Source organism: Roseibium sp. QJM3NY_11 (assembly GCF_056173175.1).
This window is the reverse complement of sequence record NZ_CM149660.1, coordinates 1,126,938-1,184,077: the sequence shown is the minus strand read 5'-3', so window position 1 is coordinate 1,184,077 and position 57,140 is coordinate 1,126,938. Positions and strand designations below refer to the sequence as shown.

The following is a 57,140-nucleotide window of genomic DNA, read 5'->3' as shown; positions in this document are numbered from 1 at the left end:
CAGGTCAACCGTGTGCTGGAACTTCTGCCGCCGGATCTTCCGGCCACATTCCTGCCGGTTCAGGCAGTCGGCAAGTCGGACGAGCACCTGTCTTTTCCCGGTACCCTGACGTTGTCCTGGGACACGGTGACACGATGCTGGCTTGAGATCGGTGAATGTGTCGCCCGTGCGGGTCTGCGCAAGCTCGTGCTGATCAACTCCCACGGCGGCAACGTCCCGGTCCTGGATATTGTCGCCCGCGAACTCAGGACAAGGCACGGCATGTTCGTGACCGCAACCAACTGGCTGCGCTTCGGCCAGCCGGAAGGTCTGTATCCGGAAGATGAATTTGTCTACGGCATCCATGGCGGGGACATCGAAACCTCGCTGATGCTGCACTTGCGCCCCGATCTCGTGCGTATGGATGCGGCAACGGACTTTCTGTCCGAACAGCAGCGTTACTTGACTGATTTCAAACACCTGCGCGGGCACGGCAAGGCGCAATACGGCTGGATGGCCGAGGATCTCAACCCTGCGGGCGCGCTCGGGAACGCGGCCCGCGCGACGCCGGACAAGGGACGCCGCTCGCTCGATCATGCGGCGCGTGGCTTCATCGAACTGCTGCAGGATGTCAATGCCTTCGACATCGGCCTGCTCAGGACCCCGGACGCGTAGAGCGCCGGAAATCGCCGTCCGGAAACGGGGACACCTTACGAATTCCGGAAGGTAATTATTTTTGAACCATAACTAATATTTCGGATTGTTATTTTTCATTAAATAAAACTTACCAACAACACTTAAGTCGTTTCTGGAGAAAGTATTGGACGTAGTGTTGACCTTTACCTGAATAGGCGACACATTAACTGATTGTAATTCTGGAAGGCGGTTCTCGCGGAACCATGAATCTGTCAATTCGGCAATTGTCGACCTTTCGTGAGGTCATGCGCAGCGGCTCCATCTCGGAAGCCGCCCGAACGCTCGGCCGAACCCAGCCTGCCGTCAGCTCGACCATCGCCGGACTGGAAACGGAACTCGAACTGAAACTGTTCGTGCGCGAACAGGGCCGGCTGGTACCGACCCCCGAAGCAGAGTTTTTCCTGGAGGAAGCCGAGGCAATCCTGAAGCGTCTCGAGGTCTCGAAGAGGACCCTGCGCGGCCTCGCCAACCGGGAACACGGCCAGTTGCGGGTGGCCGGCATCCCGGAAGCAACCGCCGACTTTCTGCCGAATTGCCTGTCACGCTTCATTGCCGACAAGCCGAGCGTGAAGGTGGCCATCGCCAGCCGGAGCTCGGCAGAGATCGAGGACCTGATCGCAGCGCAACAGTTCGACATCGGCTTCGCTGAAACACCGCGCGCACGCAATTCCTTCGACCAGATCGATTTCGACCTTGAATGCATGTGCGCCATTCCGGCGACCGATCCGCTGGCCTCGAAGGAGGTGATCACGCCCACGGAACTGGACGGCTACCCGCTGGCCCTGCTGCAATCCGAGCACCGCAGCCACAAGCAGACGCTGGCGCGTTTCCGCGATGCCGGCGTCCGCTTCAATCAGCGTTTCGAGCTGCAGACGGCCTGGCCGGGCCTGCAATTCGTGGAAGCCGGCCTGTGTGCCCTGATCTGCGACATGGTCACCGCCTACAACGCCCAGCAGCAGAGCCGGCGCGGCATGGGACCGCCCCAGATCGTGTTTCGGCCGTTCCGGCCGCGCATCCACAACAACCTGTCCATCCTCACGCCGACACACAGGCCGATCTCGATCGTCGCGAAGGATTTCTGCGATTTTCTGTCCGAAGAGGTCGCGCTGGTCCGGGCCGCGATGATCAGGCGAAGCGCCTGAAGGCCCATCCGGTCACCTCGACAAACGAGACCTCGATTGACCCCACGGGCCGGCGCTCGTGAGGTTTGGACCGGTTGGCAAACGCCGCCTTTATCAAGCACCTCTGCCGGGTGCCTTGTCTTGTTCTGGGCGGTGTAGCCGATAGGACAGCCGATGGGGCGGTGCACAGCTCAGGCTGCAGGGGAGAAGCCGGTCAGCCCGCCGCGTTCTGGAAAATGGCGGTGTTGGCGGCGACGATAGCCACCGCATTGGTGCGGTTTTTCGCCCCCAGACGGGTGATAGCATTGCGGATATGCGCCTTGACCGTCGCAATGGAAACACCGAGATCGTAGGCAATCTGCTTGTTCACCTTGCCCTCGCACAGCTTCAGCAGAATTTCGAGTTGCCGGGGGGTCACAAGTTCGCTCAGGTTGAGCGGCCATCTGATGCCGGCAGCGAAACCGCTGGTAGCGCCGTCCCGGGCGGCACAGGGCGTCAGGGCGAAATGGGCTGTCATCACTCTGCTCCTTGGGGTTCGGACACTGTCCGTATCGCGGGTCGGTGGACGGCCGATCGGACCTGATCGGCATTCCCCGGCTGACCGCGTTGAAAGCATTCGGGCATCTTGCCGGTGTTTTTTTGAATGTTTGATGCTGCGGCACTGTTCATGATTACCCGGCTATTGTAAAATGTTAAAGTGCATATTGGATATTGCAAATAATTTGCAATATGACTTTGGAGAACACCGGCGTGAGCAAAAAGCTTTTTTCAGGCCACACGCTGCGTCAGATCCGATCCGATTTCAGCCTGTCCCAGGTTGAATTCGCCAGAAAGATCGGCCTGTCCACCGCCTATGTGAACCAGATCGAGAACAACAACAGGCCGGTGACCGCGTCGGTTCTGCTCACGATCAACCGTATCTTCGGCGTCGACCTGTCGGCCTTCGAGAAGAACGATCTCGACCGGGTCGCCCAGGATCTGCAGGAGATCTTTGCAGACACCCAGTATCACAGCGCCTCGGTCGGACGGCAGGAGATCCACGAACTGGTGACCCGGGCGCCCGGCGTAACCAAGGCGATCATGGATCTCTACGGCGCGCTGCGGACCTATCACGACCGGGAAGCCATCGCCGACGATCTTGTCCAGCAGGGCGGCTCCGACGTGGAGGGGCCGGGCCTGAAGCAATCCGCGTATGACGAAGTCCGCGACTATTTCCACTACATGGACAACTATGTCGATTCGATCGACCGGGCGGCGGAAAAGCTCGCCGGCGAGATCGGCCTTGCCCGCGCCCCATCCAAATTCGCGGCCCTGACAGGCTGGCTGAAGGACCGGTTCGCCATCTCGGTCACCCAGTTCCCCGACTACGACGGCACCCTGATCCGGCAGGAAGAGCATGCCCGCACCATCGCCCTTTACCGCGCGGTCCCCCAGTCGACCAGAAACTTTCTTCTCGGCTCCGCGATCGCCGAACTCTGCGTCCGTGACCTGATTTCGGAGGAAGTTGAACGGGCAAGGTTCAAGACGAAATCGGCCGAGAGCATCGCGAGGCTGGCCCTTAGAAACTATTTTTCAGGCGCGCTGCTGCTGCCTTATGACGACTTCCTGAAAGCGGCCTCGGAAAGCCGGCACGACATCCAGCTTCTGTCCAACCGCCTTGACGCCAGCATCGAGACCGTCTGCCACCGGCTTTCGACCCTGCAGCGCCCCGGCGCAAAGGGCCTGCCGTTCTATTTCGTCAAGATCGACCGGGCCGGCAATGTGGTCAAGCGGCACAGCGCGACCCGCTTCCAGTTCGCCAGGTTCGGCGGATCCTGCCCGCGCTGGAACGTGCATCAGGCCTTTGAACAGAACTCCAACAAGTTCACCGCGCAGATTGCCCAGATGCCAGACGGCGTGCGCTATCTGTGCGTGGCTACAAGCGTCACCAAACATCAGCCGGACCATCGCAGCGGCGAGCGCCGCTATGCGCTCGGCATCGGCTGCGAGGTCAGATATGCCGACACCGTGGTCTATGCCGACGGTCTCGCTGTGGAGGACATCGCCTCGCCCGAACCGATCGGTGTCAATTGCCGGATCTGCCCGCGCGACACCTGCGACCAGCGCGCCTTCCCCGCTCTGGACAAGGAACCCTTTATCGAATCCGGCCGCCGCGGCATCGTGCCCTATCAGGTCGACGCCATCGATTAGGCGCAGATACCGATTGCAGCCCCTCGCCCGGACGGTCCGGAAAGGCTGGCCGATCTGGTTCGGCCGTAAGCCGACATGATCGGCAGGCGTCATTCCGGCATTTTCGATGGTGCCATGCTCTACCATGTTATTTCAGAGCTGCGCCCGGACGTGCGGATCGTCGCCAATCGTTTCTTTGAAGGCCTGAAACGGACAGATGGTTTCCGTCAAGATCCGGTGCGGATCAGGGCGGGCAACGCGACCGGCCCTGATCCATTCTTGTGCGGGATCAGCCCAGCGCGCGCAGGCGCTTGAGCAGGGAAGAGGTGTCCCAGCGGCCGCCACCAAGTTTCTGAACATCCTTGTAGAACTGATCGACAAGAGCGGTTACCGGCAGGCTGGCCCCGTTCTCGTTGGCCGTTGCCAGACAGATACCGAGGTCCTTGCGCATCCAGTCGACAGCGAAACCATGCTCGAAATGATCATCGAGCATCGTCTCGTAGCGATTGACCATTTGCCAGCTTCCGGCAGCGCCACCGCCAATCACATCGATCACCGCCCGCCCGTCGAGGCCGGCCTTCTCGGCAAAATGCAGGCCCTCCGAAAGGCCCTGGACCAGCCCGGCTATGCAGATCTGGTTGACCATTTTTGTCAGCTGGCCTGCGCCGCTTTCACCCAGGCGAACGCATTTCTTGGCATACGCATCGATCAGCGGCTCGGCCCTGTCGTATGCGGCCTGATCCCCACCGCACATGACAACGAGCTGGCCGTTCTCGGCGCCGGCCTGACCTCCCGAAACCGGTGCATCGACAAAGCCGATTCCACTTTCCTTGGCCAGCTCGAAAAGGTCGCGCGTGACTTTTGCGGACACCGTGGTGTGATCGACAAAAAGCGTTCCCGCCGCCATGCCGCTGAAAGCGCCCTGATCTCCCGTGCAAACGCTTCGCAGATCATCGTCGTTGCCCACACAGCTGAACACGATATCCGCAGCGGCGGCAGCTTCGCGCGGTGTTGCGGCAAAACGGCCGCCGTACTCGCCGGCCCATTTTTCAGCCTTCGCAGCGGTACGGTTGTAAACCGTCACTTCATGCCCTGCTTTCTGCAGGTACCCTGCCATCGGGTAGCCCATCACCCCAAGGCCGAGAAACGCAACTTTTGCCATACCAGATTCCTCTTTTTCTAAAATGCGTCGCGTGGTGTCTCACCCGCGAAGAATGCGTCCAGATTGTCCAGCGCGCGAAAACCCATCGCATCGCGCGTCTTGGCAGTAGCACTGCCGATATGTGGCAACATGAATATGTTGTTGAACTCTGCGAATGCCGGATTGCCACCCGGCTCGGTCTTGAAGCAATCAAGACCCGCTCCCGCAAGCTTTCCGGACCCGATCGCTTCCAGCAACGCGGTTTCATCGACCAGGGCCCCGCGGGCAGAATTGACGAAAACGGCACCGTCGGGCAACAACCCGAACCGCCGGGAATTCATCAGATCGACCGTTTCAGGAGTGGCCGGGCAATGAAGCGACAGGAAGTCTGAAACCGGCAGGAGGCTCTCGATCGTCTCGTGGAAGACCGCCCCCTTTTCCAGCCCTTCCGGCAACCGGGACCGGTTGTAGTAGTGTATCTCCATATCGAAGCCGCGTGCCTTTGCCGCAAACGCCCGGCCGACGCGCCCCATTCCGACGATCCCCAGACGTGAACCCGACACTTGCTTGCCGACCATGAAGGCCGGACTCCAGCTGTCCCAGGAACCGGTGCGCACCAGCCTCTCACCGTCGACAACCCGCCGCGCAGCCCCAAGCATGAGCAGCATGGCAAGCTCGGCCGTCGCGTCCGACAGCACATCCGGCGTGTTCGTAACCACGATATTGCGCGCCTTGAGCGCAGGAATATCGCAATGATCCACGCCGACAGAATGATTGGCGATGATCTTCAACCGGGGATCAAGACGCGCAACAACATCAGCGCTGAAATGCTCGGAGTGGCAGGGCATCATCGCGTCGGCCATAGCACTCATGGCAACGATCTCGTCGGCGGTGCCGGGCATGTCGGTTTCCGTCACGATGACATCGTAATTCTGGTGGGCGCGCGCAATTGTCGAATCGGAAACACGGCGGGGCAACCACAGAACGGGTTTTCCACTCATGGGATCAGTCCTTTTTCCGGAATGCATCTTCCCAAAGATTGAACAGAGCCAGCCCAAGGACAAAGAGGACGATGATCGTAAAGGGCAGCCCCCCCAGGATGCCGGCAAATCCCGTCGAGATGCTATGCGACAGGCCGAGAACGAACACCGCCATCAGGGCGGTGCCAAACGCACCCAGGATAATGTTTGTAAGGCGCGACATGCTGTTACTCTCCATTTTCACTTTGGTGGCCGGCGAGGCTGCGTTGTATCCAGGCAGCCGTCCGCAGCAATCGGTCATCCTCTTCCGCGGCACCGATCAGCTGCACCCCGACAGGCAAATCGTTTTCGCCGACGAGCAGTGGAAGGCTCAGGCTGGGCAAGCCTGCAAGTGTCCAGGCGGTGCAGTAGACGGCATCGCCCGTATGCCCTTCGGAGATCAATGGGGCCTCCCCGGATGCGGCAGGTGACAGGATGGCGTCAAAATCATTGAAGAACCTGGCAAAGAACTGTTCGGCCGAGGCCTTCACCGCCAGGGCATCCTGATATTGATCGAGGCTGATCGACTGCCCGCGCCCAATCGCATCCTGGAGCTCCTGGCTGACTGCGCCCGTGTTGGCCGCGACAGTATCAGCGAAGATTTCCGTGATCTCGTAGTCGTAGATCGTCTTGTGGACGTTCACCAGATCGGCGAGCTCCGGTCTCGGCGAGAACCGTTCGACGCGTGCCCCGAGAGTTGAAATCACGGTTTCCAATCCGGCCTGTGCATCCGGGGCCAGACGGTCATGATAGGGCATGTCGAACCATGCGATCGTCGGCTCCACGGGAACATCTGCTTCTGCCCCTTTCAGCAGTCCGGCCCGGGGACGGGCAAAGCTGGCGGGATCCGTCTGGTCGTAGCCGCCGATCACATCGACCAGCAGGGCCGCATCGGACAGCGAATTTGCAAAGACCCCCACCTGGTCCAGCGTCGCGGACGTGCGCAGGAGGCCGCTTCTGGAAATCGTGCCCCGTGTCGGCTTGAATCCGAACACCCCGCAGAACGACGCGGGCCTGATCACGGAGCCGCCGGTCTGACTGCCGACGGCAAGGGGAACGTGACGCGCTGCAACCGCCGCGGCGGAGCCGCTGGAAGAGCCGCCGGGCGTGTGCAGGGTATTTGCCGGGTTGCGCGTGGATGACGGCCGGAGATAGGCAAACTCGGTGGTGACGGTCTTGCCCATGATCACCGCACCGGCCTCGCGCAAGCGCTCTACCAGCCTCGCATCAGCATCCGGTCTCCGTCCCGCGTTGATTTGAGATCCCTGTTCGGTGGGCATGTCTTTCGTGTCGACAATGTCCTTGAGACCAACCGGCACGCCATGCAGAGCTCCGGTCGCCCGGCCGATCTTGCGAATAAGATCCGCGGCGCGCGCCTGCTCGAGCGCTTCTTCCGGGACAAGATGCGCCCACGCTCCAATGTCCGGTTCGCTGTGCCGGATCCTGTCAAGACAGGTTTTGACAAGTGCTTCGGACGAGATCCGGCCGTTGCGAATAGCCTCCGCAGCCTGAGCCGCGGAGAGCAAGGAGAGTTCGTGCTTCATCAAGGTATCCACTTGCCGAACAGGTAATCCGGAAGCCAGAGAGCGATGCCCGGGAACTGGTACATCAGCACCATGCACAGCATCACGATCGCCAGATACGGCATGAGACCCTTGAATATCTCGACCAGTTCGATCTGCGCCTTCAACACGCCCTTCAGATAGTACGCGGACATGGCCATGGGGGGCGTCAGGAACGAGGTCTGCAGGTTCAGGGCAACCAGCATGGCAAAGAAATACGGGTTCACGCCGAACGTATCGAGCATGGGCAGGAAGATCGGCACGAAGATGATCAGAATTTCCGACCATTCGAGCGGCCATCCCAGGAGGAATATGATCAGCTGCACCATGATCAGGAACTGCCACGGCTCCAGGTCCATGCTGAGGACCCAATGCTCGATCACATCATGTCCGCCGAGATAGGAGAAGATCGAAGCGAACGTCCACGAACCGACAAACAGCCAGCACACCATCGCGGTTGCCTTGGCGGTCAGAAAGACGCTTTCCTTGACTTTCTGCCAGGTCAGCGACCGATAGGCCACCGCCAGGACCAGCCCGCCCAGCGCACCCATGGCGGCGGCTTCCGCAGGCGTTGCCAGACCGCCCAGAATGGATCCCAACACCAATAGAATGAGTACCGTGAGCGGAACGAACGAGACCAGCAGATTGAAATAGATTTCGCGTTTGGGCGGGATGTCCTTCTTGTCGGGCATCGGCGCAAGCGCGGGGTTGATCTTGACCCGGATGATTACGTAGACGATGTACAGCCCGGCAAGCAGCAGTCCCGGAAACACCGCGGCCGCATAAAGCCGCAGCGGAGACAATTCGGCGATCGCCGCATAGACGATCAGCATGATCGAAGGCGGGATCAGGATGCCGAGCGTGCCGCCGGCGCAAATGATGCCCGAGGCAAAGCTCTTGTCATACCCCGCCTTGTTCATGGCCGGGTAGGCCAGAAGCCCCATCAGGGTGACGACGGCACCCACGATACCGGAGGCCGTCGAAAAGACCGCGCAGGTCATCAGCGCTGCGATCCCCAGTGATCCGGGAAGATTGTGCGCAGCCTGATAGAGGGAAAAGAACAGTCTGTTGACGATGTTCGCGCGCTCGACCACATACCCCATGAACAGGAACAACGGTATGGCGACAAGCGTGTCGTTTTCCATCACCGAATAGGTGTTCTGGTTCAGCAGGTAAAAAATGTTGTTGTTGAAGAAGTCCGCGATGCTGTCAGGCGCGCCCTGATAATAGGCATAAAACCCGAAGCCGACGCCCATGGCGATCAGAGTGAATGCGATCGGGAATCCGAGCAGCACCAGCACAATGAACAGGCAAAGCATCAAGATGGCGACTTGTGGATCGGTCATTTGTTGTTTTCCTTGTTGCTTTCCACATGCGTCACCGAACTGAGATCTCCTTCAGTCATGTGCATTAACATGTCTTCCGTTTCACGGACGTCATCGATCCGCGCAGGCCATTTCCCCTCCCGCATGGCGATCCAGCAGCGCATCATTTCAGCCGCGCCCTGAACCATCAGCAAAAGACCGGCAACCGGTATCAACGTCTTGAAGAAATAGATCTGAATCCGGGCCGGACTGTTCCAGCTGACTTCCTTGTAGCGCCAACTGTCGGCCGCGATTTCCCAGCCGTACCAGAACAGCGCGATCATGCCGGGAAAGAAGAAGAGTATGTAGAGGATGAAATCCACGCGCGCCTGCCAGCGCACGGAAAACAGTCTGTAAAGCACGTCCCCGCGAACATGCGCGTCCTGCGCCAGCGCGTAGGCGCCTGCCATCAGGAACAGGGCACCATACATCTGCACCATCACGTCAAAGGCCCAGACGGTCGGGGCGTTCAGCACGTATCGTACGAACACCTCATAGGATACCGACAGTGTCAGGATGAGAATGCACCATCCGAAGGCCTTGCCGATCCACTGGCTCAGCCCTTCGATGGCGTGAATTGTCTTGATCAAGGTCTGCCCTCACCAACTCAGCCGCAGCTATTGGAGGTCGCGAAACCGCAACCTCCCCTTCAAACAATCATCAGCGGACAGATCAGCCGAAGTGGTGCTTGTAAGCCAGCTTGTAGTCGGGCTGGTTCAAGTTCAGGTAGTTCATCACCGTCTTGGCATAGGCCATCTGGCTTTCGACGACCTTGGCGAAGAAGGGATCTTCTTTCGAGATCCGGTCGACGACGACATCCCATGCTTCCAGCTGTGCCTGCATCACGCTGTCCGGCGTGCGATAGACGTTGACACCCTGCTCTTCCGCGAGGGTCACAAGATCGTCGGCATAGCGCTTGGTGTTGTGCCAGTAGAAGTTGGAGTTCTCGGCTTCGGAAGCGTATTTCAGGATCGCCTGAAGCTCCGGCGCAAGAGCGTCGTATTTCTTCTTGTTGAAGGTGACTTCAAAGAATTCCTGGCTCTGGTGGAACGACGCGAGATGATAGTGCTTGGACACGTCCTGCATGCCGAAATCGCGATCCGATGTCGGATTGTTGAACTCCGCAGCATCAATCAGTCCGGATTTCATGGCCGGCTGAATTTCGCCACCGGGCAACTGGACGACGGACATGCCCATTTCCAGCAGGACATCCGCAGCCAGTCCGACGGTACGGTATTTCAGGCCGCTCATCTGATCGGCATCGGTGATCTGCTGTTTGAACCAGCCAAGCGGCTGTGCCGGCATCGGCGAATTGAAGAATGACACCACATTCAATCCGAGAGACGCCATAAGCTCGTCGAAGAGTTCCTGGCCGCCGCCATAGTTGACCCAGCCCAGCACTTCCTGGCTTGACCAGCCGAAGCACGGACCGGTTCCGAACAACGAGGCGGATTTCGACTTGGAGTACCAGTAGGCCGGCACATAGTGCGCCGCATCCAGAACACCGCGGTGAACTGCATCCTGCATCTGGCTGGTTTTCACGACCGAGTTCACGGGCAGAAGCTCGATTTTCAGGGCGCCACCGGTCATTTCGTTGACCCGGTTCACATAGGACTGTGCGTTTTCAAGAAAGATGCCGCCTCCCCAAGCGGCCTGCATTTTGAAAGTCTGACCCTCCTGCGCATGAACAGCCGGTGCTGCAAGTGCGCCTGCGCCGACAACGGCGGACCCACGCAGCAAGTTTCTGCGATTGATAGATTTAGACATGTTTCCTCCCAATGGAATGGTGCGCTGCCGCCGTTATCCTGACGGTCAGGCCCAGCCCGCGGCCATGCGGACACCCCAAAGATAGAACACCTCGCAAATTTGTCAATTTTAATGAAAAACCTATTTTCAAACAGGCAAAATTACTGGTAAACCATTGCTTTAAATACGTTTTTATTTTTCATTTTTTGATCTGAAAATGCGTTTTGGTTTGGTATACTTTCGCTTCAAAATCAGGTGGCAATAGGCTTATGGCTGGAAAACTACAACCTTCTCGAAGAGGACGCCCCAAAGGGACCACCCGCGCGCCCAACACCCCTACCCAGACGGTTCAGGCCCTGGACCGCGGATTGAAAGTGCTTGTCTTTCTCGCCGACAACCAGAAGGCTACACTGTCAGAGATTTCACGCAACACCAATACACCTGTTGCGTCAACTCACCGTATCCTTGCAACCCTTCAACAACGCGGCATGGTGCTGTTCAATGAACAGGACGGACATTGGTGCGTGGGAGCGCAGGCTTTTCGCGTCGGCAATGCCTACCAGGCCGGTTCCAACCTGATGACCGCCGCAACTCCGGTAATGGAGGAACTGGCCCGTCTGACAGGAGAAACCGCGAACCTTGCGATCGAGGACGGCGGAGAACTGCTGTATCTGATCCAGGTGGAATCCGACAATCCCATCAGAGCGTCAATCAAGAACGGGGCGGCGAGTTACTTCCACACATCGGGCGTTGGCAAGATATTGCTGGCTCATATGGACAACAGCCAGCTGGACCGCTTCCTGAAAGACAGGAAGCTTGCAAGACAGACGTCCAAGTCGATTACCCAGCCCGATCATCTCAAGTCGGAACTTGCAAAAATAAGGGACCTCGGCTGGGCGCTCGATGACGAAGAGCGCTACATGGGCATGAGATGTATCGCTGCCCCGGTTTTCGACACGCTCGGGAAAGTAATCGCCGGGGTGTCGATCTCCGGCCCGAGCGTGCGTTTTCCCGACAATCAGCTGCAGCGCATTGCCGACAAGGTCCAGTATGCGGCGAACCGGATCACGTCGGCGCTCGAATCCTCTACAGTTTGAGCTTCCGGAACGCCAAAATCCCCGTTCATTCTGGTGAGTGGGGGCCTTTGTCTGATTGGGTTGCGGAAGCCTGAGGTCAAGAGCAGCGGGATCATAATCCGCGTGCCATGGGGCCTGCGGAGTGGGCGCGCGTCTCTTCTCCGCGACCGGACCGCCGCCACGAAGACCCCGTGAATTCAACGCGAACCCGTCACATGCTCATTTAAGCCCGTTCACGTTCAGAAAGACCGAATAGAGCGATGTGGTTCCGGCAACAAACAGACGGTTCAGTTTTGCCCCCCCGAAACAAACGTTGCCAACCATTTCGGGAATATGGATCTTGCCGATCAGCGCCCCCGTCTTATCGAGGCAATGCACGCCGTCTGCGGCGGATGCCCAGATCCGGCCGTCGCGATCAAGCCGGAAGCCGTCGAAAATGCCGTTGCTGCAAACCGCGAAAACGCGCCTGTCCTCCAGCGTCTTGCCGTCCTTGCCCAGTTTCAGTTTCTCGATATGGGCGGGACCGTCCTCGTGATGGGTGATGCCGGTATCCGAGACGTAGAGCCATGCCTCGTCCGCTGAAAAGGCCAGACCGTTGGGCTTGAAGAACCCGGTGGCGACCACCTCGACCTTGCCCGTTTCCGGATCCGCCCGATAGACATGGCAGTCCCCGATTTCGCTGTCCGCCCGCTCTCCCTCATAGTCCATCAGGATGCCGTAGGACGGATCGGTGAACCAGACCGATTCATCGGACTTCACCACGACATCGTTGGGTGAGTTCAGTCGCTTGCCTTCCCAATGGGAGGCGATCACCGAAATGGACCCATCGTGCTCGGTCCGCGTCACCCGGCGCGTCAGATGCTCGCAGGTCACCAGCCGTCCTTGCGTGTCGACCGTATTGCCATTGGCGTTGTTTGAAGGCGAGCGGAATTCGGAGACGGAGCCGTCGGTTTCGTCCCAGCGCAGCAACCGGTTGTTCGGAATATCCGACCAGACGAGATACCGCCCGGCGGGAAACCAGGCCGGCCCTTCGGACCAGCGGGCACCGGTCCACAGACGCTCGACCCGCGCGTGACCGATGAAACAGGCCGCGAATTCCGGTTCGATCACTTCAAACCCGGTTCCTTCCAAAACACCAAACATCATGTTTCCCGCTGTTTTTCCAAAAGAGTTCGAAGGGGACGGGGCGGGTGGTTCCCCAGCCCTGCTTCTTCATACGGTTTCCAGGGTGACTTGAATCCGGACCCCATTTTGCCTGATACGTATCGACGGCGCGTCCGCGCATTTGAAGGTTGCCAGCTTCCGGCGCGCGGGTCCGGCACTTGGTTGATATCCCTTCAACCGCGGTGCCCGCAACTTGCTGCAAAGGAACGCTCCGGATCCAAACGCTACCGGTCCGACAGGACCGGTAGCGTTGCTTTGACGGCTTCGATCAACTCAGGTCGACCACCGCAGAAGCTAGCCGTTCTCGACAGGCTGCAGGATCAACGCTCCAGGGCACCGACACCGGAAAAGCGGAACGCTTCCTGTTGCAATGCGTCGAGTTGTTCGGCTTCCATCTGGTCATGGGCAACAGTGATCCGGCCCAGGAACACGAGCGGCAGTTCACCGGCCCGATCCTCCAGATCCGCCTTGATCGCTTCCGCCGTCGCCGCGCCGACATCATCACCCATGCGCATGGGTGTTGCATCCAGCTCGCCCCGCCGGATGGCATCCAGCTCAAGGCCGGTGCCGCCCCAACCCGTCGAGAAGATTTCTTTCTCCTTGCCGACGGAAACCTGCGCTTCAACGCTGCCCATCGCCATGGCCGTGTTGGCATTGTGAATGATCGTGGCTTCCGGATAGGCCTGCAGGATCAGGCTGGTGCCTTCAAAGCCGCCTTCGCGCTGATATTCGCCATAGTGTTCGTAGGCGACGGTCCAGTCGCCCTTTTCCATGACGCAATCCTTGAAATCACCGGACCGCTGATTGTCCGTGATCCCCGGAATACCGCGGTTCATGGCCATGGTGATGCGGTTGCCGAGCCGATCCAGCATGTAGTCGCACATCACCAGCGCACCGGCGGCCGAAGAGAAATCGAACCAGACATCCGGCTGGTTTTCCAGGTCCTTCATCGGGGTATGGAAAGCCCAGACATATGTCCTGAAACCGTCTGCCCCGGCCAATTTGTCGATGTTGTCGGCCTGGATGGCGAGTTCCGAAGGACCGAAGATCACGTAATCGTAGATGTCGCCGTCCTGCAGCACCTGATTGGCATAGGTCGACTGCAGCGAGTGCTCGATCTGACGGCTTGCGAACTCCGTGGTGTTGTACTTGATGCCCAGCTCTTCCAGCCTCTTGGTCATGGCCAGAAAGTTGCGTGCCCAGAAATCCGAGGTGTCTGCCGAGGGGTAGATCAATGCGATTTCAATCGGCTTTTCCTGGCTGCCGGCAAACGGCACGCCTTCCGATCCGACGACGGCTTGCAACGCCTCCAGCTTGCCCTCGGCGTTGACTTCGCCGGGAACCCAGTAGTCCCTGTCGGCGATCCCCGGCAGTTCCCTGAGCGGCAGTGTGTCTTCGGCCTGACTGCCGGTGCCCGAAAGCACCAGAAGACCGAGTGCGGATATCAGTAGCTTGTTCATCATTTTCCTCCCTGGTGATGAATTTCCGCGAACATGGACCTCAGCCGCTGGCAACGGTGTTGCCGGCGAGCAGAGTTCCAATGAGAAGCAGGAGAGCGAGCGCTGCGAGCAGGCCGCCTGTAAGGCGCAGGAGCTTGAGACTTTCCGGGGTCGTGAACCCGGCAATCAGTCCCCTGGCACCGTCCCGGTCCTTTTTCTGCAGCCAGGTGTAGAGTGCGACCGAGGCAACGATCACGACACCCGAGGCCACGGACTGCCAGAAAAACTCGATCCGGAGCGTGACCAGCGCGTTGATCATCATCGACAGCAGCAACACGCCGGCGAGCGAGCCAAGCATTGACGCCCGTCCGCCGAACAGCGATGTGCCGCCGACGACGACGGCCGCAATCACGTGAAGATTGAAATAGGGCGCGGAAGTCGCCTGAATCGCATTGAGCTTGCCGGTCAGCATGACGCCGGCCAGGGCCGCTGCCGCGCCCATCAGCACATAGGCATAGACCTTGTAGCGGTCGACCGCGATACCGGTCATCTCGGCGGCTTCGGGATTGGAGCCGATCGCGACGGTGTAGCGGCCGAAATACGTTCGTTTCAACAGCCAGTAGCCGAGCGCCATCGTCAGAAGGCCGATCACGACGGGAACGGGAATGAACCCGGGGATCTGGCCCCTGCCGATTTCGGTCAGGAGTTCCGGGAACCGCGCCAGCACGAGACCTTTCGCGATCACCAGTGCCAGGCCGCGATAGACCAGATCCATGGCCAGCGTGCCGATCAGATCCGGCACCTTGAACTTGGTGATCACCAATCCGTTGACCAGACCGCACAAGGCTCCGAGAACCAGGGCGACCGTGATCGCGACCGGCGTGGAGAAGCCGTACTGCTTGATCAGAAACGCCATGAGAATACTGGTCAGGGCGGCGACGGATCCGATCGACAGATCGATGCCGCGCTGGGTGATGACGAAGGTCATTGCCATCGCCATCGGCATGTAAAGCGCGGCGTCCAGCAGGATCAGGTTGAGATTGGAGAGCCTGTAATAGCGGGCCGGGTCGGCCACGCCCATGAACAGGAGTATGGCCAGGATCATGACCATCGGTCCGATGATCGCCAGGAACGGCTCGATCCGTTCGGAGAACTTCACCGGCTGCCCCGGATGCGTAGTCGTTGTCATTGTTTTCTCCTAAGCCGCTTCTTCGGCGCCAACGATCAGGCCCAGAACGTCCTGCGGGGAGCTCTGCGATACACTCACGACGCCGGCGCATTTGCCGCGCCGCTGCACATGCACCCGGTCGGCGACCTCGAAAACGTCGTCAAGGGAATGAGAGATCAGAATGACGGCCAGTCCCTGGGCCTTGAGGGCCATGATCAGTTTCAGGGTGCGGGCCGTTTCCTGGGGTCCGAGCGCTGCCGTCGGCTCGTCCATGACAAGCACCCGCAGGCCCTCGTGATAGACCGCACGCGCAATGGCGACGGCCTGCCGCTGTCCACCGGACAGGCTGGCCGTCGGCACATCGAGGGAGCGCAGCCTGACCCCGAGACGTTCAAAAAGGACACGTTCCGTCTCTTCGCGCATGCGCTTGTTGTCGAGCACGGTGATCCCGAGGACCGACCTGGTCAGTTCGTTGCCGAGGAACATGTTGGACGCCGGGTCCAGATGGTCCGCGAGCGCCAGCGTCTGGTAGACGGCGTCGATGCCTTCCTCGATCGCGTCGGAATGACTGTTCATCACCAGCTTCTTGCCACCGACGAAGACGTCTCCCTCCGTCGGCTGATAGACCCCTGTCAGGATCTTGATCAAAGTCGATTTTCCGGCACCGTTGTCGCCGACGATGGCAAGGACCTCGCCCGCATATGCGTCCAGGTCGACGTTTGAAAGCGCGGTCACGCCGCCGAAGCGTTTCGTGATGTTGCGCATCGACACCAAGGGACCGGAATTGTTGTCGCCGGTAGGCATGTGTTCACCCCGAATTGAAGACAAACCTTCCCTGTCCGCGGCCAAGCCCCGGCAAAAATGATTTGCAGTTTCGTCTGTTGGTTCGCTAGGCGGGCCGCCCGCGGCTGCTGCCGACGGCCCGCACCAGGAAGACTACTTGCCCCAGATGGCGGCGTAGGCTTCGCGGTAGGGTGTGTCAGGGTCGAAAGCGTTGCTGTCGCCCATCTTCTCAAGCCCGTCCCTGGTCACCAGAGCGGGGGACGTGACGTAGCCCGAGCAGGCTTCGCCCTGTACGGCACGGTTCAGCTCGTCCACAAGCTGCCAGCCCTGAAGGTTCAGCGGCTCGGCAACCGTGATGGCCTGATATCCGCCGGTTCGAATGCGCTGGAACGCGGCTTCGGAGCCGTCACCGGCAGAGCCTGCCTGCGGTCCATCAGTGGCGGAAATGCCGGCCGCCGCAAGAGCCGGACCCATGAAATCGAAATAGAGATCGTTGATCGCAAGCGCATGGGTCCAGCTGTCACCGTATTTCTGCAGAAGGGTGGTGGTCAGCGGCCCCATGCGGGTCGAGGTGTCGGCAATCGGCGTGTCGACATATTCAAGCACTTTGCCGCCGGACGCCTCGACGGTCTCTTGCAACCGGTCTGCCTTGTCGATGGCGATCTGATAGGTGGAATCGGTGAAAATGATCACCCCGATGTCCTTGCCGCCGTCGTCAATCGCCCAATTCGCGGCGACTTCCGAAACACTCATCGCATCGGTCGAGATGTTGGCGAAAATTCCTCCGGGGGCGTCGCAACCGATTTTCGGACCGGAATGCCAGGCCACCATCGGAATGCTGGCTGCGACCACGCCTTCCAGAGCGGCCTGCTGTTCGACCGCGTCGAAACCGTTGATGACGATGCCGTCGGGCTGCAGGGCCATGGCCTGGCCGATTGCCGCCGTACGCCCCTGTACCGAGCCGGCGCCATCAAGCACGCGCACGTCCCAGCCGATCCTGGCAGCAGCCTCTTCCACCCCATTGGTGACGCCCAGAATGCCCCCGTTTTTCAGGTCGGCCGCGACCACCACGACGGTTTTGCCGTCGGCGGCCGCCGGTCCCGTTGTCGGGCCGTCCCACGCTGTCTGTGCAAGAGTGGGAACCCCCATCCCCGCCAGCATTGTTGTTGCAAGAAAAACCTTCAGGAAATCACGTTTCTGCATAGTATCCTCCCAGAGCAAGAACGTTATTTTTTCAACGCCCCCCGTCGGCGCTGTGCGTAGCCGGCGATGCCGATTGCGATCAGCAAAGTGACGCCGTTGAAAAGCGGTTCGACCCAGAACGAGCCGCCGAATTGCTGAATTCCGGAGATGCCGACCGCAAGGATTGCAACCCCGACCACCGTGCCCCAGACATTGACCCGTCCCGGCTTGATCGTCGTTGAGCCCAGGAAGGCACCGACCAGGGCCGGCAGCAGGAATTCAAGTCCAACGCTTGCCTGGCCGATCCGAAGCTTGGACGCCAGAAGCACGCCGGCGAGAGCTGTCATCATTCCGGAGGCCATGAACGCGCCAATCACGAATTTGCGGGTCGGAATGCCGTTGAGCTGCGCGGCGCGCTGGTTCGCACCGATGGCGTAGAGATACCGGCCGACGGGCGTGTATTCGAGGACAAGCCACATGAAGACGGTGATCGCGATCAGATAGAAACCGGTGATCGGAAGGCCGAAGACGAATGTCGTGCTCAGCGCATAAAAACCGTCCGGCAGGACGCCGACCATCTGCCGCCCGCCGGTGTGCCACAGGGCGATCGCATAAAGAACCGTGCCGGTGCCGAGGGTTGCGATGAAACTGTCGATCTTGGCAACTTCCACGAGCAGACCGTTGAAGAACCCGGTCATCGCCCCAAGCATCAGCACGATCATCACCGACATGGGCCATGGAATTCCCAACAAGGTCTGCAGGCTGATGGCCAGAATGTGCCAGAGCACGATGCCGTAGCCGACGGTCAGATCGATCCGGCCGGCGGCCATCGGAATCATCGCGCCCAGGGACAACAGCGCGATGATGGCCTTGTCCGAAACGATCGCCCGCAGGTTCAGGAGTGTCGGAAAGGTTGTCGGCAACAGGATCGAAAACAACACGATCAGGAAGACGGTCAAAATCACCAGACCATAGACCGGCAGCAGCCGCAGGAGTTTCCCCCGGATCGAGAGCCCTTGGGTTTCAGCCTTGGTGGGCTCGAGCGCATGGGATTCAAGTGATTGCATTGTTGATGTCCTTAGGCCGCCGCGGCGTTGCTGGCTGACGCAGCCTGAATCAGGTTTTCAGTCGAAAGCTTGGTGCCGGAGAGTTCGTCGACGATCTGTCCCTGGCTGAAGACGATGGCGCGGTGGCAAATTGTTGCGACCTCCTCGAAATCGGTCGAAACCAGCAAAATGCCGACCCCTTCGCGCAGTGCCTTGTTGAGCAGGGCGTAGATTTCTGCCTTTGCGCCGACGTTGACGCCAGCGGTCGGATCCTCGCAGATCAGGAGCTTCCGGTTTGTCGCCAGCCAGCGCGCGATCACGACCTTCTGCTGGTTGCCTCCGGACAAAGCCTCTATGGCCATGCTCTGGTCATTCGGGCTCAGCGCCACCTGCCGCCCGATTTCCTCGGCCATTTTGGCCTCGGCACTGGGAGACAGGATCGAAAAGAGACCCCGGCCCGTGGCTTGCGGGTTCAAAAACGTGTTTTCGCGAATGGTCAGCGGCAGCGCGACCGATTCTTCGGTTCGGTCCCGGGCGACCAGCCCAATTCCGGAATCCAGTGCCGTTTTGGGAGACCTCAGATCGGGGACTTCGCTGTTTGCAAGCGTCACCTCGCCGCGATGATCTTCCAGGCCGTAGAGCGCCCGGGCAATTTCCTCATGCCCTGCGCCGCGCAATCCGACCAGGCCGACCAATTCGTTGCGGCACAGCGTCAGGTCGACCGGACCGGCGGACTTGGTCTGAAGCCCCTTGACCGTCAGCAGCGGAGCCCCCGGTGCTTCATTCAGCTTGCTGACCTGGCGGGTCTTGCGCCCGACGATCATGTGAACCAGCTCTTCCGTGGTCGTGTGCTGGATCGCACGCACACCGACCAGTTCACCATCCCTGAGGACCGCAACGCGATCGGCAATCTGGAAGATTTCATCAAGGCGATGGGACACGTAAATCATGCCGACGCCGCTGTCGCGCAGCGGGCGCAGGGCTTCGAAAAGCCGGACAACTTCATCGGTGGGCAGGGAGGCCGTCGGCTCGTCGAGAACCAGAAAATCGCAATCGACCGCCAGCGCACGGGCAATCGCGACAAGGGACTTTTCCGTCCGCGAAAGATCCTGGACCCGTGTCGACGGGCAGAAATCGCATCCGACCCGTTTCAGCGCCACTTCGGCGAACTGCTCCGCGTCGTTCCATTTGATCAGCCCGAATTTTTTTGAAAAGCCCAGCGCCAGAGCCATGTTCTCGGCGACGGTCATCCACTCGATCATCCCCAGGTCCTGGTGAATGAACGCAACGGCCTGCCGCTGGCCGAAGCCGCCCGGACGATGCTCATAGGGCTCACCGTCGATCAGCACCCTGCCCGCATCCGGCTTGTGGATGCCGCCCAGGATCTTGATCAGCGTTGACTTGCCGGCACCGTTTTCGCCCAGAAGAGCGACGATCTCGCCCCGGTCGATCGACAGCGAGACGTCTCGAACGGCATAAGTTCCACCGAAATGCTTTTGGATACCGTCAAAGAAAAGACGGTTCTTCAAACTTCCTGGCACGGTCTTCCTCCCATCGTTACCATCCCCAACCTTACGGCCTTCTCCTCAAGACAGTGATTGAGTTACCGGTAACGTAGGATTATCATCCGCCCGTCACAATTCGAAGTCAATCAAAAAGTTACCGGTAACGTAAATTTTGTCAGAACCTAAATTACAAAATAAAAACAAAAAGATAAGCCTCGCGGAAGTTGCGAAGGCCGCCGGTGTTTCGAAAATGACCGCAAGCCGCGTGCTGCGTGACGAAGGCGGCTTCTCCGAAAAAACACGCGCCAAGGTGATGGTGGAAGTGGAGCGCCTGGGCTATTTGCCGAACCGGCTCGCGACGGTCTTTGCGGGCGACAAGAAGTCGACATTCATAGGTGTCAGCATTCCCGATCTCGGCAACGAGGTGTTCACCCACGTTCTGGAAGGGATCGACCGCAAGCTGGCCAGCTTCAATCATCAGACCGTGCTCGGCATGACCCAGCATGTTCAGAGCGAGGAAGAGAACTGGATAGAGACGGTGCTGTCCTGGCAGCCGGCCGGCCTGATCCTCACCGGCCGCGCCCACTCGCCCCGGGCCATCCAGATCCTGAAGGGCGCGAATGTCCCGCTCGTTGAAATCTGGGACCTGAATTCAAGCCCCGTGGACATGTGCGTCGGGCTCAATCATTTCGACAGCGGATACGACATGGGGCGCTTTCTGCTGACGAAAGGCTACACCCGTTTCGGCTATGTCGGAACGTCCCACGACGCGGCCAATGCGGCCACATCGCGCCTGAACGGCTATGCCAAGGCAATTCAGGATGGTGGCGGCAAGCTCACCAGGCAGCTTTGCCTCAACGACATTCCCGGATTTTATCCCGGCTTTTACGGAACCGAGCAATTGCTGTCGTCAGATCCGCATGTGGAGGTGATCTTTTACCAGAACGACAACATGGCGGTCGGCGCGGTTCATTTCTGCCAGGCCCAACAGATCTCCATACCCGGTGACATCGGGATCGCCGGCTGGGGCGAGCTGCCGATCGCCTCGGTGTTGCCCTACCGTCTGACGACGGTCCATGTGAATCATCTGCGCATCGGCCAGCTCGCGGCTGAAAAACTGCTGCTCAAGGTCAATGGAGACAGCGCGACATCCGTCAGCGACGTTGGCTTTCAGCTTGTCCCGGGAGACACTGTCTGACGCCGCCCGCCACTTGGACTTTCCGACGCCGCCCCCACAAAGACTTTCCAACGCAGCCGAAACCGAAATCCGCCACGTCTCGAGCAAATCCTGATTACCCTAGGTCGTGTTGCCGGGGTCCAGCGTCAACGGACACAGAATGTGACTTTCCGCAACCTGTCCGCCGGCGCTTGCCAGAATGGCGTCGGCGACCGCCTCGCCGATCCGGTGGCCGTCGGTGCTGATTGTGGTCAGGCGGGTGTTGATCGTCTGCTCCCGCGACGTGCCGTTGAAACCCAGGACCCGGACATCTTCCGGCACCCGGTATCCGGACTTCAGAAGAACTCTCAAGCCACCGATCGCCATGGCGTCGTTGAGATAAAAAATGCCCTCGACTTTCGGTCCGTCCTCCAAGAGCCGACGTGTGAGCAGTTCGCCGCTTTCGGCCTGCCGCGGGACGTCCGGATCCGTCACGACGCTGACCTGCGCACCGGCCGCGCTCATGTCCGCAATGAAACTGGCCATGCGCCGGGACGCACACAGATCCAGTTGCGTTTCCGCGCCGACATAAGCGACCTTGCCCAATCCAAGCTCCAGAAAATGGCGTGCGGCGATTTTTCCCGCCTCGACATGTGACGGACCGACTGTGACCTGCCCCTGGGGATCGTCGCCGTCCCAGATCTGAATATGCGGCACATCAAATCGCTGCTGCAGAAGCTGTGTGCGCTGGGTGGACGCAATCCCGCCGCTGCGCACGAGAAAGGCTGGCCTCAGACTGAGCAGCTCCTGGATCTGGCGTTCTTCAACCTCCGGGTCCATCAGGCTTTCGGCGATGAAGATCGACAGCGAGGCCCGGTCCAGCAGACTGTGCAGACTGCTGATGATTTCCGCGTAGATCGTATCGGCGATCGAGGGGATAAGCACCGCAACCAACATGCTTTTTTGCGTGCTGAGCGATCCGGCCAGCCGGTTGGGCACATAGCCGAGTTCGTCAGCGGCTTCGAAGACGCGCGTCTTTGTCTGGTCTGAAATGGCGCCGGTTCCGCGCAGAACTTTCGAAACGGTCATGGTGCTGACCTTCGCTAGCCTGGCAACGTCCGCAAGCGTGACCATGTCTTGACCCTCCCCTCCGGCTGCGCCGGTTGCCGCGCCCGGATATCTGTCGCAGCTCCGTTGACAATCTAGCGTGTTACCGATAACAAATAAATCAGGTTATCGATAACCTAACACTGTTTCGCGCTTGAGCGGTCAACTTTCGGGAGGAAACGTTGGTTATTTGGCGGAAGTTATGGCGCGTCATTGATTGGACGATGGCGGCACTGCTCCTGGCAATGATCGTGTTGGTTTTCACCAACGTGGTCTTGCGGTACGGATTTTCATCCGGCTTGCGACCCTCGGTCGAATTGTCACGTCTGGGGCTGGTCTGGGTCGTCATGCTCGGGGCCGCCGTGGTGCTGCGCCGTGAAGACCACCTTGCGGTGACCGAAGTTGCCGAGGCGTTTCTGCCGCGACTGGTCCCCTTTCTGCGGCGCCTCGCCTATCTGGTCATTCTGATATCGGTCCTGATGCTGTTCTGGGGGGCGTTTCGCCAGATGAACGCCAACTGGAACAACATCTCCCAGCTCACCGGTCTCCCCTCTGCCCTGTTTTACCTGGCCGGTGTCATCTCAGCCGTTCTCATGACCGTGATCGCGGCTGTGCGCATTATCTCGCCGGACGCTCTGGATTTTGACGAAAACCGGGAGAACACCCCGTGACCCTCCTGCTTTTCCTCGGCGTCCTGATCGGCGCCATCCTGCTCGGACTGCCGGTAGCCTTTGCGCTGCTCCTGGCCGCCATCGCCCTGATGCTGCAAATGAACCTTTTCAGCGCGGACATCCTGGCGCAGGCGCTCATCAACGGCGTCGACAGCTTTCCGCTGCTGGCAATCCCGTTCTTCCTGGTCGCCGGCGAAGTCATGGCCACGGGCGGTTTGTCCAAACGCATCGTGCGCATGGCTGTTTCCATGATCGGCCACAAGAAGGGTGGTCTCGGCTATGTCGCCATTCTGACCGCAATCCTGCTTGCCGGCCTGTCGGGGTCCGCCGTTGCCGACGCGGCCGCCCTTGTCGCCATCCTGTACCCGATGATGCAAAAGGCCGGCTATCCCGACGGGCGTTCGGTCGGCCTTCTCGCGGCTGGTGGTATCATCGCTCCGGTCATTCCGCCGTCCCTGCCGCTGATCCTGATCGGTGTTGCCGGCAACATCTCGATCAAGAACCTGTTCCTGGGGGGCATTGTCCCCGGCCTGATGATGGGTGCTGCGTTGATGCTGGTCTGGAACCTGCTGATGCGCCGCGAAGACCTCGAAACACTGGAACGGGCAACAGCCGCCGAACGCATGGCCGCCTTCACCGATGGTGTCTGGGCGCTTCTTTTGCCGGTCATCATCATCGGCGGTATCCGGTTCGGCGTATTCACCCCGACCGAAGCGGCGGTTGTCGCCGCCGTCTACGCGATTTTCGTCTCGGCGGTCATCTACCGGGAAATGACGTTCCAGCGCTTTTTCCGCATTCTGGTGAATGCCGGCCGCTCGACGGCAATGGTCATGTTTCTGGTCGGCTGTGCGATGGTCGCCGCCTGGCTCATCACCGTTGCGCAGCTGCCGCAGCAACTCGCCGCACTGCTCGGACCGCTGGTCGACAATCCGCGCCTGCTGATGGCGGTCATCATGGTTCTGGTGCTGTGCGTCGGCATGGTGATGGACCTGTCGCCGACCATTCTCATCCTGGTGCCCCTGCTGATGCCCGTGGTCAAGCTGGCCAACATCGATCCGGTCTATTTCGGACTGATGTTCGTCATCAATTGCTCCATCGGACTGATCACCCCGCCGGTTGGAACGGTTCTGAACGTGGTGTGCGGTGTCGGCCGCGTGCCGATGTCTGCGGCGGTGAAAGGCTCATGGCCTTTCATCACCGCCTATCTGATGCTCCTCGCACTCTTCGTTGTGTTCCCGAGCATCATCACGGTTCCGATGAAATGGTTCATCGGTTGAGAAGGGAGGAACTCTCAATGAAACATCACTTGAAACAGATTGGTCTGGCCACGCTGGTAAGCCTGGGCATGGCAACGTCATCGCTTGCGGAAGTCACGCTGAAGTTTGCCCATGCTGCCCCCGAGACCGACCTGCAGCAGGATCTCGCCAAGTTCTTCCAGAAAGAAGTCGACGCGAGAACGAACGGCGAAGTCAAGGTCCAGATCTTCCCGCAAGGACAACTCGGAAACGATGCGACGATGATCGACGGCGCCCGCGCCGGCATCATCGATGTTGTCATGGTCGGCCTCAACAACTTTTCGGGCCTGATGCCCGAGTCGGCAGCTTTCACCCTTCCCTTCATGTTTCCGACCCGTGAGACAGCCTATTCGGTCCTGGACGGTGAGGTCGGGCAAGGCGTTCTGGCCGATTTCGAAACCCACGGCCTCAAGGGGCTTGGCTTTCCCGAAAACGGCTACCGCAACATGACCAACAACAAGGGTCCGATCCGCACGCCGGACAACGTCAAGGGCCTGCGGATGCGGGTCAACAATTCCAAGGCCCTCAACGACATGTTCGCGGCGCTGGATGCCAACCCTCAACAGATTCCGGTCGCGGAACTCTATACGGCGCTCGAGACCGGCGTTGTCGACAGCCAGGACCATCCGATCGGCGTGACGCTGTCCTTCAAGTTCTATGAAGTCCAGGACTACCTGAGCCTCACCCAGCATGCCTATTCACCGCTGGCTGTCGCCATGAACCTCAACAAGTTCAACGGCCTGACGGAAGATCAGCGAAACACGATTGTCGAGGTCGCCGCCGAAGCCGTCGCCATGCAGCGCGAGCTGAGCATTGCCAAGGAAGACGAAATGATCACCGCGCTTGAAGAAGCCGGCATGAAGGTCAATCGCGATGTCGACGGCGCAGCGTTTCAGGCAAAGGTCAAGCCGGTCTGGGAAGCCTTTATTGCGCAGAACGGCGATGCCCTCGTGAACGCCATTCAGGACGCTTCACAACAGTAAGCAGCCTTTACGCGCTGGAGCCTCCAACACTCAAAAGCGGCCCGATCTCCAACCGGATCGGGCCGTTTTCCCTGGCCCCGTCGCCACGAAGCAGCGAGACAATGATCTCACCGGTCTTGTGGCCAATCTCCACCGGGTGAGGATCGACTGTCGTCAGGGTCGGCACGCAGATTGAAGAGATGTCATAAGCGCCAAATCCGGCGATCGCGATGTCTTCAGGCACCTTCACACCCTTGCGCATGCATTCGGTGAGAGCACCGAATGCGGACAGATCCGACACGCAGATGACCGCCTCGGTGTCCGGAAAGTTCCCCAATAGCCTGGACATGGCATCGGCCCCTTCGCGCATTGAAATCGGCGGGTCGCCTGCGCCGATCAGCCGGTCGGCCGCCAGCCCCTGTCCGGTCATGGCATCGATGAAGCCACGCCGGCGGTCCGCACCGCGCGTGTCGCCATCCGTGTCGCCACCGATAAAGGCGATGCGCCTGCGGCCGGTTGTCACCAGATGCCCGACAAGGTCATCCATGGCGGCCGCATTGGAAAAGCCGACCACATGACCGATCGGCTGTTCGGGCAGATCCCAGGTTTCAATGACGGGAATGTTTGCGCGCTCGAGCAATTGGCGGGTTCTGTCGGTATGACGGCCGCCGGTCAGTACGATCGCTTCCGGACGGCGCCTCAGGAACTGTTCGACGATCCGTTCTTCTTCGTGAATGTCATAATTCGAATATCCGAGCAGCACCTGCAGATCGGCGTCCTTCAAGACTTCTGAAAGCGCGCCCACGGTGTCGGCGAAATTCGCGTTGTTGATCGATGGAATCAGCACGGCGACAAAGCCGGTGCGCTGGGACCGGAATGTGGCCGCATTGCTGTCAAACACATATCCGAGGTCCTCGGCAATCTCCAGGATGCGCTTGCGGGTGTCCTCTCCGACCGACGCATGCTGCTTGAACGCCCTGCTCACGGTCATGACCGACACGCCGGCCCGCTGGGCCACATCCTTCATCGTTACGGTTCGCTGCATTCATTCCCGCCCTGAGTTCAGCCTGTAGTTACGCAAAATGGGCCTGTCGCTGCAATCGCAGTGACAGGCCCTATCCATACCGGTCCCGGTCCGTATTGTCTTGCGCCGGAAAACGCCGAAAAGACCCTATCTTCCGTATGCGTTCGCTTCGGTCACATGGTGATGGATCCTGCCCTCAAAAAACTCGGAGACGATTTCGCCGGTCACCTCGCGCGAGCGCTCCCGCACGTCGCTTTCAAGCGCCCCCGCCATTGCGGTCCTGTCCGGATAGGAGATTGCCAGGATCAACGGAAATTCCGGCGCTCCCTCGTCGCGTTCCTCGCCAAACATCACGCGGACATCGCTGTTTCCGGGAAACCGCGTCCACAGGGGAACCAGCCGTTCCTTGACTGCGGTGCGAAAGGCCTCGGTCTTGCCGGGCCTGACACTGCCTTCGAACAGCGCAAAACGGGTGATCATTTGAAGTGCTCCTTCTCTGGTCCCTTGAAAAACTCCATGAGCGCCGCCTGGTCCTCGCCGCCAAGTCCGGATGCGGTCAGCATTCTGTGAATTTCGGCACAAAGGGACGTCAGCGGCATCGACGTGTGCGTGCGCCGGGCCAGATCCTGAGCCCCGTTCAGATCCTTGACCATGTTGTCGATCCGGCCGGTGCGCCGATAATCGCGCTCCACGAAACGCGGCATGTATTCCTGCAGGATCGCGCTGTCCGCACGCCCGCCCTTCAGCGCCTGCGGGATCTTTGCGGCGTCGACCCCCGCATCAAGCGCAAGCTGGGTTGCTTCTGCCACGGCCAGGAACCCCAGCCCGCACAGGACCTGGTTGATCAACTTGGTCGTCTGTCCGGATCCGACCGGGCCCATATGGGTGTAATTGGCGCTGACATGCTTCAAAACGTTGTGCGCATCGGCGACATCCTTGGCAGAACCGCCCGCCATCAGCGTCAGCTCGCCGACCAGGGCCTTGGGCGCTCCGCCCGAAAGGGGGCTGTCGACCCAGCGCAGGCCGGCTGCCCCAGCCCTGCCGGCCAGGTCCTTGGTTGCATCCGGATCGATCGAGGACATGTCGATGATCAGCGTTCCTGGCCTGGCGCCACTGGCAATCCCCTTTTCGCCGAAGACCGCAATCTCGACGATCCCGGGCGAATTGAGACTGGTGATGACATAATCCGACCGGCTCGCGGCGTCGGCGGCGGACGCCGCCGCTTGCGCGCCCTTGTCCACCAGCGCGGCCACTTTCTCGGTATCCGGATCAAAGACCATCAGCCTGTTGCCCGTTTCGGCAAGGCGCGCACCGATTGCGCCGCCCATGGCCCCCGCTCCGATGAGGGCTACATTTTCACTCATTGCGTTTTTCCTCGAATTCCGGCGAGCAATTCGGCGACCACCAGATCAGGCGCCTGGTCTATAGACGCCTTGACCGACAGCTCGTCCGGCTCCGGCGGCTCCAGTGTTTCAAGTTGACTGTCCAGCAGGGCCGGCGGCATGAAATGCCCTTCCCTTGACGTCATTCGTTCGCTCAGGACGTCCCGGGTGCCTTCAAGATAAAGGAAGATCACCGGACCTCCGGCCCTGTCGATGATCCGCTCGCGGTAAGCCCGTTTGAGTGCCGAACAGGCCACCACCGTCGGTTCGCTGACGTCTTTCAGGCGCAACCCGACCCTGTCGAGCCAGGGTTCGCGGTCCGCATCGCTCAATGGTTCTCCGCGGCTCATCTTGGCAATGTTTTCCACCGGGTGCAGGTCGTCCCCATCGAAGAACTTCCCGCCGATCGCTCTGGCAAAACCGCGGCCGATCTCGCTTTTACCGCAGCCGCTCACCCCCATGACGACAAAGGCGGTCATCACAGACACGCCGAAATGCCGCCATCGACAAACACGGTGGTGCCGTTGACAAAGGAGGACGCCTCGGAAGACAGGAATATGCAGGTACCGACCAACTCTTCCACATTGCCCCAGCGCCCTGCCGGTGTCCGGTTGCCAAGCCAGTCGCTGAATGCCGGATCATTGACCAGGGCGGCGTTCAACGGGGTATCGAAGTAACCGGGCGCAAGGCCGTTGCATTGCAGCCCGTGTTTGGCCCAGTCCGTCGCCATGCCCTTGGTCAGATTGGCAACGGCGCCCTTGGTTGCCGTGTAAGGGGCGATGCCGGGCCGCGCCAGCGCCGTCTGGACCGAACAGATGTTGACGATTTTTCCCGCGCCGCGCCCGATCATATGACGCGCAACGGCTTGTCCGACATGAAACACGGAGGCGACGTTGGTCTGCAGCAAGCGCTCGAACGCCTCCGCCGGAAAATCCTCAAGGGGCGTCCGGTGCTGCATGCCGGCATTGTTCACCAGGATGTCGATCGGACCGGTTTCGGCTTCGAAGCGGTCAATCGCGGTCCTGACCGCATCGTGGTTCGTAACGTCGAAGGACAATTCCTCGACAGTGTGGCCCTCCGAACGCAAGACAGCGCCGGCTTCACGAAGTTTCGCCGTGTCACGGCCGTTCAGAACGATCTCGCTGCCTGCCTGCGCCAGGCCGCGCGCAAGTGCAAAACCGATCCCCTGGGATGAACCGGTGATCAGCGCCCGTTTGCCGGACAGGTCGAACAGAGCCAGGCTCATTTGATTTCCCTCCACATGAAGTGATTGACACTTTCTCTTGTTATGTTATCGATAACATAAATTGTCAACCCAGGGAGGGATCAAAATGACCAAACCCGACATTCTCCAGGTCGGCCCGTATCCGGAATGGGACCAGGTCCCGCTGGAGGAAAGCTTCACCCTGCACAGATATTTCGAGGCGGGTGATCCGGATGCGTATCTGAATTCAGTCGGAGAGCGGATCCGCGGGATCGCGACACGCGGGGAGCTCGGAGCCAGCCGCGCGATGATCGCGGCCTGCCCCAATCTCGAAGTCGTCTCGGTGTATGGCGTCGGGTTTGATGCGGTTGATCTCGAGGCCTGCAAGGACCACGGCATCCGGGTCACCAACACGCCGGATGTGCTCACCAACGACGTTGCAGACCTCGGCATAGCCATGATGCTTGCCCAGTCGCGGGGCATGGTCGGCGCTGAGACCTGGGTGCGGGACGGCAGTTGGCAGGCAAAGGGGCTCTATCCGCTGAAACGCCGGGTCTGGGGAAGAAAAGCCGGTGTTCTGGGCCTCGGCCGGATCGGGTTTGAAGTGGCCAAGCGCCTGGCGGGATTTGACCTGGACATTGCCTATTCGGACATTTCCGAAAAAGACTACGCGCAAGACTGGACCTTCATCGCCGATCCGGTGGAGCTGGCAGAACACGCCGATTTCCTGTTTGTCACGCTCGCAGCGTCCACCCAGACCCGTCATATCGTCAACAGGCAGGTGATCGACGCCGTCGGTCCGGACGGCATGATCATCAATATCAGCCGCGCCTCCAATATCGACGAAGCCGCGCTACTGGACGCGCTGGAGAGCAAGCGGCTCGGCGCCGCTGCGCTTGACGTCTTCGAAGGCGAACCCGCGTTGAACCCCAGGTTCCTGGAGCTCGACAACGTGCTGCTGCAGCCGCACCACGCTTCAGGCACCATTGAAACCAGGAAGGCCATGGGCCGGCTCGTGCGCGACAATCTCAGCGCGCATTTTGCAGGCAGGGACCTGCTCACCCCCGTATTGTGAGGCTTACATGAAATCCATCGTCATTCACGCGGCAAAAGACCTGCGCATCGAAGATCGTGAAGAAGCACAGCCGGGCCCGGGCGAAGTTCAGATCAGACTGTCGACCGGCGGCATTTGCGGCTCGGATCTGCACTATTTCAATCATGGTGGCTTCGGTCCGGTGCACCTGAAGGAACCGATGATCCTCGGTCATGAGGTCTCGGGTCACATCACGGCCCTTGGCGCCGGCGTTTCCGGGCTTGAACCCGGACAGCTGGTCGCCGTGTCGCCCTCGCGGCCCTGCCGGAAGTGCCGGTTTTGCGATGAAGGCATGCACAACCAGTGCCTCAACATGCGTTTTTACGGCAGCGCAATGCCCTTTCCGCATATTCAGGGCGCATTCCGGCAGGTGCTTGTTGCCGAGGCCGGCCAGTGCACGCCCGCGGACGGCCTTTCCGCCGGCGAAGCGGCCATGGCCGAGCCCCTGTCGGTCTGCCTGCACGCCACCCGCAAGGCCGGCGACATGATGGGAAAATCGGTTCTAGTGACCGGCTGCGGACCGATCGGAATTCTGTGCATTCTGGCCGCGCGCAGGGCCGGCGCGGACCTGATCGTCGCCACCGACCTCAGTGAGTTTACGCTGGCAAAGGCCCGGGAGGCAGGCGCCGACCTGGCGCTCAACATGGCGGACGACCCGAGTGGCCTGGACAGGTTCATGCCCGACAAGGGCACGTTCGATGTTCTTTACGAATGCTCCGGCGCGGCGCCCGCCCTTGCCGCGGGGATCTCGTCCATGCGCCCGGGCGGCACAATCCTGCAACTTGGCCTCGGCGGCGACATGTCCCTGCCGATGATGGCGATCACGGCAAAGGAACTGTCACTGAAAGGCTCATTCCGGTTTCACGAGGAATTCCCTGTCGCCGTCAGCCTGATGCAGAAAGGCCTGATCGAACGTCAAACCCTTCATCACGCAGACCTTCGCGCTGGAAGACGCGGTTGCGGCGTTCGAGATTGCCGGTGACAGAAGCCAGGCGGTCAAGGCACAGATCGCATTCGCCTGAGCACCGGCCACCTGAAATTGGCGGAGTGATGGAGGTCGCCCCTTTCGGGGGTTGCAACCGGATCGCGAAAACGGCCTTGCACCCATTCCGCCAGTCCCCTCGCAGCATCGATATTTTCAAGCCGCGCCGCAGACCTGCCGCCGGAACTTGGTTTCCGTCCGGTCCCATTCGCAGGGGCCGTGACCTGCGGCAGCAAGCCGGCGCGCCATAGCAGCGCCTTATAGCCCGGTTGCAAGCAACGAGACCTCAACAGTCCGCTCCGATAGCGCGCAGGCCGGCCAGGGCAACGTCCCTGTCCTGCTCACCCGTTCCGGATCCAACACCGATCCCTCCGACCAGGCAGCCCTCGACAACAATCGGCAATCCGCCCGGCAGCCCTGTCACGCAGCCATCCGTGGCAAGACCGATCAGGGCGCGCACCTCTTCCGGGATACGCGCCGTTTCGGCACCAGTCGAAGACGCCGTCAGCGCTTTCGCCAAAGCGCTTTTCCTGCTCAGAAACTTGGCGCCTGTCATCCGGACTTCTGCCAGCACCTCACCGCTTGCATCGACGATGACGATGCACTGGGGTTGTCCGATTTCTTCGGCCTTGCCGACTGCAGCGCCCAGCATCGCCAGCGCCCCTCGATGCGTCAAACATTTCATGTCTTTAAAAAATGTCATGCTCTATTCCGGCCAATGCGAAAAGTTATCGATAACATATCGAACCAAAAGCCTGCGCACAAGGCATCACTACCGATTTTCACCGGGAACCGGCCCGTGATCAGGATTTGGGTTTTCTGCGCTTCTGCATCGGGCTTTGCCCTTCTTGATGGGCCCCGGTCATGTCAAGATCCACGACCCCACGGGCAAATACGCCAAGGGCCGGACGTTGGGGCGGCATGACCGTTCCCGGCGGCTCGGGCGTCGATTAGCCTCCGTCTGCCGTAAATCCGGCGGCCTCAATTGCTGCGATTGCGCAGGTTTCGTCATTGTCGGACGAGTCACCGGTTATTCCAACTGCCCCGAGGACTTCGCCGTCCTCTTTGATCAGAACACCACCGGGAACCGGCACCAGCGATCCTTCGGCAATGCTGTTCATTGCCTGGATAAAATAGGGCTGTGACTTTGCCCGTTCAAACAGGGCACGCGAGCCAAGCCCCATACCGATAGCCCCCCGCGCCTTGCCCTGTGCAATGTCAGGACGCAGATTGCTGGTGCCATCTTCGCGGGCCAGCGCAATCAAGAATCCACCGCTGTCGAGAACCGCGATTGTGATGGGTTTCATCTCATGGGCGCGCCGCCAGTCCAATGCGGCCGAGACAATTTTCTGCGCTGTATCCAAAGCAAGTTTCATTCCGATCCCCGATCTGCGTGTTCACCCTGGCCTATTGGCAGACTACGCCGCGATGACCGCCCCGCTTTCAATCAGGCTCGCGACAGTTTCCTGATCATACCCAAGCTTTTCCAACACCTCTCGGCTATGCTGTCCCAACACCGGCGCGGCCCTGGCAACTTTGGCAGGTGTTTTGCTGAATTTGACCGGATGTCCGATGGTCTTGACATCGCCCGCGATGAGGTGACTTGTCTCTACAATCATATCACGCGCAACCGCCTGAGGGTCCTCGTGCATCTCCAGAATGCCAAGCACCGGACCGGCTGGTAGCGCCGCCGCTTCCATCTTGGCCAACCAGTTGGCGGTCGTGTCCCGCTGCAGTTTTTCATTCAGGATTTCGACGAGCGCGGGCAGGTTTTGCATCCGCGCCAGGTTCGACGCAAACCTCGGATCCGCATCAAGCTCAGGTGTATCGATGACATCCAGCAAACGGAGCCAGTTGCGCTGGTTCGCGGCACCAACATTGATCCAGCCGTCGCTGGTCGCGAACGCCTGGTAAGGCGCATTAAGCGGATGCGCGGAGCCAAGCGGCTGGGGATTTTCGCTGGTGGAAAAAGCAATCGCCGATTGCCAGTATGTTTGCACAATCGCAGCCTCAAACAGCGACGTGTCGACTTTTTGACCCCGGCCGGTCTTCATCGCGTTTGCGTATGCCGCGCTCACACCCATGGCCGCCAGAATACCGGCATTGATGTCTGAAATCGGTGCGGCCACTTTGATCGGCGGACGCCCCGGTCCCTCGCCGGTGATCGACATCAGACCGGCCATGCCCTGGGCAATCAGATCAAAACCCCCGCGCTCCGCGTACGGGCCCGTACGTCCAAATCCGGAGATTTCGCAATAGATCAGGCGCGGGTTGATTGCCGCCAGATCGTCATAGCCAAGACCCAGCCGTTCCATTGTGCCCAAGCGATAATTTTCTATCACGACATCCGCATCTGAAAGGAGCTTGTGCAATACGTCTCGCGCCGACGGGTCCTTGAGGTTCAGCGCTATTCCCCGCTTATTGCGGTTCATCATCATGTAGGCGGCGGATTCGCCTTCAATCTGGGGTGGGACGAACCGACGAGAATCATCGCCTTGTGGCTTTTCCACCTTGATGACATCCGCGCCCATGTCCGCCAGCATCAGGCCACACACCGGACCTGCCATGATATGCGCAAGCTCGATGACCTTCATACCGGTCAAGGGCCCTGTTGCGGCCGTCATTTTCCGGTCCACTCCGGTCTGGATTTGCTCAGGAATGAATCGATACCGATGTGGAAATCATCGCTGGTGTAACACATCGCGATCAGGTCGTCGTCTTCAACCGCAATCGCGGCACGCCGGCGACGCATGGCCTCTTTTGTGGCGCGCAAGGTCAGGGGCGCCATGGTGCCGACCAGTTGCGCCAGTTCCCTGGCGCGAACCATAAGCGCCTCCTCATCCGGCAGAACCTCACTCACCAAGCCAATCGCCTGGGCTTCTTCAGCCAGGATCAGCCGCGCAGTGAAGATGATTTCGCGGACGCGGCCTGCTCCCATCAGATCCGACAGGCGGGCAAGGTTATCGCTGGCAAGGCAGTTCCCCAAGGTGCGTGCGATAGGAAACCCGAACTTGAGGCTGGCAGAGGTGATACGCAGATCACACGCCGCCGCAATCGCGGCCCCACCGCCTGTGCACGCCCCATTGATCGCTGCGATCGTCGGTACCGGACAACGCTCCAGGTCGTCCAGCGCTTGCGCGATGCGGGCTTCGTAGTCCAGCGCGTCCTGCGCAGTCTTGAAATCGCGGAACTGGCTCATGTCAGTGCCGGCCGCGAACGCCTTTCCACCCTTGCCGGAAATGACGATCGCCCGGACCGATCCGTTGGTTGGCAGCGACGTGCAGAGATTTGCGAGCGCGTCGTACATCGCAAATGTCAGCGCGTTGCGCGTCTCCGGGCGGTTGAACGCCACCCACAAGACACCGTCACTCAGGTGTTGGGTAAGGTCTTCGGTCATCGATAGAAATACTCAACGAGGAACATCGGCACCGCCGGCACATAAGTGCAGAGCATCAGCACCGCCAACAGGACCAAGACAAACCAGATATTCACCTTGGACACGTCCCAGATATTCGCCCGCGCCACCGAGCAGGACGTGATCAGAACGGATGCGACCGGCGGTGTCTGTTGGCCAATTGCAAGGTTCAGGGTGACGACAAGACCAAAGTGCACCGGATCAATACCCGCAGCGGAGATCAGCGGGATCACGATCGGGACAACCAGAATGATCGCGGCTGCCGAGTGCAGGAAGAACCCGATGATCAGGAAAAAGAAATTCAGGATCAGCAAGATCGCCCATTGCTGCGTTGTGACAGACAGAATGCCTTCCGCCAGTTGCTGAGGGATCTGCGCGCGGGTCAAGAAGCCGCCCATAAGAACCGATGCGGCAACCAAAAGCATGACCACGGCTGTTTGAATGCCGCCGTCAAGCATAGCGCGGCGCAAATGTCCCAAGTTCAGGTTGCGATACCAGGCAGAGACAACAAGTGCGGCCAGCACGGCCAGGCCTGCGGCCTCTGTTGCCGTGACAAATCCGCCGAAAATCCCTCCCAGAATGATCACTGGCAACGCAAAAGCCGGCATTGCGTCCTTGAACGTCTCGCGGACGCGCGGAAGATTGAATGCCTCTTCCACCGGATAGTCATAGCGTTTGGCGAAAGCATAGGCGACGCCCATCAACCCGGCAGCACCCAGGAGTCCCGGCACAACGCCGGCCACAAACAATTGCTCGACTGAGGTGTTCGCGGAGGCGGCATAAAGGATCATGGGGATCGACGGCGGAATGATGATCGCCAAAGAGGCAGAGGACGACGTGACAGCGGCGGAAAACTCCTTTGAGTACCCGCGCTTTTTCATTTGTGGAATCAGGATCGAGCCCATTGCAGCGACATCGGCCACAGCCGATCCCGAGATCTCTGCAAAGAACAGCGACACGCCAATGTTGACCATCGCCAGACCGCCACGGATGAAGCCGATGATCGCGGACACAAAATTGATCAGCCGATCCGTGATTCCGCCTGCATTCATAATGGCACCAGCCAATACAAACATCGGAATCGCGATCAATGAAAACTTGGTGGATCCGTCATACATGTCCAGGGCAATCGTGACCAGACTGCCTGCGCCCTCGGTCACCAGGAGTCCGATCACGCCGCACATGGCCAGCGAAACTGCAATTGGCACATTGATGCAAATCATCGCCAGCAAGGCGCAGAAGATCGCGGCAATCAGCATCAGGTACGATCCTTGTTCTTGACCATCTCAGCCTCAACCTCTTCCTCGATCTCCGCGTGTTCCAGGGAAACACCGTCGGCGGTAGCTTCCCAGTAACTCGGCAAGCTGAGAAGCTGGCACAGGATGAACAGGATCGCGCCGATCGGAATAATCGACTGGGTGAATTGAACCGGAACCCAGGTCAGCGAGATCAGTGTGTCACCCGCGAGCACTTCGAGAACCTGAAGCCCGGCTCGTGCCATCAGCACAAAGAAGATCAACACGATTGCCTCGCCCACCAGCAAGGCAGCCAGACGTGCCTTGACCGGCATCGCCAGAAGCACCGTATCAAACCCGATGTGACGACGGTGAAGTGCCGCAAGCGCCGAGCCATAATAAGTTATCCAGGCGAGCATGATCGCGGCGACTTCGTCATACCACGAGAAACTCTGACCCGAGATCCGTGCAATCACCGCCGAAATTACGACGATGGTCAGCAGCACCATCAGCGAGATCGTGATCCATTCCAGCACTTTGCCGAGGGTTGTGACAATCCGAGGTAGGAGTGAGTTTGAAAGCTGGTGCACGTCGGGCCTTGTCTTCTTGCAGGAGCCAAAGGGGCGCTCACGCGGATCTGTATAGCCACAGGAACAAATGGGCAGCGGATTGCCCGCTGCCCGTTACAAGCGTCAGTTTGAGTTCGCCAGGCCCAGAACCAGGTCAATCATTTCCTGCCCGCCTTCAACTTCGGCGGCGAATGCACTGTAGATCGGCACAGAGGCCTCGACGAATGCATCCTTGTCAGCCTCATTCACCTCGACACCGGCAGCCTTGATGACCTCCAGCAATTCGGTTTCCAGTTGGGCCGCTCTTTCGTAGGTGAAGTCCTGCGTGGACGCCGCACAGGCGGACAGACCGGCCTGGACATCCTCCGGCAGCTTCGCGAACCCCTTCTGCGAAGCGAGGATATAGGCAGGTGTGTAGACATGCCCAGTAATTGACAGGTACTTCTGGACTTCCTGGAACTTCGCGGATGCGATCTGCGCATAGGGGTTTTCCTGGCCGTCCATCACGCCGGTTTGCAACGCGGTAAACACGTCCGAGAAGGCCATTGGGGTCGGGTTTGCGCCGTATTCCGAGAACATCTTGACCCGCCACACGCCATTGGGCGTGCGAAGTTTGATGCCTTCGAGGTCACTCGGCACATTGATTGGCCGCGTGTTGTTGGTGATGTGGCGGAAGCCGTTCTCGGCCAGGCCAACGATGTGAAATCCGCCACCGTTTGCAGCCGCCTGAAACTTGTCCATCATCGCGTCTTGGACACGGCGCATGTGGTCGCGGTCACGGATGATGTAGGGCATCTCGAAAACGCCGAACGCATCATCGACGGAAGACATAACGGATGACGGAAGCGCGAAGTCGATCTGCTCCAGCTTGAGCCTTTGCAAAAGCTCCTTGTCCTTGCCCAACTGAGAAGAGCCGAAGGTCTGCACCTCGACTTTGCCGCCCATCGACGAATTCACACATTCCGCGAAATTGTCGACGCTTGCTTCAAACAGCGAACCAGGATTGCCGACATGGCCAAACTTCAGCGTGATGTCGGCGGCGAAGGCACCGCTTGTTCCGCCAATCGCAGCGGATGCGGCAATAAGAATTGCTTTGATGGTCATGAGTGATTCCTCCCTAGGAAATGTGACTGCTTTCGTCACTCTGCCGCGATCTGCGTGCCCTCCAGCATCGCCATCGCAGCTCCGACTCCCCCATCGTTGTGGGGAATTTTGGCCTTTGCCAGACCCATTTCAACGCCTGCCAGTGTAGCGACCAACATGAGGTCGTTGAAGTCACCGAGATGGCCAATTCGGAATACTTTATCGGCAACCTTCGACAGGCCGTTACCCAAAGAAATATCGTAATGTTCCAAGGTCGTTGCCCGGAACCCATCTGCACTATGGCCTTCCGGAACCATAACAGCCGTCAGCACGCCACTTTCCTGCCCCTGCTTGTTGCAAAGAACTTCCAGGCCCCAGGCGCGAACAGCAGCGCGTGCAGCTGCCCCGTGACGTGCATGTCGGGCAAAGACATTTTCCAGCCCTTCTTCGTGCAACATGTCAATGGCGACATTCAGTCCGTAAAGAAGGTTCGTGGCGGGCGTATACGGGAAGTATCCTGTTTTGTTCGGACCGACCATGTCCGCCCAATCCCAATATGATCGCTGTAACGTGGCCGAAGCGTTCGCCGCCATGGCCTTGGCACTTATCGCGTTGAACGAAAGGCCCGGCGGCAACATCAGCCCTTTTTGCGATCCGGACACGGTGACATCAACGCCCCATTCGTCGTGCTGGTAGTCCAGCGACGCGAGACCCGAAATTGTGTCGACCATGAACAACGCAGGATGTCCGGCGTTGTCGATGGCCTTGCGGACGGCAGCAATCGGCGAGACGGATCCTGTCGATGTCTCGTTGTGAACAACGCAAACGGCCTTGATCTCGTGATTTCTGTCTTCAGCCAGATACGCCTCGATCTGGTCCGGGTCTGCACCGCCGCGCCAGTCGCCTTCAATGAACTCGGGCTTCAAGCCCAGTTTCTCGGCGATCTTTTTCCACAACGTCGCAAAATGCCCGGTTTCAAACATCAGCACCCGGTCGCCCGGCGACAACACATTGACAAGCGCCGCCTCCCATCCGCCGGTGCCTGACGAAGGATAGATCACGACATTCTGTTCGGTCTTGAAGATGGTTTTGATCCCTTCCAGGGACTGCGTACCGACTTTGGCGAACGCTGGCCCCCTGTGGTCAATCACCTGACCGGAGATCGCGCGCAATATGCGATCCGGGACCGAACTCGGGCCGGGAATTTGCAGAAAATGACGACCAGCTTGTCTCATAATTCGAACCTTGTGGGACCTGCGTTTGAACGTGCGTCTCAGAATGACAGCGAAGTTGTGAAAATGCAATTTTTAATTCATAATTCATTTTAGACTGCACAAACCAAGGATCCTTCCGTTGAACAACATCGCGCGTGAACTTTCAAAAAGGGTGTCGGGCGATCTGATGTTCGATCCGTTTTCGCGCGGTCGCTACGCAACGGACGCATCGATTTATCAGATGATGCCTGTGGGCGTATTGGCGCCGAAATCAGAAAACGACATATTGGCGGCGATTGACTGCGCACGCGATCAAGGTGTGCCGATCCTGCCACGCGGCGGCGGTACATCCCAGTGTGGCCAGACCGTCAACGAAGCGCTGGTTTTGGATAACACTCAGTATTTCAATGAAATACTCGAACTTGATGTCGCCAACAGGCGCTGCGTCGTGCGCCCGGGCATCGTGCTCGATGAACTGAATCGGGTGCTCAAACCGCATGGGCTTTGGTTCCCGGTCGATGTCTCTACTGCTTCGCGCGCAACCATTGGCGGGATGACGGGGAACAACTCCTGCGGCGGGAAATCCATTCGATACGGCATGATGCGGGACAATGTGCTGTCGATTGACGCGATTTTGGCCGATGGCAGCAAACACCGATTTGGAACGGGTCTTACCGACCAGAACGCGGCCTACAACGCGCTCTCCAGGGATCTTGCGGCGGTCGGCCAAAGAGAAACGGCTGAAATCGCCGCCCGGTTCCCCAATGTCATGCGACGCGTGGGTGGCTACAACATCGACGCACTGACGTCTGGATTGAACACCCAGAACCTGGCGCATCTTCTTGTCGGCTCGGAAGGTACGCTTGCCTACACAACCGCGATCGAGTTGAAACTCTCCCCGCTTCAGGACGGCAAAGCCTTGGGCGTGTGTCACTTCCCGACCTTTCATCAGGCAATGGATGCCGCACAACATCTGGTGACGCTTGACCCCGAGGGCGTTGAGTTGGTCGATCATACGATGATCGCGCTGGCCCGGGACATTCCGCTTTTTGCCAGGACAATCGAAAATTTTGTGACAGGCGCGCCCGAGGCTTTGCTGCTGGTGGAATTCACGCAAGCCAACGGGGCGCAAAAGCTAAAAGACCTCGACCGGATGATGGGCGATCTCGGGTTTTCATGGACCGGGACCGGCAAGGCCTGGGGCGGCGTCACCGCGGTGACGGATGCAGGCCTGCAGGGACAGATCGCTGAATTGCGCAAATCCGGCCTCAACATAATGATGTCCATGAAGACCGCCGGGAAGCCCGTATCGTTTGTCGAGGATTGTGCGGTCGAACTGCCTGACCTTGCCGCCTACACGGCCGGGCTTACGGAGATTTTTGAACGCCACGGCACCACAGGCACATGGTACGCACATGCGTCGGTCGGATGTCTGCATGTGCGCCCGGTGTTGAACCTGAAGCTGGACAATGACGTCGCCACAATGCGCGCGATTGCCGAGGAATGTTTTGACCTTGTCGCCCGCTACAAGGGGTCGCATTCAGGCGAACATGGTGACGGCATCGTCCGCTCGGAATTTAATGAAAAGATGTTTGGCTCCCGGATGGTCGCGACCTTTAAGGAGGTCAAAGATCGTTTCGATCCGACCGGCGTGTTCAACCCTGGCAAGATCGTCAATGCGCCGAAGATGGATGACCGTAGCCTTTTCCGCTATGGACCGGGATATCAGACCTCACACCTGAAAACCGAACTGGATTGGTCCGAGTGGACCGGAAAAGACGGCGGATTCCAGGGTGCGGTTGAAATGTGCAACAACAATGGAGCCTGTCGCAAACTGAAGGGGGGCGTCATGTGTCCCTCGTTTCGGGTAACGCGCAAGGAACGAGACCTGACCCGCGGCCGCGCCAACACCCTCCGTCTTGCGATATCCGGTCAGCTTGGGCCTGACGCACTGGTGTCCGAAGAGATGGCGGATGCGATGAAGCTTTGCGTGTCCTGCAAGGGCTGCAAGCGCGAGTGCCCGACAGGCGTGGATATGGCGCGGATGAAGATTGAGGTGCTCTCTGCGCGCGCCAAGAAGCACGGCCTGAGCATTCATGATCGGCTTGTCGGCTATCTGCCGCGATACGCGCCCTGGGCGGCGAAATTGCCTTTTCTGCTGAACCTGCGGGACAAGGTGCCCGGTTTGGCCAAAGCAACAGAACGATTGACGGGTTTCACCGCAAAACGCCCCTTGCCCAAATGGGTCGCCAAACCGTTCAGGGATACCGAAGTCAGCGCGACCTCAACGCCGGACGCCGCTCTGTTTGTTGACAGTTTCAACCGTTATTTCGAGCCTGAAAACCTGCGCGCGGCAGTCAGGGTTCTGAACGCGGCTGGCGTTTCGGTTGATGTGGTGAAACCTGCAGACACCAGCCGTCCATTGTGTTGTGGCCGTACGTTTCTGTCGGTCGGACTGGTTGATCAAGCGCGGCAAGAGGCCAAACGGCTGGTCGATGCTCTTTTGCCTTATGCAGAACGTGGCATTCCCATCATCGGCTTGGAACCAAGCTGCCTGCTGACCCTTCGCGACGAGATACCGGTGTTGTTGCCCGGAGAAGACAGTGCAAAGATCGCCAGACTGGCCCTGATGTTCGAGGAGTTCATTGCCGATCAGAGGGACAATCCGCAGTTCATTTCGCGCCTTCAGTCTCCGGCGCCCGAGGTCAGGTTGCACGGGCACTGTCACCAGAAAGCAATGGGGGTCATGCCGGCAATCGAACGAACGCTGGCCCTCTTGCCGGACACCAATGTTACCAAGATCGAAAGCAGCTGCTGTGGCATGGCAGGCGCATTCGGCTACGGTGTGGACACATATGACACGTCGATAAAGATGGCCGAACTGGACGTTCTTCCAGCTGCGCGCGCCGCATCCAGTGACGCAATCATCGTGGCCGATGGCACGTCTTGTCGCCACCAGATCGCAGATAACACCGATTGCAATCCGATGCACATAGCCCGACTTCTCGACTTGGCACTGAAACGAGTGTAAACGCTGCAAATGACTGATGTATCCGCAAACATGATAATCGAACGAAGGTCGCTTCACCTTGAATTGGTGGAGCGTCTGCGTCCTTTGATCATTGAGGGCCAGATGGCCGCGGGCAAAAAGGTCCCGGAAAAGGCCCTTTGCGAACAATTCAGTGTATCACGGACCCCATTGCGCGAAGCGTTGAAGGTTTTGGCCGCAGAGGGGTTGGTCCGATTGGAACCAAATCGCGGAGCATGGGTCACCGTCGTCACAATGGAAGAGGTCGAAGAGGTCTTTCCGGTGCTCGCCGTTCTTGAGGGCCTGTCGGGGGAGTTGGCCTGCGAAAAGATCTCTGATGAGGAAATCGCCAAGATCCGCTCACTTCACGACGCAATGATACAAAGCTATCGTGACAGGGACTTGGCCGCTTATTTCAAGTTGAACCAGGAAATCCATCTAGGCATACTTTCTGCGGCAAGAAACGAGACCCTGGCTAACTCCAGCATGGCATTGTCAGCACGTATGCTGCGCGCACGATATGCGGCCAATATGTCTGACGAGCGCTGGCGCGAAGCCGTGGACGAACACAATGAAATCATTCGAACGCTGGAAGCGCGCGATGGCAAGAAGCTGGCGTCAATCTTGTTTATTCACATGAAAAACAAGCAAACTTCGGTGCTGCGCTGGTTGCAGAACGCACCCGACGTTGAAGCCGTTTAAGGCACACTGGTCTCAGTGTGCCTTTGAATTGGCGCTGTCAGAATGACATCGCCGGCATCGCTTCTCACGCGGAAGCGCTCCGAACAAACGCATTCTCAGCCTTTTGCGCGTTCATCCGGAAACGGAGCTGGCAGTCCGCAATCAGCGGCAAGCACATTCAGGTCGCGCCGCAGAGCGGGGTTCAGGGCAAGGCCGATGGACCGGCGCGCATCAGCTGCCGCGGTCTTGCCGTCACCCGGCAAACGCACGGGATCATGACCCGGAAGCGGCTCCGAGGCACGCATCTCGTCAAAGACCCGGCTGGCGGTGCTCGCAAAGTCGTCCCCAATTCCAAAGGCTACGGGATCAAGTGCCATGACAAACATTCCGGTATTGGTGGAAGAGGTCGTGTCGTTCGTGAAATCGACGACGTCTGATCCGAAGGCAGCCCCGTTGAGGACACCTGCCATAAGCCCGATTGCAACCGACAGCCCGAACCCTTTCGCGCCGCCGATCGGCAGGAGGAAGCCCTCCGATTTCCGGGTTGGATCCGTGAGCGGTTTACCGTCCCGCCCAACCATCCAGCCTTCCGGCATCTCCTTGCCCTGTTGCAGAAGCGTCTTGATCTTTCCCATCGCTGCAACGGTGGTGGCCATGTCGAATACGAATGGATCGGCACCGGCGGCAGGCGCCGAAAACGCAATCGGGTTGGTGCCAAGAAGAAGGTCGGTTCCCCCGTACGGAGGAACGTGGTTCGCGCTTCCGACTGCCGCCGCCATGCCAAGCAGACCAGCCTCGGCTTGCGGCCTCACATAGAGCGCCAGGGGCCCGGCATGATTGCCGCGGCGAACGCCAACCCAGCCGATACCGGCAGCGCGTGCCTTTTCGATGGCCAGATCACGCGCCGCGGACATTGCAAGATGACCAAGTCCGTCGTCCCCGTCGATCACGCCCGTGGCAATTGTTTCATGCGCCACGGTCACCGACGGGGTCGGGTTGCAGCCGCCCCCGTCCAGACGCGCCAGGTACTGCCGCAGGCGAAAAACACCGTGTGTGCCATACCCGAAGATGTCCGCCTCTACCATGAGTGTGGCGACTTTGACGGCATCATCATGCGGGACGCCCTTCGACTGCAGCGCCGCCGAAACGAAATCGCGCAGGGTATGCACCGGTATGGTGGATGCTTCAGTGATCGTGTGCACCTACGGATTCCTTCTGCCAGAAGACGACCTTGCGCTGCGTCCATTGCACGATCAGGTACAGCGCCAGCCCGACGAGGCTCAGATACAGGATCAAGGAGAACACGCGCGGCGTATTGAGCTGGGATGCAGCGACCCGGATCAGTTCGCCAAAACCTTTGCCGCCGCCCAGGAATTCGCCCGTGATCGCGCCAGCCATCACGCCAACGGCGCCGATCTTGAGCCCTGTGAAGATCTGCGGAAGCCCGGTTGGAAGCTTCATCTTGATCAATGTCTGCATCCGGCTCGCGCCCATGGTCTTGAAGAGCATGCGGGCATTTTCATCAGCTGAGTGAAGGCCCGCCGCCGTTCCAACCACGATCGGGAAGGTGGCGATAAACGCCGCCAGCGACACTTTGGATTCGATGCCAAAGCCCAGCCAGGCCACAAAGAGGGGCGCAAAGGCGACCTTCGGCATGGTGTCGATGGCCACCAGGTAGGGCATGACAGCTTTTTCCCCGAACACTGTTTCGCCGACGAGGACGCCAAGCGAGAAGCCGATGGCGATGGCAAGCGCGAAGCCGTAGAGAACCTCCTGGATCGTGATCCAAAGAGAGCCAAGCATATAGCCGCCGCTAAAAAGATTGCTTCCAACAAAAATCATATCGTCGAAGGTTTCCCACGGCGTGGGCAAAATGATCGGCGAAACGAGCTCGAGGCGCGTCACCACATCCCATGTGCCGATGAAAACCACGAACACGAATGTCATGGCGATCCAGCGGGGTATGGAATCGATAAAAGCAACTTCCTGAACCCAGACGGTATCGTCCGCAGCCCCGGTTTCTGGCTGCTGATTGATCGGCGCATCAGTCACATGCCTTCTCCCTTGTCCAACATGCTGCGAATGTGATCCACGATTTCGCCAAATCTCGGTGTCGTCATCAAGTCAAGCGTGCGCGGCCGGGGCAGATCAACCTTGACGATCTCAGCAATTCGGCCCGGGCGTGGTTTCATCACGACGATCTCATCCGACAGGATGACCGCTTCTTGAATGGAATGGGTGACCAGAAAGGCCGTCGCGTCCTGCTCACGGCAAATTCTTTGCAATTCCATATTCATCATGTCGCGAGACAGCTCGTCGAGCGCGCTGAACGGCTCGTCCAGAAGCAGAACCGCCGGTTCAGTAATCAGCATCCGGCAAATAGAGGCGCGCTGCGCCATGCCGCCAGACAATTCGTTGGGATAAACGTTCTCAAACCCCTTCAGCCCGACCATGTCGAGAAGGTCATGCGCCTTTTTCTTGGCTTTCTTGGCAGCCGCTTTTCCATCCCGGATCTCGATCGGCAGCACGATGTTTTCAACCGCAGTCTTCCATGGGAAGAGCGTGGCCTGCTGGAACATCATTCCGATGTCCCGCCGCGGGCCGGTAACAGGCTTGTCCTGAAGGACCACACGGCCTTTTGTGGGAGGAATGAGACCTGCCATGATCTTCAACAGGGTCGATTTCCCGCAACCGCTTGATCCGATGATCGACGTGAAGCTCCCGTGGCGCAAGGTGAGATCCACGTTCTCCAGCGCGACCACCGAATTGCGCGCGTAGGTTTTACTGACGTTGGTCAACTCATAAACCGGCGCATCAGATGATGCGCCGGAGTATTCATATGCCAATGGGGCGTTCATTTGCCGACAGCCGAATTTCCGAGTTCAGCGAACTCATTGGTCCAAACCGCGCTCAGATCGTCGAGAGGACCCGAGATTTCATTGCCAGCGACAAGAGCATCCTGCCACTCTTGCCACACTTGCGCCGGATACCAGCCGAGATGCGGGCTGTCGCCACCAGCAATCGTCTTTGAGCGTACCGCGTCGAACAGTGCCGCCTGGAACTCCTTGTCTTCACCTTCCTGCGGGTTGCCTGCAGCAAGGTGGGCAAGGACCGCATCACGATTGGCATCGTCCAGTGCAAAGGCATGGCCCTTGGCAAAGGCCCGGCTCCAACCTTCGACAAGCTCACGGTCGTTTGCGATCGTATCGGCCATGGTGGCGATACCGTTGCCGAAGAAACGGCCGAACTCGGCGGGCGTGATGTCACGCACCTTCATGCCGCGCTGGTTGAGAACGGCGGTATCTGCGGTGGACGCCGAGTAGGCGTCAATCTCGCCGTTCAGAAACGCCGCGGTTGCCGGGCCGCCGTCACCGACAGTGAGGAACTCAAAGTCAGTGCCTTCGACCATTCCGGCACCCGACAGCACGTTGCGGGCAAAGCCCACCTCGGCACCGTCCGCTGTACCGGTCCCGATAACTTTGCCGCGCAGGTCCTCGATCGACTGATAGTCGGATTCTTCCTGGACCGCGATTCCAAAGTTGCTCCGTGCAGCCACGTTGTAGATATGCACCGCGTTCACGCCGCGCGAGCGCGCTGCGATCATCGGGCCGGGGCCCGGACGGCCAAAGTGCGCTTGCCCTGCCGACAATGCCTGCAAAACCGCACCCGAACCGTTGATGGCTTCGACCGTAACGTTCAGGCCTTCGTCTTCAAAATAACCTTCGCCGATGGCGACGAAGACCGGAAATGAGTTGATGGCAGACGGGCTCGGCTGCACGAAAGTGATTTCGCGCAGGCTTTGCGCAAAGGCACCCTTTCCTAGCAGTCCCGCTACCGGCACCGCCGACAGCAACGACGTAAATGTTCTACGATTCATCATAACGCTTAGTCCTCCCTTCGCGTTCTTTCCAATCCCCCTCGTCCTATCGGCGTCTTCGGAAGATCGCTTATACGGCGCGCACCGAGTTCGTGAGCGTGCCGATCCCTGAAATTTTACAAGTGACGGTATCGCCATCTTTTAGGAAACTTGGTGGGTCCATGGCGTATCCCACGCCCGACGGCGTGCCGGTCGCGATGATGTCACCGGGCTCCAAAGTCATCCCCTCCGACAACGAGGCGATGAGTGTCTCGATATCGAAAATCATGTCCGCGGTATTGCCGTCCTGCCGGGTCTCACCATTCACCGTGAGTGAAATCGGCAATGCATGAGGATCATCAATGGCGTCCGCGGTCACGATCCAGGGGCCCATGGGGCACGAGCCATCAAAGGCCTTTCCCTTGAAATTCTGCCCGCCATGGCGGCGCTGGACGTCGCGGGCGGAGATGTCATTCAAAATGGTGTAGCCGAAGACGTGTTTCATTGCGTCCGCTCTGGCGATATTGCGCCCCGGCGTGCCGATAATCACCGCCAGTTCAACTTCGTAGTCAGTCTGTTTTGAGACGGTCGGAAAAGTCAGCACATCGCCCCCCGGGCCCACGATGGACGTTGGTGGCTTGGTGAAGAAAACCGGATATTCGGTTACGCCGACCTTTTGCTTTTGTGCCCGGTCCCCCTCGGCGATGTGTTCCGTGTAGTTGCGCCCGACACAAAGAACATTCTTGCGAATGACCGGAATTGGCGCCAGCAGCTCTGCTCCTTCGGTCAAAATTGCCGTATCAAGAGCACCGGCTTCGGCGTCTGCCACAAGACTGCGAGCGACATCGAGCGTCTCTGGCGGTCCGCCAATCAGAAGGAGCATTGAATTTGCCTTCAATGCCTCGGCGGCAGGTCCCGTCAGATGGTGCGCGGCTTTGGACAGGCTCAAAAGGCGGTCGTCATTCAGAACGGCCGCACACATTTGCTCTCCACCCGCTGACACTGTGGCTAGTCGCACGATATTTTCCTCCCGACACTGTCTTTTTTGCAGCAGAGTGTCGCGATATCCTGCGATCTCTTGCTAACCTTGCCGATAAGAGTTGATTGACTCTCGCTCTAATTCAATCAACCAATCAGTAAATTGGGTGGCGATATGAATGAGACAACCGCGGTATCACAAAGACTGCGTGACCTGATCGACAGTGCCGGATATCGGTTGAATGACCGCATCTTGCCCGAGCGCGAACTGTGCAAACGTCTGGACACGACACGCAACCAACTGCGCAAGGCCCTTGCCGATCTGGAGGCGCAAGGGTTGATCTGGCGGCATGTCGGTCGCGGCACTTTTGTTGGCTCGCGGCCCGTCCTGAACCTTCAGGATGTTACCTACCTTCGTGACCAGATAAAGCCCGAACAGGTGATCACGGTCCGATACAGCATTGAGCCGGAACTGGCGCGGCTTGCGGCCAAAAACGCGAGCAAATCCGACTGTGAACAAATGAAAATATGCGCCGAGAAGTGCTGCGAAGCAAAGGATTGGCGCGCTTACGAAGCCTGGGACAACAAGTTGCACCACGTGATCGCACGCGGCACACGCAATCAGCTTTACCTGTATTTTTTCGAAACGTTGAACTCGGTACGCCGCTCGATTGTCTGGGGCCAACCGCGCGATACCCGCAAGCCCGGACCCGGCTATACCAGCTTTGTCGAACACGATGCGATTGTGCGCGCCATCACGGCCAGAAACGGAGAACTGGCCATGCAGATGATGCAGCAACATCTTCGTTCAGTTTATTCGCGGATGATGCCGGAGGTCGTTTTGGGGGAGGATTGAGGCCCGACCAATCCGGGAAATGGTTGACCTCAACTCACTGCCGACAAGTTTGTTTCTTGCGTATTCGATCCAGGTCACAGAGCAAGTGATCCTAAATCGGCATCGCGCGTCCGTGGGCCTGACAACATCCGATTCGAGGCGAGGAAAGCTATGTCTGAGCATGTTATCGAGACACCAAAGGTACACGTCATTCCCACCAGCAACGGAAGGTCTGAACCGCACAGGGTTTCCCGGAGACCGTTTGGTTTAACTTTTGCGGCCATGGCTGCCTGATTCAGCATGGCGTGGTATCGTTCTTCAGCCTCGGTTGGCGGTAGGGCGCCGATAGGCTCCGGACGTTGTCGGCGGCTCTTGTACCAGTAGATCCGTTCCAGCCTGGCAAACACCACGGCTTCGAAGTTTCGCCAAGGTCCCGGCCGATGGATAACCTCGGCCTTGTAAAAACCGTTGATCGTTACGGCAAGTGCATCGTCGTAACTGACGCCAACGCTTCCGACAGACAGCTCGATGCCCGCCCCTCAGAATAGCGAATGGGCCTGCTGCCGATTTTCACCGGGACCCGACCCGTGATCAGGATTTGAGATTTTCGCGCTTTGGCGCCGAACTTTCCCTGGACTGTCAGGTCCCCGGTCTCCCCGTCGCATTGTTCCACCTCGGCTTTTGAACGCAGGAAAGCCCGCTGGTTTCCCAAGCGGGCATTTGATTTGTTTTCGTTGTCAGGATTTGTTGTTTTGTGCCGTTCTGCGCCGGGCTTTTCCCTTCTTGAAGGAGCCCACAGAGGTTCTGACCGGCATCCGTTGAGCAACAAAAAACCCCGCCAGCTATGCTGACGGGGTTGTTGTTTGGTTGCGGGAGCTTGATCACGCCGAGGCTTACAAAAATACCATGCTGCTTGTGTCCTGACAGGCACATCGGATGTTGATGGCACGGAGGATATTTCAGGCCGTGCTGACACAATCGAACGCAGGGTTCATGTCGTTGTTTCGTCAGGCAGGCGACGGCGACTTTCCGAAAGACGCCTTTGCTTCGGCTGCCGTGTAACGGCCCAATCGGACATCCTGCTCGATCAGATCGTTCTCCCGCTCTTCCGGAGGTCCGTAACCGCCGCCCCCCGGAGTACCGACCCGGACCCTGTCGCCTGGTTGAAGGGGAATGTCCTGCGCCTTGGAAAGGTGCTCGGGAACCATGGCCTTCCCGTCCTGCCAGACCGTGACGGAATTTGGCTGACCGTCCTGTCCACCAAGGGCGCCCTGCGGCCCGAACCGTCCGTGATCCATGACAAAGCTGGCCGTTGCATGGCCTCGGAGCAGCTCGATCTCGTAATCCAGTCCGAACCCGCCCCGATGCCTGCCCGCGCCCCCGGACCCTTCCCTGAGCGCATAGCGATGATAGAGAACGGGAAACTGCTGCTCCATGATTTCCACCGGCGGCGCCTTGGAAATCCCGATCGTCGAACAGCCGTTGGTCAATCCGTCGTGATCGGAATTGCCTCCGTAACCGCCTCCCGAGATCTGATACATCACGAACTCGCGTCCGCTTGCCGGATCATATCCGCCGAGTGCGAAGTTTCCGGAACTGCCTGCCGGTGCAGCCGTCACCCTGTCCGGCAATGCTTCCACGAGAGCGGCAAAGACGGCCTCGGCAACCCGTTGGCTGACCTCCGCCGCACATCCGGAAACCGGCCGCGGATATTGCGCGTCGAGAAAGGTCCCTTCCGGACGGCGCACCTTGAGCGGTTCGAAAGCGCCTGCACTGATCGGCACTTCGGGAAAGATATGACGCATGGCGAGATAGACCGAAGACAGGGTCGTCGCCAGAACGGAATTCATCGGCCCTTTGCAGGGATCGGAAGAACCGGAAAAATCGAACATCAGTTCACCGTCAGCCGCTTCGATCGCCAGATTGATTACAAGTGGTTCGTTGACCACGCCGTCGGAATCCACATAGGCCTTGGAGCGGTAGATCCCGTTCGGGATCAGCCGCACGTTCGCGCGCATCTGATCCGCCGCACGCTGTCTGAGTTCCTCGATCGACTGCTTCACGACATCGTCCCCGTACCGGTCGAGGATCCTCGTCAACCGCTCCGCGCCGACCAGCAGCGCGGCGGCCTGGGCCTTGACGTTGCCGATCCGCTGATCGGCAACGCGGATGTTCGAGCAAATGATGGAATAGATTTCGCGGTCGAGCTCACCTTGTTTGAACAGGCGGACCGGCGGCAGCCGCAACCCCTCCTGCTCCACCGAAGTTGCAGATGCGGAAAAGCCGCCCGGAACCGCACCGCCTGTGTCGGGCCAGTGCCCCGTATTCGACAGCCAGCAAAAAATGTCGCCGTCCCGGTAAAAGGGCATGGCAAACCGCACATCCATCAGATGCGTGCCGCCCAGATAGGGATCGTTGACGATATAGATGTCGCCCTCCGCCGGAGCCGCGACTTCGCCCCGCCCGATCATCTCGATCAGGACACGTGTCGAGTACTGCATTGTACCGACAAAGACCGGCAGCCCTTGTGACCCCTGCGCGATCAAGGACCCGTCCCGCGCGGAATAGATCCCGTCGGACCGGTCATTTGCCTCCGCGATCACGGGAGAAAACGCGGCGCGGGAGAAACTGAGATCCATCTCGTCGCAGACCTGCTGCAGGCCGGACTGAATGACGCTGAGGGTGATCGGATCAATGCTCATGCGCCGGCGGCTCCCAGTTCAATGATGATATTGCCGTCCGGGTCTTGCACGGCCTTGTCGCGCGGATCGATGACGATCGTCGTGTCCATCTGTTCAATGATGGCAGGCCCGGTGATCTCCGCATCGAGCGGAAGGTGATCGCGCCAGTAGATCGGCGTGTCCATCAGGTTGTCGAACCACACAGCCCGGCGACCCGTCATCGCGTCCTGGAAAGAGCCCTTCCGTCCGGAAGGATCGATCAGCAGCGAAAGGTCTATTTCGGATCTGCGGCCGATCACGGAGCAATTAACGTTGACGAGACTTGCCTTGATCTCCGGCAATTCCACGTGAAAACGATTGAAATAGGACTTTTCGAAAAGATGTTGCAGTTCGTCCAGGCTCGGACGGGGCCCTGACAACGGCACCCGCAGGAGATGGGTCTGCCCGATGAATTGCATGTCGACGGAATAGACCTCCCTGAGTTCCTCGATCTGAACATTTTCCTTTTCGATGAGAGCCCTGCCTTCAGACGCCTGGGTGTCGAACAGCGCGTATACATCTTCGATCTCCAGAACCGACAGCGGCTTGTTGACCGTGTTGACGAAATCATGACGCAGGTCGGCCACAACGCAGCCCAATGCGTTGGTAATCCCGGGACGCGAGGGGACCAGGACCCGGGGAACGCCGAGCTCCCTCGCGATGGAGGTCGCGTGCAACGGGCCGGCGCCGCCGAAGGCAAACAAGGCATAGTCGCGCGGGTCTTCGCCAAGACTGACGGAAACCATACGCACCGCGTCGGCCATGCGGGTATTGGCTATTCTCAGGACAGCGGCAGCCGCCTCCTGAGCGCCGATCCCCAATGGCTTTCCAAGTTTTTCGGAAAAAATCTCCTCGATATCCGCCAGCGACACTGTCGAGGACACGGAATTGAGTTTCTCGGGATTCATGCGGCCGAGAAGGATATTGGCGTCGGAAATAGTCGGCTCTGTGCCCCCCCGGCCATAACAGACAGGACCGGGCATTGACCCTGCGCTCTCCGGGCCGACCTGCAGCAGGCCCGCTTCCGTGATCCGGGCGATCGAGCCTCCGCCGGCACCCACCGTGCGCACATCCACCATCGGTACATGGATCGGCATGGCATATTCGATTTCGATCTCGTTGGAGACTGCCGGTTCCGCATCGCGGATGAGCGCGACGTTCCGTCGAGGTTCCACCCATGTCGTAGGTCAGAAGGTTTGGAATTCCGGCACGACGCCCGGTGTATGCGGCGGCCATGACACCAGATGCCGGACCAGACATGACTGTCTTGGCCGCCTCGACGGCGACATGGCGTGCGGAGACCATCCCCCCGTTGCCATTCATGACCAGGACATCGTGCCGGTAGCCTTTTTCGGAGAGCTGATCGGCCAGCCGCTCGACATAGCGGCGCAGCAAGGGTTGCACGGACGCGTTGATGGCTGCGGTCACGCCGCGTTCGAACTCCCGGCTTTCCGACAGGAGAGCGTGACCAAGAGTGATGTTTTCATTCGGCCAGATTTCAGCCGCGATTTCACCGGCCCTGATTTCATGCGCCGGATTGGCGTAGGCGTGCAGAAAATGCACCACGAGTGCCTCGCAGCCCTTGTCCAGCAGTTCCCGCAAGGCCCTTTTGAAGGCGTCCTCGTCCAGGGGCTTGTACACTGTCCCATCGGCCATCAAACGCTCGGGCACTTCCAGCCTCAGGTCCCGCGGTATCACAGGCCTGAACTCGCCTTTCATGCCGTAAGCCTGGGGCCGGGTGCGCCGCCCGAGTTCCAGAATGTCCCGGAACCCCTCCGTCGTGACCAGGCCGGTCGTGCAAAGGGTCCGTTCCAGCACGGCGTTGGTCGTTGTGGTGGTGCCGTGAACGATCAGATCAAGCGCGGAAAGATCGGCATCGGCGAGTTCCAGCGCCTTGAGAACACCGAACGCCTGATTGTCCAGCGTTGTCGGCGTTTTAGCCAGCCGGACCGACCTTGTTTCGGCGTCATACATGACGAGATCCGTAAAGGTCCCGCCAACGTCAACACCTGCCACCTTGGAGGTGGCCAGATCTCCGGCTGCTTGCAGATGCGAAGTGTCGGGAGCGCTTGATGGGGATGATTTCATTTATTGGTCTGTTCTTAGTCTAGGGTGCGCTCGTTGAAGTTCATGCCCGCTTGAGGGCTTTGATCGCGGCAAGAACCTTGTCCGGTGTCGCCGGCAGATGCGCGACACGCGCACCGCATGCATCTTTGATTGCGTTCAAGATCGCCGGTGCGGTCGGGATCAGGCAGTGTTCGCCCAGTCCCTTGGCACCATAGGGGCCGTGCTCGTCACCGGTCTCCAGAATGAAGGTCTCGATGGGTGGCACGTCGCCAAAGGTCGGAATGAGGTAATCGTGAAAATTTTCCGTCCGGCCCGGCAAGAACTCCTCCATCAGCGCCATGCCAATTCCCTGTGCCACGCCACCTTGCACCTGCCCTTCCACCAGAAGAGGATTGATCGCCTTGCCGACATCGTGCGCGGCCGTGATCTTCAACAGTTTCACGGTCCCGAGTTCGAGATCCACTTCGAGTTCGGCCATCTGGGCGGTCGTGCCGAACACCGCATAGGGAACGCCCTGGCCATTCTCGTCGAGAGGCTGGGTGGGTGGATCGTAGGTTCCGGCCACCTCCAGAACATACTCAGCAGAGTCCGGTTCCAGCATCACGAGTGATATTTCCCTTTCCTCACGGTCGTCCGAAACGCTGATGAGACCGTCGGCGAATTTCAGCTCGGCCTCGGCCGAAACGTTCGCAAGACGTAAAATTCGAGCCCTCAGAGTTTCCCCTGCCAGACGGGCCGCATTGCCGGTGACAAAGGTCTGACGACTGGCCGAGGTCTTGCCGGCATCCGGTGTCAGGTCGGTGTCCGGTCCGACGAGTTCGATCTGGTGGACAGGAGCCCCCAGCGCTGTTGCAAAGATCTGCGCAATGACCGTATTGGACCCCTGACCGATATCGACCGCGCCCTGATGCAGCACGATTCTGCCACTGGCACGAACGCCTGCCTTGATCGTCGACGGGTTCGACATGGATGTGTTTCCGCAGCCGTACCAGCCGCCTGCGATACCGACACCGCGACGCACGGGCCCGCCCTTGGCGTTGAAGCTGCCGGCCTCCTCCAGCGCCCGGATCCAGGACGGTTCCAGTGCGTCGAAACAATCGACAATACCCATACCTGTCTCGAAGACCTGTCCGGTCACTGTCGGGTCGCCGTTTTTCAAGGCATTCCTGCGGCGAAATTCCAGGCGGTCGATGCCGAGGGCATTGGCAAGATCGTCATAGAGCGGTTCCTGCGCGAGCGCCGATTGCGGCACGCCGAAACCTCGGAACGCGCCGGACGGTGTTGTATTGGTGTGAATCCCGGCGCTGCGGGCAATATAGTTCGGCGTCAGGTAGGGACCGGACGCATGGATGGGAACCCGGTTCGCAACCGTCGGACCCCAGCTCGCATAGGCTCCGGTGTTGAAAATCCCGTCGAACTCGACAGCGGCGATGTTGCCGTCCCTGTCTGCGCCGATCTTCATCGCAATTTCAGACGGATGGCGCTTGGTCGAGGTCGTGATCGACTCAATCCGGCTGTAGGTGACACGCACCGGTTTGCGCAGGATCCACGCTGCCAGCGCCACATAAGGCTGGGCGGTCAGATCAAGCTTTGATCCGAACCCGCCACCGACCGCAGTCGGAATGACACGAACATCGTTCTTGCTCAATCCAAGCAGAACAGCCAGTCCTTCCTGGTTCATCACCGGCGCTTGCGTGCAGCAATGCACTTCTATCCGGTCGCCGACACGCCGCGCGAATGCGGCTTCCGGTTCGATGTAGGCATGCTCTACGAAGCCCGTCGAGAACCGGCCTTCGACGACAACGTCAGCGGCCTCCATGGCCGCTTCCGCGTCTCCTTTTTGGACAAAACCGCGGCACATGACGTTGTCTGCTCTTTCTTTGTGCAAGTCGTCAATGGCTGATGCTTCGCCTGGAATCAGGGCGTGGGGAAGAGCGGTGAATGCCACTGGAAAATGCGCCAATTCCAGCGCATTCACCAACTCCCCAGGGCCGACAATGGCTGCGACGGCCTCATTCTTGAAGCGGGTTTCACCCTCGGCAAACATCGGCTGATCCTCGAAGCCCGGAATCACGCCAAAACAGTTTTTCCCGGGCACATCTGTTGCGGTCAGGATCAGGTCGAGGCCGTTTTCCAAACAGTACGCCTCGAGGTCGCCGAATGTGAAGCCTGCCCGGTGATGCGGGCACCGAACCACACGCAGAACCAAAGCGTCTTCGCTGGCAACATCGTCGCTGAAAAGCTCGGTGCCGGTTACCTTCTGCAGTCCGTCGATGCGGGCCATCGGCACGCCGACGCCACCGACCGGAGTGCCATCCGAGATTTCACAGTCCATCACCGCGTCAATGATTTTTCGGTATCCGGTGCAGCGGCAAAGGACACCGCCGAGGGCATCTTGAACGTCTTGCTCGTTCGGCGCCTGTTTCTCGCGCAGCAGTCCGACAGCGGCAACCATCATCCCCGGAGTACAGATGCCGCATTGCGCGGCCTGATGCCGTTGAAAGGAGTTGGCAAGAGCCTTGGCAATTTCACTGTTCCGAACGAGCCCTGCCTGCGTTTCGACCTGCGCGCCCTCAACTTGGCCCAGCGCTGTTGTACAGGCGCACACGGCCTCGCCGTCGATGAGAACAGTACAGGCTCCGCAATCACCGGCATCGCAGCCAACCTTGACATCTGTCGCACCGGCGCGCTCCCGCAAGGCAAAGGAAAGTCGTTCGCCGGGAGGTCCGCCAAGCCGGACACGGCAGCCGTTCAGTTCCAAAGATACGCAGGAGGACGGTTCATAATCCGCGATCGCCATGATCCTAACTCCCCCCTACGACAGCATGTTTGATGGCACGCGCGATCAATATTCTTACCGCGTCCAGACGATAGGCTGCTGGGGCACGGACATCGTCAATCGGCGTCAATTCCGACAGATCTGCAGTCTGAACGATTTCCCTGAATTCTACTGAACCCGGCAACGACCCCAGCAGCGCCTGCTCGAGGCCATGCAAACGCCTGGCGACTGCGGAACAGGCCCCCACGGCAATGGAAACTGCTTTAAGGTTCCCGTCTCCGGACACCGTCACGTTGACCGCCACCATCGCAATCGAAATGACCAGATACCTCCGGGCGCCGAGCTTCAGGAAAAATGACCGACTGCCAGGGTGTTTCGGGATATTGAGTGCGGTGACAAGCTCACCTGATTTCAGCTCCGTCCTGCGAACGCCCGTGATGAAATCGCACAGGGGTTCGGTCCGGACACCCTTCGGCCCGGCGATTTCCACTTCCGCATCCAGCGCGAGAAGCGGCGGAACCCCGTCGGCTGCCGGGGACGCATTGCAGACGTTGCCTGCAATCGTGCCGGCATTCTGGATTTGAAGAGACCCAACCTCGGCCGCAGCCAGCTGCAACGCCCTGAACTGAGCAGGCAACTGCGCATCCCGGATATCTGACCAGGTGGTAGTCGCACCGATGCGCCACCTGCCGGCCTCTTCGGAAATGCCCCGCAAAGCATCAATGGAACTAAGGTCCAATACCGGATCGGACGTTGTTTTTCCTGCGAGAGCCGGAAAGAAATCCGTTCCTCCGGCCAGCAGCCTGACCGGTTCGGTCGCCAGCACTTCAAGGGCGGCATTCAGAGAATCTGGTCGATGGAATTGCATCGGCAACCTCAATGCATTTCATTTGCATACTAACAAAATAAGACCCGACTGAATTGAAACTGTCAAGCACGGTCCACGAATTTATAGCTCAAATTTTGCGCATGCATTTTTTGTTTGCTTTTATATTTTTTATTCGTTTGTATACTAACAAAAATCACGAACCTCGCAGGCACGAAACAAGCCGGGAGTCATGTCGTCATGTCTGAAGCGCTCGATATCGAATTGCCGATTCTACAAGGGAAACCCTCACCTTTTCCCGTTCCTGGCGGATGCTACGCACTCACGGTGAATGAGGTTGAGCATTATTCTGCCACCTTGTTCCGTTTTCGCCTCACCCGGCCCCCGCAATTTCGATTCCGGTCGGGTGAGTTCGCCATGATCGGCCTTCCGAATGCAGAAAAACCGGTTTTCAGGGCCTATTCGGTCGCCAGCCCTGCGTGGGATGAAGAACTGGAATTCTATTCCATCAAGGTTCCGGACGGCCCGCTGACCGAGCATCTGCAGAAAATCCAGCCCGGCGACACTGTCCTGATGCGGAAAAAGGCGACTGGAACACTCGTCAACGACGCGCTTCTTCCTGGCAAACGCGTGTGGATGTTCTCAACGGGAACAGGCATAGCCCCCTTTGCCAGCCTCATTCGCGACCCGGAAACCTATGACAAGTTCGAGCAGGTGATCCTGACCCATGGCTGCCGGACATGCGAAGAACTCAAATACGGCGAGGACCTTGTCGCCAATTTGCGCGAAGACCCCCTGGTCGGTGAACTGGTTCGGGA

General features: G+C 59.3%; 50 protein-coding genes and 3 pseudogenes (2 of these 53 cut by a window edge). 14 read left to right on the top strand and 39 right to left on the bottom strand.

Translation table 11 applies throughout. The annotated features are described in order from the left end of the window. Both AC0VX3_RS05425 and AC0VX3_RS05420 read left to right on the top strand, forming a co-directional pair. A protein-coding gene (locus AC0VX3_RS05425; RefSeq protein ID WP_475525140.1) for a creatininase family protein crosses the window boundary here: on the top strand, window positions 1–654 show its 3' portion. It extends 150 nt beyond the left edge of the window; only the last 654 of its 804 coding nucleotides appear in the window; its start codon lies off the left edge, out of view; its stop codon occupies window positions 652–654. Between the two features lie 224 nt (window positions 655–878). After that, window positions 879–1,817: a LysR substrate-binding domain-containing protein gene (locus tag AC0VX3_RS05420; protein ID WP_475523861.1), complete on the top strand. Its 939-nt coding sequence runs from the start codon at window positions 879–881 to the stop codon at window positions 1,815–1,817. Between the two features lie 193 nt (window positions 1,818–2,010). On the opposite strand, the gene AC0VX3_RS05415 is transcribed toward AC0VX3_RS05420, so the two are convergent. Then, window positions 2,011–2,313 (bottom strand): response regulator transcription factor, encoded by a 303-nt coding sequence (locus tag AC0VX3_RS05415; RefSeq protein WP_342893148.1) that lies wholly within the window; start codon window positions 2,311–2,313, stop codon window positions 2,011–2,013. Window positions 2,314–2,546: 233 nt separating this feature from the next. Between AC0VX3_RS05415 and AC0VX3_RS05410 the strand changes: the two genes are divergently transcribed. Next, entirely contained in the window at window positions 2,547–3,986 is a 1,440-nt protein-coding gene (locus AC0VX3_RS05410) for a helix-turn-helix domain-containing protein (protein WP_475523860.1), read from the top strand. A 268-nt stretch (window positions 3,987–4,254) separates the two neighbouring features. On the opposite strand, the gene AC0VX3_RS05405 is transcribed toward AC0VX3_RS05410, so the two are convergent. The 7 genes from AC0VX3_RS05405 to AC0VX3_RS05375 all read right to left on the bottom strand — a co-directional run bounded on the left by AC0VX3_RS05405 (window position 4,255) and on the right by AC0VX3_RS05375 (window position 10,818). Further along, a complete protein-coding gene (locus tag AC0VX3_RS05405) occupies window positions 4,255–5,127 on the bottom strand; it encodes an NAD(P)-dependent oxidoreductase (protein ID WP_475523859.1) in 873 nt (290 codons plus the stop codon). A 17-nt stretch (window positions 5,128–5,144) separates the two neighbouring features. After that, entirely contained in the window at window positions 5,145–6,107 is a 963-nt protein-coding gene (locus AC0VX3_RS05400) for a 2-hydroxyacid dehydrogenase (RefSeq protein ID WP_475523858.1), read from the bottom strand. Window positions 6,108–6,111: 4 nt separating this feature from the next. Then, complete coding sequence (locus AC0VX3_RS05395; protein WP_475523857.1) at window positions 6,112–6,309, bottom strand: hypothetical protein; 198 nt, start codon at window positions 6,307–6,309, stop codon at window positions 6,112–6,114. 4 nt (window positions 6,310–6,313) lie between these two features. Then, window positions 6,314–7,669, bottom strand: coding sequence for an amidase (locus AC0VX3_RS05390; RefSeq protein ID WP_475523856.1), 1,356 nt, complete (start codon window positions 7,667–7,669; stop codon window positions 6,314–6,316). Further along, complete coding sequence (locus AC0VX3_RS05385) at window positions 7,669–9,033, bottom strand: TRAP transporter large permease (RefSeq protein ID WP_342893155.1); 1,365 nt, start codon at window positions 9,031–9,033, stop codon at window positions 7,669–7,671. The genes AC0VX3_RS05390 and AC0VX3_RS05385 overlap by 1 nt, the downstream gene beginning before the upstream one ends. Then, the gene (locus AC0VX3_RS05380; protein WP_342893156.1) at window positions 9,030–9,641 is read right to left on the bottom strand and encodes a TRAP transporter small permease subunit; all 612 of its coding nucleotides are present in this window, start codon (window positions 9,639–9,641) and stop codon (window positions 9,030–9,032) included. The genes AC0VX3_RS05385 and AC0VX3_RS05380 overlap by 4 nt, the downstream gene beginning before the upstream one ends. Window positions 9,642–9,723: 82 nt before the next feature. Then, complete coding sequence (locus AC0VX3_RS05375) at window positions 9,724–10,818, bottom strand: TRAP transporter substrate-binding protein (RefSeq protein ID WP_348189365.1); 1,095 nt, start codon at window positions 10,816–10,818, stop codon at window positions 9,724–9,726. A gap of 248 nt (window positions 10,819–11,066) precedes the next feature. Here AC0VX3_RS05375 and AC0VX3_RS05370 point away from each other — a divergent pair, with 248 nt between their 5' ends. Next, window positions 11,067–11,894: an IclR family transcriptional regulator gene (locus tag AC0VX3_RS05370; RefSeq protein WP_475523855.1), complete on the top strand. Its 828-nt coding sequence runs from the start codon at window positions 11,067–11,069 to the stop codon at window positions 11,892–11,894. 198 nt (window positions 11,895–12,092) lie between these two features. On the opposite strand, the gene AC0VX3_RS05365 is transcribed toward AC0VX3_RS05370, so the two are convergent. The 7 genes from AC0VX3_RS05365 to AC0VX3_RS05335 form a co-directional block, all read right to left on the bottom strand. Beyond that, the gene (locus AC0VX3_RS05365) at window positions 12,093–13,016 is read right to left on the bottom strand and encodes an SMP-30/gluconolactonase/LRE family protein (RefSeq protein WP_475523854.1); all 924 of its coding nucleotides are present in this window, start codon (window positions 13,014–13,016) and stop codon (window positions 12,093–12,095) included. A 341-nt stretch (window positions 13,017–13,357) separates the two neighbouring features. Further along, complete coding sequence (locus AC0VX3_RS05360; protein WP_475523853.1) at window positions 13,358–14,497, bottom strand: substrate-binding domain-containing protein; 1,140 nt, start codon at window positions 14,495–14,497, stop codon at window positions 13,358–13,360. A gap of 40 nt (window positions 14,498–14,537) precedes the next feature. Further along, a complete protein-coding gene (locus AC0VX3_RS05355; protein ID WP_475523852.1) occupies window positions 14,538–15,665 on the bottom strand; it encodes an ABC transporter permease in 1,128 nt (375 codons plus the stop codon). Window positions 15,666–15,674: 9 nt separating this feature from the next. Further along, window positions 15,675–16,448, bottom strand: coding sequence for an ATP-binding cassette domain-containing protein (locus tag AC0VX3_RS05350; RefSeq protein ID WP_475523851.1), 774 nt, complete (start codon window positions 16,446–16,448; stop codon window positions 15,675–15,677). 132 nt (window positions 16,449–16,580) lie between these two features. Then, window positions 16,581–17,630, bottom strand: a complete 1,050-nt coding sequence (locus AC0VX3_RS05345; protein ID WP_475523850.1) for a substrate-binding domain-containing protein — start codon at window positions 17,628–17,630, stop codon at window positions 16,581–16,583. A gap of 23 nt (window positions 17,631–17,653) precedes the next feature. Next, window positions 17,654–18,676, bottom strand: coding sequence for an ABC transporter permease (locus tag AC0VX3_RS05340; protein WP_475523849.1), 1,023 nt, complete (start codon window positions 18,674–18,676; stop codon window positions 17,654–17,656). An 11-nt stretch (window positions 18,677–18,687) separates the two neighbouring features. Beyond that, complete coding sequence (locus AC0VX3_RS05335; RefSeq protein WP_475523848.1) at window positions 18,688–20,196, bottom strand: sugar ABC transporter ATP-binding protein; 1,509 nt, start codon at window positions 20,194–20,196, stop codon at window positions 18,688–18,690. A 214-nt stretch (window positions 20,197–20,410) separates the two neighbouring features. On the opposite strand from AC0VX3_RS05335, the gene AC0VX3_RS05330 reads away from it, so the two are divergent. Next, the gene (locus tag AC0VX3_RS05330) at window positions 20,411–21,358 is read left to right on the top strand and encodes a LacI family DNA-binding transcriptional regulator (RefSeq protein ID WP_475523847.1); all 948 of its coding nucleotides are present in this window, start codon (window positions 20,411–20,413) and stop codon (window positions 21,356–21,358) included. A 99-nt stretch (window positions 21,359–21,457) separates the two neighbouring features. Here AC0VX3_RS05330 and AC0VX3_RS05325 read toward each other — a convergent pair whose 3' ends face one another. Continuing rightward, window positions 21,458–22,450 (bottom strand): LacI family DNA-binding transcriptional regulator, encoded by a 993-nt coding sequence (locus AC0VX3_RS05325; RefSeq protein WP_475523846.1) that lies wholly within the window; start codon window positions 22,448–22,450, stop codon window positions 21,458–21,460. 197 nt (window positions 22,451–22,647) lie between these two features. On the opposite strand from AC0VX3_RS05325, the gene AC0VX3_RS05320 reads away from it, so the two are divergent. The 3 genes from AC0VX3_RS05320 to AC0VX3_RS05310 are packed head-to-tail and all read left to right on the top strand — an operon-like array spanning window position 22,648 to window position 25,372. Further along, the gene (locus AC0VX3_RS05320; protein WP_342893167.1) at window positions 22,648–23,094 is read left to right on the top strand and encodes a TRAP transporter small permease; all 447 of its coding nucleotides are present in this window, start codon (window positions 22,648–22,650) and stop codon (window positions 23,092–23,094) included. Beyond that, window positions 23,091–24,371 (top strand): TRAP transporter large permease subunit, encoded by a 1,281-nt coding sequence (locus tag AC0VX3_RS05315; RefSeq protein ID WP_475523845.1) that lies wholly within the window; start codon window positions 23,091–23,093, stop codon window positions 24,369–24,371. The genes AC0VX3_RS05320 and AC0VX3_RS05315 overlap by 4 nt, the downstream gene beginning before the upstream one ends. 17 nt (window positions 24,372–24,388) lie before the next feature. Beyond that, on the top strand, window positions 24,389–25,372 hold the full coding sequence (locus tag AC0VX3_RS05310; protein ID WP_475523844.1) for a TRAP transporter substrate-binding protein: 984 nt from the start codon (window positions 24,389–24,391) through the stop codon (window positions 25,370–25,372). A gap of 7 nt (window positions 25,373–25,379) precedes the next feature. Here AC0VX3_RS05310 and AC0VX3_RS05305 read toward each other — a convergent pair whose 3' ends face one another. The 5 genes from AC0VX3_RS05305 to AC0VX3_RS05285 form a co-directional block, all read right to left on the bottom strand. Beyond that, on the bottom strand, window positions 25,380–26,396 hold the full coding sequence (locus AC0VX3_RS05305) for a LacI family DNA-binding transcriptional regulator (protein ID WP_475523843.1): 1,017 nt from the start codon (window positions 26,394–26,396) through the stop codon (window positions 25,380–25,382). A 126-nt stretch (window positions 26,397–26,522) separates the two neighbouring features. Then, on the bottom strand, window positions 26,523–26,855 hold the full coding sequence (locus tag AC0VX3_RS05300; protein ID WP_475523842.1) for a hypothetical protein: 333 nt from the start codon (window positions 26,853–26,855) through the stop codon (window positions 26,523–26,525). Further along, window positions 26,852–27,739: an NAD(P)-dependent oxidoreductase gene (locus AC0VX3_RS05295; RefSeq protein WP_475523841.1), complete on the bottom strand. Its 888-nt coding sequence runs from the start codon at window positions 27,737–27,739 to the stop codon at window positions 26,852–26,854. Before AC0VX3_RS05295 ends, AC0VX3_RS05300 begins: the two co-directional genes overlap by 4 nt. Then, the gene (locus AC0VX3_RS05290) at window positions 27,736–28,236 is read right to left on the bottom strand and encodes a gluconokinase (protein ID WP_475525139.1); all 501 of its coding nucleotides are present in this window, start codon (window positions 28,234–28,236) and stop codon (window positions 27,736–27,738) included. Before AC0VX3_RS05290 ends, AC0VX3_RS05295 begins: the two co-directional genes overlap by 4 nt. Then, entirely contained in the window at window positions 28,236–29,003 is a 768-nt protein-coding gene (locus AC0VX3_RS05285; RefSeq protein WP_475523840.1) for an SDR family oxidoreductase, read from the bottom strand. The genes AC0VX3_RS05290 and AC0VX3_RS05285 overlap by 1 nt, the downstream gene beginning before the upstream one ends. An 85-nt stretch (window positions 29,004–29,088) precedes the next feature. Between AC0VX3_RS05285 and AC0VX3_RS05280 the strand changes: the two genes are divergently transcribed. Together AC0VX3_RS05280 and AC0VX3_RS05275 are read left to right on the top strand one after the other, a co-directional pair. Beyond that, a complete protein-coding gene (locus tag AC0VX3_RS05280) occupies window positions 29,089–30,036 on the top strand; it encodes a 2-hydroxyacid dehydrogenase (RefSeq protein ID WP_475523839.1) in 948 nt (315 codons plus the stop codon). Between the two features lie 7 nt (window positions 30,037–30,043). Next, window positions 30,044–31,076, top strand: a pseudogene (locus AC0VX3_RS05275) (L-idonate 5-dehydrogenase). A 246-nt stretch (window positions 31,077–31,322) separates the two neighbouring features. On the opposite strand, the gene AC0VX3_RS05270 reads toward AC0VX3_RS05275, so the two are convergent. From AC0VX3_RS05270 to AC0VX3_RS05235, 8 genes are all read right to left on the bottom strand, one after another. After that, window positions 31,323–31,688, bottom strand: a complete 366-nt coding sequence (locus AC0VX3_RS05270) for a GlcG/HbpS family heme-binding protein (protein ID WP_475523838.1) — start codon at window positions 31,686–31,688, stop codon at window positions 31,323–31,325. Between the two features lie 298 nt (window positions 31,689–31,986). Next, the gene (locus AC0VX3_RS05265) at window positions 31,987–32,412 is read right to left on the bottom strand and encodes a GlcG/HbpS family heme-binding protein (RefSeq protein ID WP_348152993.1); all 426 of its coding nucleotides are present in this window, start codon (window positions 32,410–32,412) and stop codon (window positions 31,987–31,989) included. Between the two features lie 42 nt (window positions 32,413–32,454). Continuing rightward, entirely contained in the window at window positions 32,455–33,660 is a 1,206-nt protein-coding gene (locus AC0VX3_RS05260; RefSeq protein WP_475523837.1) for a CaiB/BaiF CoA transferase family protein, read from the bottom strand. Further along, window positions 33,657–34,433 (bottom strand): enoyl-CoA hydratase, encoded by a 777-nt coding sequence (locus AC0VX3_RS05255; protein ID WP_475523836.1) that lies wholly within the window; start codon window positions 34,431–34,433, stop codon window positions 33,657–33,659. The genes AC0VX3_RS05260 and AC0VX3_RS05255 overlap by 4 nt, the downstream gene beginning before the upstream one ends. Then, on the bottom strand, window positions 34,430–35,710 hold the full coding sequence (locus AC0VX3_RS05250) for a TRAP transporter large permease (protein ID WP_475523835.1): 1,281 nt from the start codon (window positions 35,708–35,710) through the stop codon (window positions 34,430–34,432). The genes AC0VX3_RS05255 and AC0VX3_RS05250 overlap by 4 nt, the downstream gene beginning before the upstream one ends. Then, window positions 35,710–36,276 carry a TRAP transporter small permease gene (locus AC0VX3_RS05245; protein WP_475523834.1) on the bottom strand — a complete coding sequence of 189 codons (567 nt, stop codon included), beginning with the start codon at window positions 36,274–36,276 and terminating at the stop codon, window positions 35,710–35,712. Before AC0VX3_RS05245 ends, AC0VX3_RS05250 begins: the two co-directional genes overlap by 1 nt. Window positions 36,277–36,378: 102 nt before the next feature. Next, window positions 36,379–37,359 (bottom strand): TRAP transporter substrate-binding protein, encoded by a 981-nt coding sequence (locus AC0VX3_RS05240; RefSeq protein WP_475523833.1) that lies wholly within the window; start codon window positions 37,357–37,359, stop codon window positions 36,379–36,381. 35 nt (window positions 37,360–37,394) lie between these two features. Beyond that, window positions 37,395–38,573, bottom strand: a complete 1,179-nt coding sequence (locus AC0VX3_RS05235; RefSeq protein WP_475523832.1) for a pyridoxal-phosphate-dependent aminotransferase family protein — start codon at window positions 38,571–38,573, stop codon at window positions 37,395–37,397. Window positions 38,574–38,739: 166 nt separating this feature from the next. On the opposite strand from AC0VX3_RS05235, the gene AC0VX3_RS05230 reads away from it, so the two are divergent. Together AC0VX3_RS05230 and AC0VX3_RS05225 are read left to right on the top strand one after the other, a co-directional pair. Continuing rightward, entirely contained in the window at window positions 38,740–41,583 is a 2,844-nt protein-coding gene (locus AC0VX3_RS05230) for an FAD-binding and (Fe-S)-binding domain-containing protein (RefSeq protein ID WP_475525138.1), read from the top strand. Between the two features lie 9 nt (window positions 41,584–41,592). Beyond that, window positions 41,593–42,282 carry a GntR family transcriptional regulator gene (locus AC0VX3_RS05225; RefSeq protein WP_475523831.1) on the top strand — a complete coding sequence of 230 codons (690 nt, stop codon included), beginning with the start codon at window positions 41,593–41,595 and terminating at the stop codon, window positions 42,280–42,282. 95 nt (window positions 42,283–42,377) lie between these two features. Here the strand turns inward: AC0VX3_RS05225 and AC0VX3_RS05220 are convergent, their stop codons facing one another. From AC0VX3_RS05220 to AC0VX3_RS05200, 5 genes are all read right to left on the bottom strand, one after another. Continuing rightward, window positions 42,378–43,463: an Ldh family oxidoreductase gene (locus tag AC0VX3_RS05220; protein ID WP_475523830.1), complete on the bottom strand. Its 1,086-nt coding sequence runs from the start codon at window positions 43,461–43,463 to the stop codon at window positions 42,378–42,380. Next, window positions 43,447–44,313 (bottom strand): ABC transporter permease, encoded by an 867-nt coding sequence (locus AC0VX3_RS05215; RefSeq protein ID WP_475523829.1) that lies wholly within the window; start codon window positions 44,311–44,313, stop codon window positions 43,447–43,449. The genes AC0VX3_RS05220 and AC0VX3_RS05215 overlap by 17 nt, the downstream gene beginning before the upstream one ends. Further along, window positions 44,310–45,119 (bottom strand): ABC transporter ATP-binding protein, encoded by an 810-nt coding sequence (locus AC0VX3_RS05210; protein ID WP_342893187.1) that lies wholly within the window; start codon window positions 45,117–45,119, stop codon window positions 44,310–44,312. The genes AC0VX3_RS05215 and AC0VX3_RS05210 overlap by 4 nt, the downstream gene beginning before the upstream one ends. Then, window positions 45,116–46,141: an ABC transporter substrate-binding protein gene (locus AC0VX3_RS05205; protein WP_475523828.1), complete on the bottom strand. Its 1,026-nt coding sequence runs from the start codon at window positions 46,139–46,141 to the stop codon at window positions 45,116–45,118. Before AC0VX3_RS05205 ends, AC0VX3_RS05210 begins: the two co-directional genes overlap by 4 nt. A gap of 67 nt (window positions 46,142–46,208) precedes the next feature. Next, window positions 46,209–47,099 carry a fumarylacetoacetate hydrolase family protein gene (locus AC0VX3_RS05200; protein WP_475523827.1) on the bottom strand — a complete coding sequence of 297 codons (891 nt, stop codon included), beginning with the start codon at window positions 47,097–47,099 and terminating at the stop codon, window positions 46,209–46,211. A 171-nt stretch (window positions 47,100–47,270) separates the two neighbouring features. Between AC0VX3_RS05200 and AC0VX3_RS05195 the strand changes: the two genes are divergently transcribed. Further along, a complete protein-coding gene (locus AC0VX3_RS05195; RefSeq protein WP_342893190.1) occupies window positions 47,271–47,951 on the top strand; it encodes a FadR/GntR family transcriptional regulator in 681 nt (226 codons plus the stop codon). Window positions 47,952–48,205: 254 nt separating this feature from the next. Here AC0VX3_RS05195 and AC0VX3_RS05190 read toward each other — a convergent pair. The 5 genes and pseudogenes from AC0VX3_RS05190 to AC0VX3_RS05170 form a co-directional block, all read right to left on the bottom strand. Next, a pseudogene (locus AC0VX3_RS05190) lies at window positions 48,206–48,466 on the bottom strand (IS3 family transposase); the annotation flags it as partial. A gap of 471 nt (window positions 48,467–48,937) precedes the next feature. Beyond that, window positions 48,938–50,632 carry a hydantoinase B/oxoprolinase family protein gene (locus AC0VX3_RS05185; protein WP_475523826.1) on the bottom strand — a complete coding sequence of 565 codons (1,695 nt, stop codon included), beginning with the start codon at window positions 50,630–50,632 and terminating at the stop codon, window positions 48,938–48,940. Further along, a pseudogene (locus tag AC0VX3_RS05180) lies at window positions 50,629–52,624 on the bottom strand (hydantoinase/oxoprolinase family protein). Before AC0VX3_RS05180 ends, AC0VX3_RS05185 begins: the two are co-directional and overlap by 4 nt. Window positions 52,625–52,778: 154 nt before the next feature. Beyond that, a complete protein-coding gene (locus AC0VX3_RS05175; protein WP_475523825.1) occupies window positions 52,779–55,517 on the bottom strand; it encodes a molybdopterin-dependent oxidoreductase in 2,739 nt (912 codons plus the stop codon). 4 nt (window positions 55,518–55,521) lie between these two features. Beyond that, window positions 55,522–56,364, bottom strand: coding sequence for an FAD binding domain-containing protein (locus AC0VX3_RS05170; RefSeq protein ID WP_475523824.1), 843 nt, complete (start codon window positions 56,362–56,364; stop codon window positions 55,522–55,524). Window positions 56,365–56,562: 198 nt separating this feature from the next. On the opposite strand from AC0VX3_RS05170, the gene AC0VX3_RS05165 reads away from it, so the two are divergent. Next, window positions 56,563–57,140, top strand: partial view of a ferredoxin--NADP reductase gene (locus AC0VX3_RS05165; protein ID WP_475525137.1) — the 5' portion only. It continues 256 nt past the right edge of the window; the window shows 578 of its 834 coding nt (coding positions 1–578); it begins with the start codon at window positions 56,563–56,565; its stop codon lies off the right edge, out of view.

Coding starts and splice junctions, on each gene's coding strand:
- AC0VX3_RS05420 (WP_475523861.1), top strand. CDS start 879: ATGAATCTGTCAATTCGGCAATTGTCGACCTTTCGTGAGGTCATGCGC.
- AC0VX3_RS05415 (WP_342893148.1), bottom strand. CDS start 2,313: ATGACAGCCCATTTCGCCCTGACGCCCTGTGCCGCCCGGGACGGCGCT.
- AC0VX3_RS05405 (WP_475523859.1), bottom strand. CDS start 5,127: ATGGCAAAAGTTGCGTTTCTCGGCCTTGGGGTGATGGGCTACCCGATG.
- AC0VX3_RS05400 (WP_475523858.1), bottom strand. CDS start 6,107: ATGAGTGGAAAACCCGTTCTGTGGTTGCCCCGCCGTGTTTCCGATTCG.
- AC0VX3_RS05395 (WP_475523857.1), bottom strand. CDS start 6,309: ATGTCGCGCCTTACAAACATTATCCTGGGTGCGTTTGGCACCGCCCTG.
- AC0VX3_RS05390 (WP_475523856.1), bottom strand. CDS start 7,669: ATGAAGCACGAACTCTCCTTGCTCTCCGCGGCTCAGGCTGCGGAGGCT.
- AC0VX3_RS05385 (WP_342893155.1), bottom strand. CDS start 9,033: ATGACCGATCCACAAGTCGCCATCTTGATGCTTTGCCTGTTCATTGTG.
- AC0VX3_RS05375 (WP_348189365.1), bottom strand. CDS start 10,818: ATGTCTAAATCTATCAATCGCAGAAACTTGCTGCGTGGGTCCGCCGTT.
- AC0VX3_RS05370 (WP_475523855.1), top strand. CDS start 11,067: ATGGCTGGAAAACTACAACCTTCTCGAAGAGGACGCCCCAAAGGGACC.
- AC0VX3_RS05365 (WP_475523854.1), bottom strand. CDS start 13,016: ATGTTTGGTGTTTTGGAAGGAACCGGGTTTGAAGTGATCGAACCGGAA.
- AC0VX3_RS05360 (WP_475523853.1), bottom strand. CDS start 14,497: ATGAACAAGCTACTGATATCCGCACTCGGTCTTCTGGTGCTTTCGGGC.
- AC0VX3_RS05355 (WP_475523852.1), bottom strand. CDS start 15,665: ATGACAACGACTACGCATCCGGGGCAGCCGGTGAAGTTCTCCGAACGG.
- AC0VX3_RS05350 (WP_475523851.1), bottom strand. CDS start 16,448: ATGCCTACCGGCGACAACAATTCCGGTCCCTTGGTGTCGATGCGCAAC.
- AC0VX3_RS05345 (WP_475523850.1), bottom strand. CDS start 17,630: ATGCAGAAACGTGATTTCCTGAAGGTTTTTCTTGCAACAACAATGCTG.
- AC0VX3_RS05340 (WP_475523849.1), bottom strand. CDS start 18,676: ATGCAATCACTTGAATCCCATGCGCTCGAGCCCACCAAGGCTGAAACC.
- AC0VX3_RS05330 (WP_475523847.1), top strand. CDS start 20,411: ATGACCGCAAGCCGCGTGCTGCGTGACGAAGGCGGCTTCTCCGAAAAA.
- AC0VX3_RS05325 (WP_475523846.1), bottom strand. CDS start 22,450: ATGGTCACGCTTGCGGACGTTGCCAGGCTAGCGAAGGTCAGCACCATG.
- AC0VX3_RS05320 (WP_342893167.1), top strand. CDS start 22,648: ATGGCGGCACTGCTCCTGGCAATGATCGTGTTGGTTTTCACCAACGTG.
- AC0VX3_RS05310 (WP_475523844.1), top strand. CDS start 24,389: ATGAAACATCACTTGAAACAGATTGGTCTGGCCACGCTGGTAAGCCTG.
- AC0VX3_RS05305 (WP_475523843.1), bottom strand. CDS start 26,396: ATGCAGCGAACCGTAACGATGAAGGATGTGGCCCAGCGGGCCGGCGTG.
- AC0VX3_RS05300 (WP_475523842.1), bottom strand. CDS start 26,855: ATGATCACCCGTTTTGCGCTGTTCGAAGGCAGTGTCAGGCCCGGCAAG.
- AC0VX3_RS05295 (WP_475523841.1), bottom strand. CDS start 27,739: ATGAGTGAAAATGTAGCCCTCATCGGAGCGGGGGCCATGGGCGGCGCA.
- AC0VX3_RS05290 (WP_475525139.1), bottom strand. CDS start 28,236: ATGACCGCCTTTGTCGTCATGGGGGTGAGCGGCTGCGGTAAAAGCGAG.
- AC0VX3_RS05285 (WP_475523840.1), bottom strand. CDS start 29,003: ATGAGCCTGGCTCTGTTCGACCTGTCCGGCAAACGGGCGCTGATCACC.
- AC0VX3_RS05280 (WP_475523839.1), top strand. CDS start 29,089: ATGACCAAACCCGACATTCTCCAGGTCGGCCCGTATCCGGAATGGGAC.
- AC0VX3_RS05270 (WP_475523838.1), bottom strand. CDS start 31,688: ATGCTGGGCGCTGCAGTCGGCAAGGCCGAAGAAATCGGACAACCCCAG.
- AC0VX3_RS05265 (WP_348152993.1), bottom strand. CDS start 32,412: ATGAAACTTGCTTTGGATACAGCGCAGAAAATTGTCTCGGCCGCATTG.
- AC0VX3_RS05260 (WP_475523837.1), bottom strand. CDS start 33,660: ATGACGGCCGCAACAGGGCCCTTGACCGGTATGAAGGTCATCGAGCTT.
- AC0VX3_RS05255 (WP_475523836.1), bottom strand. CDS start 34,433: ATGACCGAAGACCTTACCCAACACCTGAGTGACGGTGTCTTGTGGGTG.
- AC0VX3_RS05250 (WP_475523835.1), bottom strand. CDS start 35,710: ATGCTGATTGCCGCGATCTTCTGCGCCTTGCTGGCGATGATTTGCATC.
- AC0VX3_RS05240 (WP_475523833.1), bottom strand. CDS start 37,359: ATGACCATCAAAGCAATTCTTATTGCCGCATCCGCTGCGATTGGCGGA.
- AC0VX3_RS05235 (WP_475523832.1), bottom strand. CDS start 38,573: ATGAGACAAGCTGGTCGTCATTTTCTGCAAATTCCCGGCCCGAGTTCG.
- AC0VX3_RS05230 (WP_475525138.1), top strand. CDS start 38,740: ATGTTCGATCCGTTTTCGCGCGGTCGCTACGCAACGGACGCATCGATT.
- AC0VX3_RS05225 (WP_475523831.1), top strand. CDS start 41,593: ATGACTGATGTATCCGCAAACATGATAATCGAACGAAGGTCGCTTCAC.
- AC0VX3_RS05210 (WP_342893187.1), bottom strand. CDS start 45,119: ATGAACGCCCCATTGGCATATGAATACTCCGGCGCATCATCTGATGCG.
- AC0VX3_RS05205 (WP_475523828.1), bottom strand. CDS start 46,141: ATGATGAATCGTAGAACATTTACGTCGTTGCTGTCGGCGGTGCCGGTA.
- AC0VX3_RS05200 (WP_475523827.1), bottom strand. CDS start 47,099: ATGTGTGCGGCCGTTCTGAATGACGACCGCCTTTTGAGCCTGTCCAAA.
- AC0VX3_RS05195 (WP_342893190.1), top strand. CDS start 47,271: ATGAATGAGACAACCGCGGTATCACAAAGACTGCGTGACCTGATCGAC.
- AC0VX3_RS05185 (WP_475523826.1), bottom strand. CDS start 50,632: ATGAGCATTGATCCGATCACCCTCAGCGTCATTCAGTCCGGCCTGCAG.
- AC0VX3_RS05175 (WP_475523825.1), bottom strand. CDS start 55,517: ATGGCGATCGCGGATTATGAACCGTCCTCCTGCGTATCTTTGGAACTG.
- AC0VX3_RS05170 (WP_475523824.1), bottom strand. CDS start 56,364: ATGCAATTCCATCGACCAGATTCTCTGAATGCCGCCCTTGAAGTGCTG.